43 protein-coding genes and 1 tRNA gene (1 of these 44 running past the window's edge) are annotated in these 52,739 nt (G+C 68.2%); 32 read left to right on the plus strand and 12 right to left on the minus strand.

The features are described 5' to 3' along the window. The 4 genes from sucC to MB1_RS15460 form a co-directional block, all read left to right on the plus strand. Positions 1–878: the 3' portion of an ADP-forming succinate--CoA ligase subunit beta gene (sucC, locus tag MB1_RS15445; RefSeq protein WP_066909006.1), read on the plus strand. Its footprint begins 286 nt before the window's first position; only the last 878 of its 1,164 coding nucleotides appear in the window; its start codon lies off the left edge, out of view; its stop codon occupies positions 876–878. Positions 879–890: 12 nt separating this feature from the next. After that, positions 891–1,793, plus strand: coding sequence for a succinate--CoA ligase subunit alpha (sucD, locus tag MB1_RS15450; RefSeq protein WP_066909009.1), 903 nt, complete (start codon positions 891–893; stop codon positions 1,791–1,793). Positions 1,794–2,047: 254 nt separating this feature from the next. Continuing rightward, positions 2,048–4,042: a DUF5336 domain-containing protein gene (locus MB1_RS15455; RefSeq protein ID WP_066909012.1), complete on the plus strand. Its 1,995-nt coding sequence runs from the start codon at positions 2,048–2,050 to the stop codon at positions 4,040–4,042. Between the two features lie 138 nt (positions 4,043–4,180). Further along, positions 4,181–6,139, plus strand: a complete 1,959-nt coding sequence (locus MB1_RS15460; RefSeq protein WP_066909015.1) for a cell division protein PerM — start codon at positions 4,181–4,183, stop codon at positions 6,137–6,139. 78 nt (positions 6,140–6,217) lie between these two features. Here MB1_RS15460 and MB1_RS15465 read toward each other — a convergent pair whose 3' ends face one another. Continuing rightward, positions 6,218–6,772, minus strand: coding sequence for a nuclear transport factor 2 family protein (locus tag MB1_RS15465; protein ID WP_084351871.1), 555 nt, complete (start codon positions 6,770–6,772; stop codon positions 6,218–6,220). Between the two features lie 150 nt (positions 6,773–6,922). Between MB1_RS15465 and MB1_RS15470 the strand changes: the two genes are divergently transcribed. The 5 genes from MB1_RS15470 to MB1_RS15490 all read left to right on the plus strand — a co-directional run bounded on the left by MB1_RS15470 (position 6,923) and on the right by MB1_RS15490 (position 14,489). Then, complete coding sequence (locus MB1_RS15470; protein WP_066909018.1) at positions 6,923–8,623, plus strand: cation:proton antiporter; 1,701 nt, start codon at positions 6,923–6,925, stop codon at positions 8,621–8,623. Positions 8,624–8,659: 36 nt separating this feature from the next. Continuing rightward, positions 8,660–9,352: a phosphoribosylglycinamide formyltransferase gene (gene purN, locus MB1_RS15475; protein WP_084351873.1), complete on the plus strand. Its 693-nt coding sequence runs from the start codon at positions 8,660–8,662 to the stop codon at positions 9,350–9,352. After that, the gene (purH, locus tag MB1_RS15480; RefSeq protein ID WP_066909021.1) at positions 9,345–10,937 is read left to right on the plus strand and encodes a bifunctional phosphoribosylaminoimidazolecarboxamide formyltransferase/IMP cyclohydrolase; all 1,593 of its coding nucleotides are present in this window, start codon (positions 9,345–9,347) and stop codon (positions 10,935–10,937) included. Before purN ends, purH begins: the two co-directional genes overlap by 8 nt. Before the next feature lie 77 nt (positions 10,938–11,014). Next, a complete protein-coding gene (locus MB1_RS15485) occupies positions 11,015–12,430 on the plus strand; it encodes an ATP-binding protein (RefSeq protein WP_439646950.1) in 1,416 nt (471 codons plus the stop codon). Positions 12,431–12,464: 34 nt separating this feature from the next. Further along, a complete protein-coding gene (locus tag MB1_RS15490) occupies positions 12,465–14,489 on the plus strand; it encodes a vWA domain-containing protein (protein ID WP_066909027.1) in 2,025 nt (674 codons plus the stop codon). Positions 14,490–14,555: 66 nt separating this feature from the next. Here MB1_RS15490 and MB1_RS15495 read toward each other — a convergent pair whose 3' ends face one another. From MB1_RS15495 to MB1_RS15505, 3 genes are all read right to left on the minus strand, one after another. Further along, the gene (locus tag MB1_RS15495; RefSeq protein WP_066909031.1) at positions 14,556–15,014 is read right to left on the minus strand and encodes a hypothetical protein; all 459 of its coding nucleotides are present in this window, start codon (positions 15,012–15,014) and stop codon (positions 14,556–14,558) included. A gap of 121 nt (positions 15,015–15,135) precedes the next feature. After that, entirely contained in the window at positions 15,136–15,342 is a 207-nt protein-coding gene (locus MB1_RS15500) for a hypothetical protein (protein ID WP_066909034.1), read from the minus strand. Positions 15,343–15,520: 178 nt separating this feature from the next. Next, a complete protein-coding gene (locus tag MB1_RS15505) occupies positions 15,521–17,143 on the minus strand; it encodes a hypothetical protein (RefSeq protein WP_066909037.1) in 1,623 nt (540 codons plus the stop codon). 202 nt (positions 17,144–17,345) lie between these two features. On the opposite strand from MB1_RS15505, the gene MB1_RS15510 reads away from it, so the two are divergent. From MB1_RS15510 to MB1_RS15535, 7 genes are all read left to right on the plus strand, one after another. Beyond that, the gene (locus MB1_RS15510; RefSeq protein WP_066909040.1) at positions 17,346–18,029 is read left to right on the plus strand and encodes a response regulator transcription factor; all 684 of its coding nucleotides are present in this window, start codon (positions 17,346–17,348) and stop codon (positions 18,027–18,029) included. 2 nt (positions 18,030–18,031) lie between these two features. Further along, entirely contained in the window at positions 18,032–19,456 is a 1,425-nt protein-coding gene (locus MB1_RS15515; RefSeq protein WP_066909043.1) for a HAMP domain-containing sensor histidine kinase, read from the plus strand. 177 nt (positions 19,457–19,633) lie between these two features. Then, a complete protein-coding gene (locus MB1_RS15520) occupies positions 19,634–21,169 on the plus strand; it encodes a S1C family serine protease (protein ID WP_084351877.1) in 1,536 nt (511 codons plus the stop codon). Beyond that, positions 21,169–21,696 (plus strand): MogA/MoaB family molybdenum cofactor biosynthesis protein, encoded by a 528-nt coding sequence (locus tag MB1_RS15525; RefSeq protein WP_084351879.1) that lies wholly within the window; start codon positions 21,169–21,171, stop codon positions 21,694–21,696. Before MB1_RS15520 ends, MB1_RS15525 begins: the two co-directional genes overlap by 1 nt. A gap of 5 nt (positions 21,697–21,701) precedes the next feature. Next, the gene (locus MB1_RS25170; protein ID WP_084351881.1) at positions 21,702–22,046 is read left to right on the plus strand and encodes a hypothetical protein; all 345 of its coding nucleotides are present in this window, start codon (positions 21,702–21,704) and stop codon (positions 22,044–22,046) included. Positions 22,047–22,634: 588 nt separating this feature from the next. Beyond that, complete coding sequence (locus MB1_RS15530; RefSeq protein ID WP_084351883.1) at positions 22,635–23,303, plus strand: MspA family porin; 669 nt, start codon at positions 22,635–22,637, stop codon at positions 23,301–23,303. A 177-nt stretch (positions 23,304–23,480) separates the two neighbouring features. Continuing rightward, complete coding sequence (locus MB1_RS15535) at positions 23,481–23,906, plus strand: hypothetical protein (RefSeq protein WP_084351885.1); 426 nt, start codon at positions 23,481–23,483, stop codon at positions 23,904–23,906. A gap of 219 nt (positions 23,907–24,125) precedes the next feature. Here MB1_RS15535 and mscL read toward each other — a convergent pair whose 3' ends face one another. From mscL to MB1_RS15555, 4 genes are all read right to left on the minus strand, one after another. Further along, entirely contained in the window at positions 24,126–24,545 is a 420-nt protein-coding gene (mscL, locus tag MB1_RS15540) for a large conductance mechanosensitive channel protein MscL (RefSeq protein ID WP_066909052.1), read from the minus strand. A gap of 131 nt (positions 24,546–24,676) precedes the next feature. Further along, a complete protein-coding gene (locus tag MB1_RS15545) occupies positions 24,677–25,336 on the minus strand; it encodes an SAF domain-containing protein (RefSeq protein WP_066909055.1) in 660 nt (219 codons plus the stop codon). A 196-nt stretch (positions 25,337–25,532) separates the two neighbouring features. Then, positions 25,533–25,901, minus strand: coding sequence for an FmdB family zinc ribbon protein (locus tag MB1_RS25175; RefSeq protein ID WP_084351887.1), 369 nt, complete (start codon positions 25,899–25,901; stop codon positions 25,533–25,535). A 114-nt stretch (positions 25,902–26,015) separates the two neighbouring features. Then, on the minus strand, positions 26,016–26,684 hold the full coding sequence (locus MB1_RS15555; RefSeq protein WP_084351889.1) for a 5-formyltetrahydrofolate cyclo-ligase: 669 nt from the start codon (positions 26,682–26,684) through the stop codon (positions 26,016–26,018). A gap of 72 nt (positions 26,685–26,756) precedes the next feature. On the opposite strand from MB1_RS15555, the gene MB1_RS15560 reads away from it, so the two are divergent. From MB1_RS15560 to MB1_RS15580, 5 genes are all read left to right on the plus strand, one after another. Then, positions 26,757–27,701, plus strand: a complete 945-nt coding sequence (locus MB1_RS15560; protein WP_066909065.1) for a UTP--glucose-1-phosphate uridylyltransferase — start codon at positions 26,757–26,759, stop codon at positions 27,699–27,701. A gap of 19 nt (positions 27,702–27,720) precedes the next feature. After that, a complete protein-coding gene (gene glp, locus MB1_RS15565) occupies positions 27,721–28,980 on the plus strand; it encodes a molybdotransferase-like divisome protein Glp (protein WP_066909068.1) in 1,260 nt (419 codons plus the stop codon). 115 nt (positions 28,981–29,095) lie between these two features. Further along, positions 29,096–29,734 (plus strand): GNAT family N-acetyltransferase, encoded by a 639-nt coding sequence (locus MB1_RS15570; RefSeq protein ID WP_066909185.1) that lies wholly within the window; start codon positions 29,096–29,098, stop codon positions 29,732–29,734. 188 nt (positions 29,735–29,922) lie between these two features. Then, a complete protein-coding gene (sepX, locus tag MB1_RS15575) occupies positions 29,923–30,843 on the plus strand; it encodes a divisome protein SepX/GlpR (protein ID WP_066909071.1) in 921 nt (306 codons plus the stop codon). Positions 30,844–30,938: 95 nt separating this feature from the next. Beyond that, positions 30,939–31,011 (plus strand) — tRNA-Ala (locus tag MB1_RS15580). Between the two features lie 312 nt (positions 31,012–31,323). Here MB1_RS15580 and MB1_RS26970 read toward each other — a convergent pair. Continuing rightward, positions 31,324–32,790: a GGDEF domain-containing protein gene (locus tag MB1_RS26970; RefSeq protein WP_169801675.1), complete on the minus strand. Its 1,467-nt coding sequence runs from the start codon at positions 32,788–32,790 to the stop codon at positions 31,324–31,326. Positions 32,791–33,988: 1,198 nt separating this feature from the next. Here MB1_RS26970 and MB1_RS15590 point away from each other — a divergent pair. From MB1_RS15590 to MB1_RS15620, 7 genes are all read left to right on the plus strand, one after another. Continuing rightward, on the plus strand, positions 33,989–35,512 hold the full coding sequence (locus MB1_RS15590; RefSeq protein WP_066909188.1) for a Re/Si-specific NAD(P)(+) transhydrogenase subunit alpha: 1,524 nt from the start codon (positions 33,989–33,991) through the stop codon (positions 35,510–35,512). Positions 35,513–35,544: 32 nt separating this feature from the next. Next, entirely contained in the window at positions 35,545–37,008 is a 1,464-nt protein-coding gene (gene pntB, locus MB1_RS15595; protein WP_066909191.1) for a Re/Si-specific NAD(P)(+) transhydrogenase subunit beta, read from the plus strand. Positions 37,009–37,155: 147 nt separating this feature from the next. Continuing rightward, positions 37,156–39,009 carry a Cas10/Cmr2 second palm domain-containing protein gene (locus tag MB1_RS15600; protein ID WP_157084101.1) on the plus strand — a complete coding sequence of 618 codons (1,854 nt, stop codon included), beginning with the start codon at positions 37,156–37,158 and terminating at the stop codon, positions 39,007–39,009. After that, positions 39,006–41,267 (plus strand): RAMP superfamily CRISPR-associated protein, encoded by a 2,262-nt coding sequence (locus MB1_RS15605; protein WP_066909079.1) that lies wholly within the window; start codon positions 39,006–39,008, stop codon positions 41,265–41,267. Before MB1_RS15600 ends, MB1_RS15605 begins: the two co-directional genes overlap by 4 nt. Then, on the plus strand, positions 41,264–42,931 hold the full coding sequence (locus MB1_RS15610) for an RAMP superfamily CRISPR-associated protein (RefSeq protein WP_066909082.1): 1,668 nt from the start codon (positions 41,264–41,266) through the stop codon (positions 42,929–42,931). The genes MB1_RS15605 and MB1_RS15610 overlap by 4 nt, the downstream gene beginning before the upstream one ends. Next, entirely contained in the window at positions 42,924–43,511 is a 588-nt protein-coding gene (csx19, locus tag MB1_RS26585) for a type III-D CRISPR-associated protein Csx19 (RefSeq protein WP_245650211.1), read from the plus strand. The genes MB1_RS15610 and csx19 overlap by 8 nt, the downstream gene beginning before the upstream one ends. 1 nt (position 43,512) lies before the next feature. Then, entirely contained in the window at positions 43,513–45,753 is a 2,241-nt protein-coding gene (locus MB1_RS15620) for a TIGR03986 family type III CRISPR-associated RAMP protein (RefSeq protein ID WP_066909088.1), read from the plus strand. A gap of 19 nt (positions 45,754–45,772) precedes the next feature. On the opposite strand, the gene cas6 is transcribed toward MB1_RS15620, so the two are convergent. From cas6 to MB1_RS15635, 3 genes are read right to left on the minus strand one after another with little or no spacing between them, the layout of a single operon-like run. Next, a complete protein-coding gene (gene cas6, locus MB1_RS15625) occupies positions 45,773–46,468 on the minus strand; it encodes a CRISPR system precrRNA processing endoribonuclease RAMP protein Cas6 (RefSeq protein WP_066909091.1) in 696 nt (231 codons plus the stop codon). Positions 46,469–46,512: 44 nt separating this feature from the next. Beyond that, a complete protein-coding gene (locus MB1_RS15630; protein ID WP_066909094.1) occupies positions 46,513–46,869 on the minus strand; it encodes a hypothetical protein in 357 nt (118 codons plus the stop codon). Next, a complete protein-coding gene (locus MB1_RS15635) occupies positions 46,866–48,140 on the minus strand; it encodes a hypothetical protein (protein ID WP_066909097.1) in 1,275 nt (424 codons plus the stop codon). The genes MB1_RS15630 and MB1_RS15635 overlap by 4 nt, the downstream gene beginning before the upstream one ends. A gap of 201 nt (positions 48,141–48,341) precedes the next feature. Between MB1_RS15635 and MB1_RS26825 the strand changes: the two genes are divergently transcribed. The 4 genes from MB1_RS26825 to cas2 all read left to right on the plus strand — a co-directional run bounded on the left by MB1_RS26825 (position 48,342) and on the right by cas2 (position 52,722). After that, a complete protein-coding gene (locus MB1_RS26825; protein ID WP_169801678.1) occupies positions 48,342–48,785 on the plus strand; it encodes a LuxR C-terminal-related transcriptional regulator in 444 nt (147 codons plus the stop codon). Between the two features lie 122 nt (positions 48,786–48,907). Continuing rightward, positions 48,908–50,557, plus strand: a complete 1,650-nt coding sequence (locus MB1_RS15640) for a hypothetical protein (protein ID WP_157084102.1) — start codon at positions 48,908–48,910, stop codon at positions 50,555–50,557. Positions 50,558–50,566: 9 nt separating this feature from the next. Then, complete coding sequence (gene cas1, locus MB1_RS15645) at positions 50,567–52,447, plus strand: CRISPR-associated endonuclease Cas1 (protein ID WP_066909103.1); 1,881 nt, start codon at positions 50,567–50,569, stop codon at positions 52,445–52,447. Beyond that, positions 52,444–52,722, plus strand: a complete 279-nt coding sequence (gene cas2, locus MB1_RS15650; RefSeq protein ID WP_245650212.1) for a CRISPR-associated endonuclease Cas2 — start codon at positions 52,444–52,446, stop codon at positions 52,720–52,722. The genes cas1 and cas2 overlap by 4 nt, the downstream gene beginning before the upstream one ends. The last annotated feature ends 17 nt before the right edge of the window (positions 52,723–52,739 follow it).

A 52,739-nucleotide genomic window follows, 5' to 3' on the forward strand; every position in this document is an offset into this window, starting at 1 on the left:
TCGCGGAGGAGTACTACATCTCCTTCCTGCTCGATCGCGCGAACCGCACCTACCTGGCCATGTGTTCGGTCGAGGGCGGCATGGAGATCGAAGAGGTCGCGGCGACCAAGCCCGAGCGCCTCGCCAAGGTGTCGGTCGACGCCGTCACCGGTGTCGATCTGGCCACCGCGCGCAGCATCGCCGAGCAGGGCCACCTGCCGGCCGAGGTGCTCGACGCCGCAGCGGTCACGATCGCGAAGCTGTGGGAGGTCTTCGTCAAGGAGGACACCCTCCTGGTCGAGGTCAACCCGCTGGTGCGCACCCCGGACGACCGGATTCTCGCGCTCGACGGCAAGGTGACCCTCGACGGGAACGCCGACTTCCGGCAGCCCGGTCACGCCGAGTTCGCGGACACGGATGCGACCGATCCGCTCGAGCTCAAGGCCAAGGAGAACGACCTCAACTACGTCAAGCTCGACGGTGAGGTCGGCATCATCGGCAACGGCGCGGGTCTGGTGATGTCGACCCTCGACGTCGTCGCCTACGCGGGCGAGAACTACGGCGGCGTCAAGCCCGCCAACTTCCTGGACATCGGTGGCGGTGCTTCGGCCGAGGTCATGGCGGCCGGCCTCGACGTCATCCTGGGCGACTCCCAGGTCAAGAGCGTGTTCGTGAACGTCTTCGGCGGCATCACCGCGTGCGATGCGGTCGCCAACGGCATCGTCAAGGCGCTCGAGATCCTCGGCTCCGATGCCAACAAGCCGCTGGTGGTTCGCCTCGACGGCAACCGCGTCGAAGAGGGCCGCAAGATCCTCGACGATGCCAACCACCCGTTGGTCACCCAGGCCGCAACCATGGACGAGGGCGCGGCCAAGGCCGCCGAGCTGGCGTCCGCGTAAGGAATCGGGAAAATGTCGATCTTTCTGAACAAGGATTCCAAGGTCATCGTTCAGGGCATCACCGGCGGTGAGGGAACCAAGCACACCGCCCTGATGCTCAAGGCCGGCACCCAGGTCGTCGGCGGCGTCAACGCGCGCAAGGCCGGCTCCACGGTGACCCACACCGCCGCCGACGGCTCCGAGATCGATCTGCCGGTCTTCGGCAGTGTCTCCGAGGCGATCGAGAAGACCGGCGCCGACGTGTCGATCGCGTTCGTGCCGCCCAAGTTCGCCAAGGACGCCATCATCGAGGCGATCGACGCGGAGATCCCGCTGCTGGTCGTCATCACCGAGGGCATCCCGGTGCAGGACTCCGCCTATGCGTGGGCCTACAACGTGTCCAAGGGCACCAAGACCCGCATCATCGGCCCGAACTGCCCCGGCATCATCACCCCCGGCGAGGCGCTGGTCGGCATCACCCCGGCCAACATCACCGGCAAGGGCCCGGTCGGCCTGGTGTCGAAGTCCGGCACCCTGACCTACCAGATGATGTACGAGCTGCGGGACTTCGGCTTCTCGACCGCCATCGGCATCGGCGGCGACCCGGTCATCGGCACCACGCACATCGACGCGATCGAGGCCTTCGAGAAGGACCCCGAGACCGAGCTGATCGTGATGATCGGTGAGATCGGCGGCGACGCCGAGGAGCGTGCGGCCGACTACATCAAGGCCAACGTCACCAAGCCGGTCGTCGGCTATGTCGCCGGATTCACCGCGCCGGAAGGCAAGACGATGGGCCACGCGGGTGCCATCGTCTCCGGTTCGTCCGGCACCGCGCAGGCGAAGAAGGATGCCCTCGAGGCCGCCGGCGTCAAGGTCGGCAAGACGCCGTCCGAGACCGCGGCGCTGGCTCGGGAGATCCTCGAAAAGCGCTGACACGTCACACCGTCACGTCCACGGCCGTGGAGCACGCTCGATGTGCTCCACGGCCGTCGTCGTCTTCGGCGCGCCGGGGTGGGCGTTTGGGGAGCGCGGATTCCACCCGGTGGCTGTGAGGCTCCCCGAAGATGGTTCGAGGGAATCCCGAGCCGGGGCGGGCTGCAATCCGGGCGCCGGCCGGTAATACTTGACGCTGGCTGTTCGGGGGCTGCCGCGGGTGGTCCCGATGGATTGCATCCGGGAGTGGTGCCATGACCGGCGAGGGGTCCCACGCGGACCACGACGCCACGCCGAAGCGGGAAGCCGCATCGGCCGACTCGGCGACCTCGTCGCCGGAGTCCGAACCGTCCGCCCCGTCCGATCTGCCCCCGCTGTCCGCCCTGGCGTGGTCGGAACCGTCTGCGTCCGAAGAGACCTCGCAGAAGGATCCCGCCACGACGGCCGACGGCACCGACCCCGCAGGCACCGGGACCGATCCGGCCGGCACCGGCGCCAACCCGGCGGCCGCTCGCACTGATCCGGCGGCCGCGGGCAGACGGGTCCGATCGACGGTCACCGGTATCGGCAACGGCATTCGATCCGGCCGCGCGTCGATCCGACGGTCGTTCACGCTGGCGGGCGACCGGGTCCTGCGCCGATCGGAGACGGTCAACGACCGCGCCGCCGTGCTGGCCTTGGCGGTCTTCGGCCTCGGCATCTTCGCGCTGCTGGTCGGCTTCACCACCAAGTGGACCGTCTACGGCGTCGCCGTGACTTTCTTCGACGGTCAGTCGGTGTCGATCGCGCTGATGATCACCGCCGGATTGATCGCCGGCACCGCCCTGCTCACCGGTCGCTACCACCTACTGGCGTTGGCGCCGACCTTCTCGGCGGCGGCGCTGGTCGTGTTGGCCGCGGAGCTGATCGAAGGCCCGCTCGGCAGCGAGCACGTCACCGTCGGCTTCGGCGGCTACTCCGCGTTGATCGTCGGGCTCCTCCAGTGCGTACTCGGCACCTACGCGACCGGCGCGGCGAATCTGCCCGCCACACGCTTCTTCGTCCCGGTGGCCGATTCCGATGCTTCGACGTCCCGCCGGGAATCTCGTCGCATCTCGGTTCCACACCGAACCGCCGGCGCCGATATCCACGCCGCCGGTATCCACGCCGAGGCCGGGGCGACCGACGACCGCGGGGCCGGCGTCGACGGAGGGGTCACCGTCGGTGCCGGTAGCCCCGCTCGTACCGGGAGCCCCGTCGGCGCCGAGGACGACGCCACCCCGCTGTCGCTCGGCGATGTGGTGGCGATGCCGGCATGGGACGGGGACGACGAGGTGCCGCGCAGGGACCGGACGGACCGCTCGTACGGTTCGGCCCCCGCCGGTACCGGCCGCGGTCGCGCGGCCGCCGCGCAACCGGGATCGTCCCGGCGGGGACGGATCGCCGACTCCGGACCGGACGGCTCTCCGGCCGATCGGTATCCGGTCGACGAGGTGCCGCCGCGGACCGACGCCGATCGAGCGGGGGACGACCGCAGCGGCGAGACGCACCGCAACGGCAGCGACGCGGAGCATCCGACCGGCGATCGTGCGACCGGAGACCGGCCCACCGGCGCGCAGGGCGCGGGCGAAAAGGACGATCGCGAACCCGAACTGGTCGGATACGGCGCGGCGGCCAATGGTCGCAGCGCGCGCGAACTCGACGCCGCCGGCATCGACGTCCCCCGCTACCTGGGACCGCCCCGCGGGTCGCCGCAGTCGAACTACCCCCTGCCCGGCGGCGACGGTGGCCGCCGCCCGACCCGTCCGCAGTACCGATACGGCGCCTCGATGGGCGCCACGCCCTATCGGCGTCCACGCAATCCGGCCGAGGCGTACCCGGTGATCGGTGACGAAGCCCGACCTGCCCGACCGAATCCGCCCGCCCGACCGGATCCGCCCGCCCGACCGGATCCGCCCGGACGGGCACCGGCCGCGCCCTCCGAACCGGCCGGTGAACGGCCGCCGGCCGAACCGGTCGCCGAGCGCGATAGGAGCGGTGAGCCGGCCCCCGAAACCCCGCCGGCCCTCGAGCGGCAGCACGGTGCCGAGCCGCGGCCGGAGACTCCGCCGGGGCTCGAGCGGCAGCGCGGTGCCGAGCCGCGCCCCGAGACTCCGCCGGAGCTCGGCCGCGTCGATGTCGCCGAGAATCCCGACGCGACGCCGACGCCGCGCGACCCGGAACCGCCGCCGTCGGAGGAACCTCCCACGCTGGGGCGCTCACCCTCCTGATCCGCGTCCGCACCCGGCCCCGAAACGGCGCCGGCGCCTCGCGGACGCGGCGGCGAGCGTCCCCGGACCCCGGATTGGGCGCCCGCCGGATCGGCGCGCCTGATCGATCGACCCGGGTCCCGATGTCAGCCTGGAACGATGAGCACGACCATCGAACGGCAGTCGGCCTCGCCGAACCGTCGGGCGAGGGCGACGGGCCCCCGCGGATCCGGTCGTGGACGACCGGCATCGAGACGCTCCGCCCGTCCGGGTGAGCTGCTTTCGCTGCGCACCGCCGCGACCGTCGCCCTCGTGCCGGCCGGAATCACCCTGTTGGTGGTGACCCTGGTGATCGTGCTGACGCTGGTCGGCGCGGGCAGCGATCTGACCGGCCTGTGGGGAGCGATCGGTTCCGCCTGGTTGGTGGTGCACCTCGCGCCCATCGAGATCTCCGGCGCTCCCTTGACCGCCGCGCCGCTGGTCCCGGCGATGGTGGTCGGCTGGTCGGTGGCCCGCCTGTGCCGTCGTATCGCCCGCATCGGGGACGGGTCGGCCGCCCGGATCGGCGCGATCGTCGCGGCGGCCGCGGCCGGGCCGATGGTCCTCGCTGCCGGCGCCTATCTGCTGGTTCTGCGGGCCTCGGCTGTCGCCGCGATCGCCCCGGGGGCCTTCATCCCCTCGGTGCTCGCCGTCGGCGGCGTCTACGCGGTCGCCGCGGTGATCGGCGTATGGCCCGTGCTCTGGCCGGCGGTGGTTGCGTGGTTCGCCCTGCCCGGGTGGATGGCGGTGTCCGGTCGCGCCGCGCGGCAGGGCGCGTATGTGCTGCTCGCGGGGGCCGCCGTCGTCATGGTGGTGCTGTTGAGCCTGTCGGTCGCGGAGATTCGCGCGATGTTCTCCGCCCCGGTCGGCGTCCTCGGGATCATCGGGGTGACGGTGCTGAGCCTGCTCTACGTTCCGACCGTCCTGGTCGGAGTGGTCGCGGTCCTGGTGGGCTCATCGATCCGGGTTGGGGATCTCGACGTCTCGCTGTTCGCGGCGACCGGCGGCACCCAACCGATCCCGTTGCCGATCATGGCGGCGATCCCCGAGACGGCGGCGGCCGGGTGGTGGCCGCTGCTGGTGGTCGTCGTTGCGGTTTCCGGGGTCCGGGTGGGCATGGTCTGCGCGCGGAACCTGCCGGACCGCGTGGCGGCGATCAAGGCGGTCGCCCTGGCCGCGGTGACCGTGGGGCTGCTCGCGGGCGCCGCGGGCTGGCTGGTCGGAGGGGCCGCCGGCTCCCGGATCAGCGTGCACATCAATGCGCTGGGCCTCGCCGGTGGACTCGCCGGCTGGTGGCTGGTGGTCGGCGCGCTGACCGTGGCCGTGCTGTTCCATCTCGGCGACGACTTCCTCGGCGATGGCGACCCCCTGCTGGTCGCCCAGCGCGCGGGACGCGAACTCGACGGCAAGAAGAAGGGCGCGGGGAAGGCGGCCGCGGAGTCGACCTCCGCTGCGACCGCCACGCCGGCGACCGCCGAAACCTCGCAGGGCGCCGGCAGCGCGGAGACCACCGGCAGCGCCGAAACTGCCGAAGCGACCGCCTCGGCCGGCGCCGCAGCACCCGCCGCGACCGACACCGCATCAACCGACACAGCGTCAACCGGCACCGCGAAGACCGCAGCCCGGGGCGCGCAGCCCGAGGGCACGTCGAAGGACTCGAAGACCGCCGGCTCGAAGGCCGACACGAAGAACGATCCGAAGGCCGCCACCTCCACGGCCGACTCGAAGTCCGCAGATACGAAGTCTGCGGACCCAAAGGCCGCCGACCAAAAGGCAGCCGACACACAGTCGAAGGCCCCGGCGGAGACGCCGAAGAAGGCTGCCACCTCGACACCGACCACCTCGACACCGACCACCCCCACTGCGGCGCCGCCCGCAGCGGCACCGGCCGCCGCAACACCGGCCGCATCCACGCCGACACCGACCAATACGTCACCGTCAAAGGCCGCCACCCCGACACCCGCGAAGCCCGCAGCCCCGATCCCCACGGCGACTACCGCACCGACCCCGACCCCGGCACCGAAACCGTCGAAGACCCCCGACGCCGATCAAGCGGACAAGCCCGGCTCGTCCACCTGATCGGGCGCCCGGCGCGCCGCGCCCGGAATCGCGTCGCGCCCGCACACAGGTCGGCGGGAACCCCCCGGATCGGGGGACTCAGAACATCGTGTTGGAGTTCGCCGACTCCGCCGGGACCTCCTGGATGACGTCCCAGTGCTCGACGATCAGACCGTTGTCGACCCGGAAGATGTCGATCACGGCCTGCTCCGGGGTACCGCTCGACCGGACGTGCAGGAAGACGAGGTCGCCGTTGGTTCCGCTGCGCACGATCTGCGCCGACGAGTCGGGGTTCTCGGCGAAGAAGCCGGTGAAGTAGTCGACGAATGGGGCCTTGCCGTCCGGCACCGACGGGTTGTGCTGGATGTAGTCGTCGGCGACGACGCTCGCCGCGTTCACGGTGTCGTGATCGTTGAAGAAGGCGTTGTAGAAGGTCGTCACCAATTCCAGGTTCGCGTCCTCTCGGGCGAGATCGCGGCTCGACTGGTCGGTCGGCGCGATCGAGGACGTCGCGGCGGCGGGGGACGCGGCCGGCGTCGACTCGGCCGCCGAGGAGCAACCGGCCAGCACGACGCCGAGGGCGACGGCGCCCGCGCCGACGGCCGCCAGACGGGTGCGACGGGTGCGAAGCGTGGAGGGGTTGAGAACGGACATGGCCGTCTCCTCTCGTGGGACAGGCCGGAACTGCGTCGTATCCGGCATCTGTCTCGAACCTAGGAGCGGGCGGACCGGAAGAAACGGTCAGAAGTCGACGCCGAATGGTCAGAAGGGGACAGCCGCTGCGGGCGTGCCTACAGTGCTGCCGTGAACTACTTGCTGATCGGGCTCGCCGCCCTGACCGTGGTGATCGTCTGCACGGCGGTCTCCCGGCGGACGGGCATCGCGACACCGCTACTGCTGCTGGTGCTCGGGATCGTCGCGAGCTACCTGCCGGCGGTCCCCGACGTCGCGATCGAGCCGGAGTTCATCCTGGCCGGGGTCCTCCCGCTGCTGCTGTACTCGAGTGCGGTGCGGTTGCCGGTCACCGACTTTCGCCGCAACTTCGGCATGATCACCTGGCTGTCGGTGTTGCTGGTCGTCCTGTCGGCCCTCGGCGTCGGCCTCGCGATCCACCTGATCTTCCCGGCGATCCCGCTGTCGCTGGCGGTGGCCTTCGGCGCGGTGGTCAGCCCGACCGATGCCGTGGCGGCGACCTCGATCGGTAAACGTCTCGGACTGCCGGGCCGATTGATGAGCATCCTCGAGGGCGAGAGTCTGGTCAACGACGCCTCGGCGCTGGTGACCCTGCGGACCGCGCTGGCCGCGCTCGCCGGTTCGTTCAGCTTCTGGCAGGCGCTCGGCGAGTTCGGACGCGCGGTGCTGGTGGCGGTGGTCGTCGGCGCCCTGGTCGGCTTCCTGACGTCGCTGGTGCGCGGTCGGGTCGACGATCCGGTGCTCAATACGGTGATCTCCTTCTTCGTCCCCTTCGTCGCCTACCTTCCGGCGGAGGAACTGCGCGGCTCAGGTGTGCTGGCCGTCGTGGTCGCCGGCCTGATCGCCGGGCACCACGCCACGCGGCGGCTGTCCGCGGAGGCCCGCGCCTTCGACGCTTCGAACTGGGCGACGATCAGCTTTGTTCTGGAAAGTTCACTCTTCCTGATCCTGGGGCTCGAGCTGACCGGGCTGGTCGCAAGGGCGCAGGCGGAGGGCGGCCTCGGTCAGGTGGTGGCGATCGCGGCGATCACGCTGGTGCTCTTGGTGGTGTTGCGGGCCCTCGGGGTCGGCGTGGCGGTGCTGTTTCGCAATCGGAGCGGATTTCTGCGTCGGACCGAACAGCGGATCGAGGCCACCGAACAGTGGCTGTCCGGAGCGGCGCCCGAGACCGAGCGGCAGCGCTCGCGTACCGAGTCGATCCGGCGGTCGGTCGACCGGCATCGCGCCGATGTCGCCTTCGAGCGCAGCGAGCCGATCGGCCGGAAGGGTGCCCTGGTGTTGACGTGGGCGGGGATGCGCGGCGTGGTCACCCTGGCCGCCGCCCAGACCATCCCGGTGGGCACGCAGCTGCGGGACACCCTGATCCTGGCCGCCTTCGGGGTCGCGGTCGCCACCCTGCTCGGTTTCGGCTCCTCGCTGCCGGCGCTGATCCGCCGGCTCGACTTCCCCGATGTCAGCGCGCAGGACAGCCGCGAGGAGTTCGGCGCCCTGCTCCGGTCGCTCGGCGACTCGGCGGTCGAACAACTCGGCCCCCTGGACGACCAGATCGTCGACGGGCGCCCGCTGGACCCGGCGGTCGCCGACCGGATGCGGTCGATGGTCGACGCCTTCCGGGAGCGCCGCGTGGTCGCCAACAACTCCGAGGGGGCGGCCGACCAGATGGCCGAGATCTACCGCCGGTATATCGCGGCGCTGCGCGAGGCGCTGGTCGAGGAGCGGTCGATCGGCGCCTACCGATCCGAGACCTATGCCAAGGCGCAGCGGATGCTCGACGCCCTGGAAACCCGGGGCGGCATGAGCGGGTTGACCTGACCGAAGTCCGGATGAACCGCTCAACTACTCTCTTCGATGCGGCCGACAGCCGCGTGCAGTCCGCGCGGCGCACAGCGCCCATGTCCCGCAGGAGAAATCGAGCTGTCCGCATCGCCCGCCGACCGGTCCCGGATCGTGGTTCTCGTCTCCGGTGACGGCTCGTTGTTGCAGGCCGTCCTCGACGCCGCCGCCGACGTCGACTACCCGGCTCGGGTGGTCGCCGTGATCGCCGACCGCGACTGCTTCGGACTGCGGCGCGCGGAGAAGGCCTCGATCCCCGCGACGATCGTGGCCCCCGCCGACAGCGTCGACCGCCCCGCCTGGAACGACCGCCTGATCGAGACCGTCGACGCCCACCGGCCCGACTGGGTGATCTCGGCGGGGTTCATGCGCATCCTGGGACCGGCCTTCGTCGGCCGATTCGCCGAACGGATCGTCAACACCCACCCGGCCCTGCTGCCGGCGTTCCCCGGTGATCGCGCGGTCGCCGATGCGCTGGCCTACGGTGCCAGGGTGTCCGGTTCGACGATTCACCTCGTCGACGAGGGCGTGGACACCGGACCGATTCTGGCCCAGGAGGCGGTGGTCGTACACGACGACGACACCCGCGAGACTCTGCACGAACGGATCAAGACCGTCGAGCGGCGACTGCTGGTCGACGTCGTGGCGGGTATCGCCGCCCACGGCGTGACGATCGAAGGACGAAAGGCACGAATAGCTCGTGAATGAAGCGCTCTCCTCCACCACGACCGCGACCGCCGGTCGGCGCCCGATCCGTCGCGCGCTGATCAGCGTCTACGACAAGGCAGGCCTCACCGCACTGGCCGCGAGCCTGCACGCCGCGGGCGTCGAGATCGTCTCGACCGGCTCGACCGCGGCGCGCATCGCGGAATCCGGCGTGCCGGTCACCGCGGTCGACTCGGTCACCGGCTTCCCCGAGATCCTCGGCGGTCGGGTCAAGACCCTGCATCCGCGGGTGCACGCCGGACTGCTCGCCGATACGCGCAATCCCGAGCACATCGAGACCCTCGCCGAGCACGACATCGCCCCCTTCGAACTGGTCGTGGTCAACCTCTACCCGTTCACCTCCACGGTCGCCTCCGGCGCCAGCCAGGAGGAATGCGTCGAGCAGATCGACATCGGCGGCCCGTCGATGGTGCGCGCCTCGGCCAAGAACTTCGCCTCGGTCTCCGTGGTCGTCGATCCCGCCGACTACGCCGAGATCGGCCGCGCGGTCACCGACGGCGGCTTCACCCTCGCCGAGCGGGCCGCCCTGGCCGCCAAGGCGTTCCAGCACACCGCCGAATACGACATCGCCGTCGCGTCCTGGTTCACCAGCGTGATCGACCACGGCGACGTCGCCTTCCCGGCGTGGATGGGTGCGGTCTGGCGGCGCTCGGCGGTGCTGCGCTACGGCGAGAACCCGCACCAGGGGGCGGCGCTCTACGAGTCGACCTACGGCGCCCGGGGTCTGGCGCAGGCCGAGCAGTTGCACGGCAAGGAGATGTCGTACAACAACTACACCGACGCGGACGCCGCCTGGCGGGCCGCGTGGGACCACGAGGCCGCCTGCGTCGCGATCATCAAGCACGCCAACCCGTGCGGTATCGCGATCGATCTCGACGAGTCGATCGCCGCGGCCCACCGCAAGGCGCACGCCTGCGACCCGGTCAGCGCGTTCGGCGGCGTGATCGCCACCAACCGCGAGGTCTCGGTCGAGATGGCCGAGCAGGTCGCGGAGATCTTCACCGAGGTCGTGATCGCCCCCGGTTACGCCGACGGGGCGGCCGAGATTCTCAGCCGTAAGAAGAATATTCGGCTGCTGGTCGCCGCCCCGCCGCAGCGCGGCGGTGCCGAATTGCGGCCGATCTCCGGTGGCACCCTGCTGCAGCAGCGCGACGTGCTCGACGCCCCCGGCGACGACCCGGCCAACTGGACGCTCGCCGCCGGACCGGCGGTCGACGAGGCGGTCCTGGCCGACCTCGCCTTCGCCTGGCGGGCCTGCCGCGCGGTCAAGTCGAACGCGATCCTGCTCGCGAAGGACGGCGCCTCGGTCGGTGTCGGAATGGGCCAGGTCAACCGGGTCGACTCCGCCCATCTGGCCGTCCAGCGCGCCGGGGATCGGGCCGCGGGATCGGTCGCCGCCTCCGACGCCTTCTTCCCCTTCCCGGACGGGCTCGAAGCCCTGCTCGACGCCGGGGTCACCGCGGTCGTCCAGCCGGGCGGCTCGGTGCGCGACGATCTGTCGATCGAGGCGGCCAACCGCGCCGGCGTGACGATGTATCTGACCGGCGCCCGGCACTTCGCGCACTGACCCGTCGACCACTTGCGGCCCTCGGGTCGGTTTCGCCCGCGTGGCGGGCCGCCCCGAGGGTACGTAGCGTTGATGCGGTGAGCAGCGTGGACAGCACCGACAGCCCGACGGACAACGCGACCGATCGTCCGACCACGGTGGGTGCGCTGCGTGCCTCCGGGCACGTCGCGCAGTCCCTCGAGGACGAGATGCGCACGAACCTGCTGCGGGCGCTGCGCGCGGGCGAGGATCCGTGGCCGGGGATCGTCGGGTTCGAGACCACCGTCCTGCCGCAACTCGAACGGGCCCTGATCGCCGGACACGACGTCGTGCTGCTCGGCGAACGCGGCCAGGGCAAGACCCGGCTGCTGCGCACGATGGTCGGCCTGCTCGACGAGTGGACACCGGTGATCGAGGGATCGGAGATCGGCGAGCACCCGTACGAGCCGATCACCCCGTCGTCGATCCGCCGCGCCCGCGAACTCGGCGATGATCTGCCGGTCGCCTGGCGGCATCGCAGCGAGCGGTATACCGAGAAGCTCGCCACCCCGGACACCTCGGTGGCCGACCTGATCGGCGACGTCGACCCGGCGAAGATCGCCGAGGGACGCAGCCTCGGCGACCCGGAGACGATTCACTTCGGACTGGTACCGCGCGCTCATCGCGGCATCGTCGCGATCAACGAACTTCCCGACCTGGCCGAGCGCATCCAGGTGGCGTTGCTCAACGTCATGGAGGAACGGGATATCCAGATCCGCGGTTATACGATCCGGCTCCCCCTGGACATCCTGCTGGTGGCCAGCGCCAACCCGGAGGACTACACCAACCGCGGCCGGATCATCACCCCGCTCAAGGACCGCTTCGGCGCCGAGATCCGCACCCACTATCCGCTGGCGCTGGACGACGAGATCGCGGTGATCGAGCAGGAGGCGCAGCTGCGGGCCGAGGTGCCGAGCCACCTGGTCGAGATCCTCTCGCGGTTCACCCGGGCGCTGCGCGAGTCGCCGTCGGTCGATCAGCGCTCCGGCGTGTCGGCGCGCTTCGCGGTCGCGGCGGCCGAGACCGTCGCCGCGTCGGCCCTGCATCGCAGCACGATCCTCGACGAGGCGGACCCGGTCGCCCGGCCGGTCGACCTCGCCGGCGTGATCGGCGTCCTGCGCGGCAAGGTCGAATTCGAATCGGGTGAGGAGGGCCGCGAGACCGAGGTGCTCACCCACCTGCTGCGGGTGGCGACCGCCGAGACCGCACGCGAACGGCTCGCCGGGCTCGACCTGGGCCCCCTGGTCGCGGCGATCGACGCCGGGGAACCGATCGTCACCGGTGACGGGGTGACCGCCAAGGCGCTGTTGGCGGCGATCCCGAATGTCGAGGTCGTCGCGCAGGTCGCCGACCGTCTCGACGCGCGCACCGACGGCGAACGCGCGTCGGCGGTCGAACTCGCTCTCGAAGGTCTCTATCTCGCCCGCCGCATCGGCAAGGACATCGGTGCCGACGGGGAGACCGTCTACGGCTGATCGCCGCGGCCGGCCGTTCGGACAGGAGAACGCCATGGCAGATACGCCGTCGGGTCGCGGCCGGGATCGGACCCGCACCAATCGCACCCGTTATGCGCGCTACAGCGGCGGGCCCGACCCGCTGACCCCACCGCTCGATCTGCGCGACGCCCTCGACGCGATCGGCCGCGAGGTCCTCGAGGGGTCGTCGCCGCGCCGCGCGATGCGCGAGATGCTGCGCCGCGGTACCGACGGCACCACCGGGCTGGACGAACTGGCCCGCCAAGCCGCCCGACGTCGCCGGGAATTGCTGGAACGCAATAACCTCGGCGGCACCCTGGAGAAGGTGCGCGAACTGCTCGACCGCGCGGTCCTCGAGGAGCGCAAGCAGTTGGCCCGCGATCTGGACGACAACGCCCGCTTCGCGGAGATGCAGCTCGAACAGCTGCCGCCGTCGACCGCCGCCGCCGTCAGCGAGCTGTCGTCCTACCAGTGGCGCAGTGACGCCGCCCGGCGCGACTACGAACAGATCCGCGACCTGCTCGGCCGTGAGGTCCTCGACCAGCGGTTCACCGGGATGAAGAAGGCCCTGGAAGGCGCCACCGACGCCGACCGCGAGCGCGTGGTCGAGATGATGCGCGACCTGAACGCGCTGCTCGAGGCGCACGGCCGCGGGGAACCGGACGTCGATCGGCAGTTCTCCGACTTCATGCGCAAACACGGCCAGTTCTTCCCGGAGCGCCCCAAGAATATCGAGGAGCTGATCGACGCCCTCGCCGAGCGGGCCTCCGCCGCGGCGCGGCTGCGCAATTCGTTGACCGACGAGCAGCGCGCCGAACTCGACGCCCTCGCCGCCCAGGCCTTCGGCACCCCGGATCTGATGGGTGAACTCGACCGGTTGGACGCCGCGCTGCGCGAGGCGCGGCCCGAAGCCGACTGGGACGGCTCGCGGACCTTCCGCGGCGAGCAGGGACTCGGTCTCGGCGACGGCACCGGGGCGCTGCAGGACATCGCCGAACTCGAACGGCTGGGGGAGCAGCTCGCCCAGCAGTATCCGGGTGCGCAACTCGACGATATCGACGCCGAGGGCCTGATTCGCCAGCTCGGTGAAGAGGCCGGGGTGTCCCTGCGCACGCTGTCCGACCTCGAGCGGGCGCTGCAGCAGCAGGGCTACCTCGACCGCGGGGCGGACGGCCAGTGGCGGCTGTCCCCGAAGGCGATGCGGGTACTCGGCCAGGCGATGCTGCGCGACATCGTCGGCGGCACCGATCAGCGGCCCGGGGCGCGCGATACCCGGCTGACCGGGGGCACCGGCGAGCCGACCGGGGCGAGCCGCCCGTGGGAGTTCGGCGATACCGAGCCCTGGGACGTCACCCGCACGATCACCAACGCCGTCCTGCGCACGAGCATCGACGCCGGCCCGCGCAACGGGGCCGATCGAGTCCGGCCGGTGGACGGGCGGATTCGCCTGCAGGTCTCCGACGTCGAGGTCGTCGAGACCGAGATCCGCACCCGCGCGGCCGTGGCGCTACTGGTCGACACGTCCTTCTCGATGGTGATGGAGGGCCGGTGGGTGCCGATGAAGCGCACCGCCCTGGCGCTCAATCACCTGGTCAGCACCCGATTTCGGGGCGACGCGCTACAGCTGATCGGTTTCGGTCGCACCGCACAGGTACTGACCGCGCCGGAGCTCGCCGGTCTCGACGGGGTCTGGGATCAGGGGACCAATCTGCACCACGCGCTGCTGTTGGCGGCCCGCCACCTGCGGCGTTTCCCCGGCGCCCAGCCGGTGGTGATGATCGTGACCGACGGCGAGCCGACCGCCCATCTCGAACCGGACGGCCACGCCTACTTCGGATATCCGACCACCGAGCGCACCTACGCGCTGACGGTGGGGGAGCTGGAGGCGATGGCGCGGATGAACGCGCACGTCACGATCTTCCGGCTCGGCGACCATCCGGTGCTCGCCCGCATCGTCGACGATATGGCGCGGCGGGCGCACGGACGGGTGGTCGCGCCGGATCTGGACGGTCTGGGCGCCGCAGTGGTCGCCGACTATCTGACCAGCCGGCGGCGGTAGCTCCGCAGCTCTCTGCGCAGGCCGGCTCTCGGCGTCTGCGCGGGTCCGGGCCGAGCCGACGCGAAGTTAGCGGCCGGAGAGCACCTCGCGGTCGCCGACCGGCTGCGAGAGGTTGACCACCAGCGTCGAATAGGACGCGACCATCAGGCAGGGGTGATCGAGCGCGGTCGCCAGGCGACCGGTCCGCACCGTGATCGTCACGGTGGACGGGGTTTCCTGCACCCCGGCGTCCGCGCCGAAACAGGCCGGGCTGCCGGAGGTGAAGTGGATCGCTATCTGATTGCCCGCCAGCTCGCTCCACGAGGAGAAGGGGACGGTCCGGTCGTCGACGAGCTGGCCGACACCGATGATCGTGCCGACGTTATCGGCCGGTACCCGGGTCGGCTCGACGGTATCGGGCCCGCCGTTCGTCGACAGACCGTCGTTCAACGCCATCGCGGCGGTGCCGGAGTCCTGGTTCGACGTCGCGTTGGCGGCACATCCGGCCAACACGCAGACAAGCATTCCGAGCATCACGAAACGCATAACAGCCACGGTAGTCCGGAACGGAAGGCCGGGCTCGTCGTGTTGTGGATTCACAGCAAGGACATAGAGTCCGTTTGCCCCGGCGCCGAGTGGGCGATCGACCGCCCACCCGGCACCGTGGTCAGATCGCCGCGGCCGCCAGAATGACGAACGCGACAACCCCGACCGCGACAAGTAGGGCGATCGCCCCGGAACCGAGAACGGCCAGCGCGGTGCCGGCCACCATCAGCATCGAGAGCAACAGAACAATCAGTCCACCGCTTCGCGTATCGACCAGTGCGTCCGGCCGATCGAGATCGGGCTTGCGGCTATGCATGGCAGCGGTCATGAGATACCCCCCATCGAGTGCCCGTGCCAAAGAGTCTGGAGTGTTGCGTCGTTACGGTCGAGCGCTGCTGATTACGATGCCGTAACGAATATTTCGAGCGAGGTGGGAATGAACCAACCGCGCGAATCGACTACACCTGCGGTCGGGTATCGGACGAATTGCCGGTCCGATGGTCCGGTTATACAGGCTCGACCGAGTTGGAGTCAACTCTATCTGTGGAGGTCGTGGCCGGTTCCGCCGCCGAGTCGGGAGCCCGGCCCGCCGAGACGAGGGCGACCGCATCCGCGGCGGTGGTGTCGAGGTCGTCGGCGTCGTCCGCATCGTCGGTGGCGTCGATCGGCGCCGGTGTCGGGTCCGCTTCGGAGTCGGCCGGCGCGGCCTGATCCTCGTCGTCCGCGGCGGTACCCGAGCGAGCCGCCGCCAGGATCGACAGCCCGATCGCCAGTGCGGTCCCGAAGACCAGGACCGGCACCGCGAGGTCGTGCATCGGGGCCTGGGCGGCGACCGCGGACAGCCCGGCGATCAACCAGCCGATCGGGGTGAACAGCGACATGATCCCGGCGGCGCGGTCGTCACCGGCGGCGGCGATCGCCGCGATCAGAACCTGAACCAACACGAGGATCGCCGCGATCCAGCGTCCGCGGGTCCGGCCGACCGCCGCGATCAGCGCCGCGGTGGCCGCGGTGATCGCCGCGGTCGCCAGCACGATCACACCCGCCGCGGTCGCGAGGGCCGCCGGCGTGGTCGCCCACCCGGAACCGATCAGGGTGATCCACCCGCAGACGGCGGTCAGAGCCGCGGGCAGCAGCGCGCGGGTGCCGGTCCGGCTACCGGACGCGGCGGCCAGCGTCGCTCCGATCAGGATCAGCACGGCGATCGGGAAACCGGGCGCGAGGGCACGGGAGACGACTGCGGCGGGAGCGCTCGCCGGTTGCGACCCGGCCGAGTCGTCGGCCGGCAGCGCGGCGCGCGCGTCGTCGATCGCGGAGGACAGCGAGGCGAGCACACCGTCGACCGGATCGACGCGCGTCACCAACTCGTTGGTCCCGTCCGTCAGCCGCCGGCCGCCGTCGTCCAGGGCGACCAGGCCGTCGCGCAATTGTGCGGCCCCGTCGGTCGCGCGCCGCAGGCCGCCCGCGAAGGGCGACGACGGGTCGTCGAGCTGATAGGTGAGCTCCTGCGAGCCGGCCCGCAACTCCTCGAGGCGGGCGGGCAGGTCCTGCATGCCGTTGGCTTGGACGACGTCGCGCAGCGCGGTGAGCTGGTCGACCGCCCGCCGGGCGGCCTCGTCGTCGACCGTCGACAAGTCGTCGATCGAATCGGTCAGAATCTGGACGACCTGGCCCTGGACGGCGGCGACCCCGGACAGGGCGTCCACCAGTGCCGACACTCCGTCGTTGAGCCGGGCGGACCCGTCGCCGATCTCCCCGAGCCCGTTGTCGAGCCGGGTGATGCCATTCGACAGCTCGGTGCCGCCCGCAGCGGCGCGATCGAGGCCGGAGGCCATCTCGCCGGCGCCGTCGTTGAGCTGAGCGGCGCCGTCGTTGAGTTTGTCGAAGCCCGATTCGAGCAGGCCGAGGGGGATCTCGGCGCGGTCGAGGGCCGCGCGAGCGGCCGCCGCGGGATCGCTGTTCGTGGTGACCGACGCGGCCGGCGCGGCGCGATAGTCCCCGGCGGGCACCTCGCCGACATCGGCCGCGAGCCCGTAGAGTCCGCCCGCGACGAGGGGCACGGCCAGCAGGGGTATCACCCCCACGGGCCGCGAGAACAGCTGTCCGATCCGGACGATCGTCGCGCGCATAGTGGACCCACGATAGGTGGCGAAGGCCGCCGTTTCCGCGAGGTGAGCCGTGCGGGCGAGTATGTGTCGTGCCCCGATTCCGGGCGTCGTGCCCGAATAGGGTGCCTCTCCGACACTCGTTGGGCGCCGTCCCGGCCCGGCCATCGGCGTTTCGCGGGGGTGCAGGCGACCAATCGGACATCCGACTGAGAACCTTGTGGGTATGCGCATCTTGGTCACCGACGACGATCGGGCGGTCCGCGAATCGCTGCGCCGATCGTTGACGTTCAACGGCTACACCGTCGATCTGGCCGGTGACGGGGTCGAAGCGCTCGGCCGGGTCGAGCACAACCGCCCGGATGCCCTGGTGCTCGACGTGATGATGCCGCGCATGGACGGCCTGGAGGTCTGCCGTCGACTGCGCAGCGCCGGCGACGACCTGCCGATCCTGATCCTGACCGCCCGCGACTCGATCTCCGAACGGGTGGTCGGCCTCGACGCCGGTGCCGACGACTATCTGCCCAAGCCGTTTGCGCTCGAGGAGTTGCTCGCGCGGCTGCGGGCCCTGCTGCGCCGCACCACCACCGATCCGGCGATCTCCGAGGAGATGGCCTTCGAGGACCTCACGCTCGACCCGGTCACCCGGGAGGTCACCCGCGGCAGCCGGTCGATCAGCCTCACCCGCACCGAGTTCTCCCTGATGGAGATGCTCATGATGAACCCGCGGCGGGTCCTCACGCGCAGCCGTATCCTCGAGGAGGTGTGGGGCTACGACTTTCCCACCTCGGGCAATGCGCTGGAGGTGTACGTCGGCTACCTGCGGCGCAAGACCGAGGCCGAGGGTGAGCCGCGGCTGATTCACACCGTGCGCGGTGTCGGGTACGTACTGCGCGAGACGCCGCCCTGATCATGGTCGCCCCACTGCGACGCGCGGAGCCGAAGGGGGCATCGGAGCTTCGCCCACCGATGCCGCTGACCCGGTCGGTTCCCCTGCGGTGGCGGCTGACCCTCCTCGCCGCGACGGTGGTCGCCGTCGCGGTCGCGCTGATGGCGATGGCGGCCTATGCCGTGGTCTCCCGCGCCCTCTACGGCGACGTCGACAGCTCGTTGCGCCAGGTCAGCAGGGTGGTGATCGAGACCCGACCCAGCGATCTCGGGCCGCAGGACCTCGCCAATGCCGTGATGTATCAGCAGGACGTGGCCGTCGCGGTGCTCTATCCGGACGGCAACAGCGACGTACCCCTGGGATTGACGATCCCGATCGGGGAGCCGGAGTTGGCGGTAGCGCGCGGCGAGCAGCCCGAGAGTCTGCGGACCGTCGATGGCACCCGCGTCCTGGCGGTTCGAGCCGACGTGGGCTGGACGCTGGTGGCCGCGATGGATCTCGGGGTGACCAAGCAGGTCCTCGACCGCCTCGCGATCGTGCTGTTCGCCGCCGGCGGCTTCGGTGTGGTCCTGGCGGCGATCGCCGGGACCGCGGTCGGACGTACCGGACTGCAACCGGTCGGCCGGTTGACCGCGGCCGCCGAGCGGGTCGCGCGGGCCGATGATCTGACCCCGATCCCGGTGACCGGCGACGACGAGTTCGCCCGCCTGACGTCGAGCTTCAACTCGATGCTCGAGACATTGGCGCTGGTGCGCCAGCAGCAGGCGCGGCTGGTCGCCGACGCCGGGCACGAGCTGCGCACCCCGCTGACCTCGCTGCGCACCAATATCGAACTGTTGATCGCCGCCGGTCGAGCGGGCGCGGCGAAGATCCCCGAGGCCGATATGCAGGAACTGCGGGCCGACGTGGTCGGTCAGATCGGCGAGCTGACCACCCTGGTCGACGACCTGATGGACCTCGCCGAGGACGACGCCCCCGGGGTGTCGTTCGAGCGGGTCGATCTCGCCGAGGTCGTCCAGGCGAGCCTGGTGCGCGCCCGGCGGCGACGCGCCGATATCGCCTTCGACGTCCAGCCGCGCCCGTGGGTGATCTACGGGGATATGAACGCCCTGGTCCGCGCGGTGGTCAATGTCCTCGACAATGCGGCCAAGTGGAGTCCGAGCGGCGCCCTGGTCGAGGTGCGGATGCGACAGATCGCCGATGGCCTGCTGGAACTGACCGTCGCCGACTCGGGGCCGGGCATCCCCGCCGAGGAACGCGAACTGGTCTTCGACCGCTTCTACCGGATGACCGCGTCGCGGGCGATGCCCGGATCGGGCCTCGGTCTGGCGATCGTGCGACAGGTGATCACCAACCACGGCGGCACGATCGAGATCGGCGAGTCCGTTATGGGCGGAACGCTGATCCGCATCGTTATGCCAGGAGAGAACGTCCCGGACTTCCAGTAAACGGCGGGCGCTTTCTCAGCGGAATCACAGCGATCGGGAGCAGTGTGGTGCCGGTCGGCGAGCCCGGTTCGTTCGGCGGTAACACCCGGTGCGCCGGAGCCGTCGGGCCCATCGGTTCGTCGTGACCGATTTGCCTGTCTTCATCACTATATGTGACCGAGAGGATCAGAGGCCTCGATGACCACCGGCGACCCCGCCAACGGAGTGCGATCCACCCAGCCGGGCGTGCCCGGCGCCGACCAGGCGACGGCATCGACCGCCGCCGAGTCGCCCGCGGCGCCCCATGGCTCCACAGCGACATCCGCCGACGGCGGGTTCGGATCGGGACAGCGTCCCGCAGCGGCCGGGTACGGACCGGGCTCCGCGGCCGGTGGATACCCGACCGGTCAGGCTGCTGCCAACGGTGGATACGCGCCCGCGCAGAGCGCCGCGCCCGGCGGCTACGGGTCGAGTGCGACCCCTGCGGCCGGATACGGGTCGGGCCAGGGTCCGGCCGGTTACGGGTCGGGGCAGGTTCCCCCGGTGGGCTTCGGCGGCACGGTTCCCCCGTCCGGTGGCGAGCCGCCGACGCCCTCGCACCCGTCCTCGGGCGGCGGTCGATCCGGTGGCCGTCTGGCGGCCGGCGCCCTGATTCTGGCGCTGCTGGCCGGTGGTGTCGGTGGCGCGGTCGGCGCCGCGGTCGCCAACAACTCCAGTGAGACCGCGACGGTGACGACCTCGCTCGATCAGCCCGCCGCGTCGTCGTCCGATGCGGGCTCGGCCGCGGCCGGCAGCGTCGAGGCGGTCGCCGCGAAGGTCCTGCCGAGCGTCGTGCAGATCGACGTCACCGGGCAGACCGGTAGCGGCGAGGGTTCCGGTGTCATCATCTCCTCGGACGGACTGATCCTCACCAACGCCCACGTGGCCGTCGGCGCCGGTGCCGGTGCCAGCCTCGAGGTGATTCTGTCGGACGGCACGCGCACCCCCGCGCAGCTGGTCGCCGCCGATACCAACTTCGACCTCGCGGTCATCCGGGTGCAGGGACAGAACAACCTGACGCCGATTCAGTTCGGTACCTCCGCCGACCTCGTCGTCGGTCAGCCGGTGGTCGCGGTCGGTTCCCCCCTCGGCCTGGCGGGCACCGTCACCACCGGCATCGTCTCGGCGCTCAACCGCCCGGTCTCGGCCAGCGGTGACAACTCCAACCAGAGCACGGTGCTAGACGCGATCCAGACGGACGCGGCGATCAACCCCGGCAACTCCGGCGGCGCACTGGTGGATATGAACGGCAACCTGGTCGGTATCAACTCGGCGATCGCCACCGTGTCGGCCGGCTCGCCCTACGGCGGCCAATCGCAGTCCGGTTCGATCGGCGTCGGCTTCGCGATCCCGGTCGACCAGGCCCGCGCGATCGCCCAGCAGCTGATCGACAACGGTCAGGTCACCATGGCGGTCCTCGGTGTCGAGGTGCAGTCGGGTGGGCCCGAGACCCAGACCGCCGGCGCGACCGTCGCCGGGGTCACCCCCGGAGGCGCGGCCGAACAGGCCGGAATCCCGAACGGGGCGGTGATCACCCGCCTCGACAATCGGATCATCGATTCGCCCAATGCGCTGATCGCGGCGGTCCGCTCCTATCAGCCCGGCGCCTCGGTCGCGGTCACGTACACCGATCAGGGCGGCGCGCAGCATACCGTCCAGGTGACTCTGGGTTCCGCCCAGAGCGGGGGTCGCTGATGCGCTTCGACACCGATACGGTGGCTTCCATGACTACCGCCGAGGCCGCAGTGACCGGCCGCGCTCTCGTGGTGATCGTCGACGATCGCGCCGCTCGACACGACTCCGCCGGCCCCGGGCCGCTGGTCTCCGAACTGCTGCTCGAGGCGGGGTTCCTCGTCGACGGCGTCGTCGCGGTCTCCAACGACCGGGTGGCGATCCGCAACGCACTCAATACTGCCGTGATCGGCGGTGTCGATCTGGTGGTGTCGGTCGGAGGCACCGGGGTGTCCCCGCGCGACGCCACGCCCGACGCGACCGCGGAGATCCTCGATCGGGAGCTGCCCGGCATCGGTGAGGCGCTGCGCTCCTCCGGACTGTCCGCGGGTGCGCTGGATGCGGGACTGTCCCGCGGCCTGGCCGGCGTCTCGGGCAGCACACTGGTGGTCAACCTCGCCGCCTCCCGAGCCGCCGTACGCGACGGCATGGCCACCCTGATGCCGCTCGCGGCGCGGGTGATCGACGAGCTCTCCGGCCTGGAAGCCTGACAACGGTGTCCGGCGACGACCGCCCGCACGATTCGGCGGCGTCGCCGGACACCGTTTCCTCTTCTCTACCTACTTCTTCTGCTCCTCTTTCTTCCTCCGCTACATCCGCCACCGATGCCGGGCCCGATCCCGCCGGTGGTTCCGCGGCGTCCGAGGACGGCGTCGACGATCGGCCCGAGCCCGACGAAACGGCCCTCGCGCGGGCGGCAGCGGCCCGTCGGGCCCGTCTCGACCGCATCTTCGGGTCCGTCCTTCCCGACACCACCGGCGACGAACGAGGCTCCGACGCGCGCTCCGAACGCGACCGCGACGACTGGACCCGCCGGCAGCGCCCTCCCCATCACCTGTGAACGACTGAATGTCGGCACAGGAAAAATGTGGCTTAGGTCTCAGTTTTTCCTCAGCTCGGTAACCGTGCGGTGCCTATCCGGTTGCCGGGGGAGGCCCTCCGCGGGTCGTTTTATGGCCCCGGGGGAGATGTACGCATCGCGATTCGAGACCTTCCCGCCATGACGGGCGCCCCGTCGGCGTCTCCGCCGGCCTACCTTTTCGCATGTCATGGATGTCCGGAGAGTGGCGTTTACCCGGTGTTCATCCGCGGGAACGGTCTGCGCGCCCGTTCGGGATGCCCTCTGTCGGTCGCCGCCCGGCAATCCGAAAAAGTCGGCTTGTGACGCGACACGTTCGGCTCGTCACACCGTAGGGATTGCTACCTCAGCGGTGACCCTCTAATCTTCTCCTCAGGTTTCGGCGGGTGTACCGGCTCGGGAGGGTTCGGGCACCTGTGGAGGCTTGCACTGTCCGACATGCAGTCCGCTGCAATGTCGCGCCGTGATCATGCCGCACAGGTCATGGACGAGGCAGTGGAGTGGATTGACCCGACAGCGTCTCGTGGCTACCGGAGTGGCGGGGCGGATGATGAACGATGAGGAAGTAAATTGACGGTAATTCAGCAGCCGCGGCGCAGCCGGGGGCTCAAGTCCATGCGTGCGGCGGTCGTCGCCGGCGCCGCCGTGTTCGGCATGATCGCTGCGAACGGCACCGCCTCCGCGGCCATCGATGATTCGAACTTCATCATCGACGGCACCGGAACCAAGATCACTGTTTCGCAGGCCGATACCTTCATCAACAGCGTCGCCCCGCTGGACGGTAACCCGCTCACCCGCGAGTGGTTCCACAACGGTCGCGCGATCGTTGACGCCGAGGGCCCCGGCGCGGAGGACTTCTCCGGCACCGCCACCATCGGCTACCAGTTCGGTTACCCGGGCAGCCTGAACGGCACCCTGTCGTTCGGTTACTCCACTCCGAACGTGAGCGCCGAGTTCGCGTTCCCGATCGGCTCGAACGGCTCCGGTGTCACCCTGAGCACCAACGATCTGCTTCCGTCGGCGTCGATCGGTGTCGACCTGACCCCCGGCCCCGGCCTGGTCGAGGTCGACGTTGCCGAGGGTGACGTCTCCGGACCGCACTCGGAGATCCAGGCGTCCAACGTCTGGGGCACCGCCACCAACATCCTCGGCAACGTGAGCGTCCGCCCGTACGTCAAGGTCACCTCCGACCTGGGCGACGTCGTGGTCACCTACGGCACGCCGTGGCGCTTCGCCTGATCTGATCGCCTCGCGATCCGATAGGTAGCACATTCACCATCAACACCGGCCCCTCCCGAGATTGTTCGGGAGGGGCCGGTGTTGTTCTCCCCGTTGTCATTACGACACTGAACAGGCGAAAGTACCAGTTTGATAGAGGATTACGCACCACGAGTCCGCGTCTGGTTCGATGGGCGCATGGGAATCCGTAGGACGGCCGGTGCGGCTGCGGTATCGATGATGGCTCTGGCGGTCGTGGCGGGCTGCGGTGGATCGCCCTCCGGGCAGAACGCCGATCAGTGCAACCAGTTCGCGACCTCTTACGACACCCTGGCCGCGGTCATCTCGTCCGGTCCGGTCGACGGTGCCGATGCGTGGGACGCCGCCAAGCGCGCCGAGCTCGACACCATCCGGGGCCTCGCCGACTCGGCGACCGATCCCGTTGCGGGACCGCTCAATACCCTCGTTCAGGGGATTCCGGACGATCCGCTCGTCCTGAGCGAACCGGACAGCGAGTCGGGCCGGGCCTTCGTGGACAACGCCGAAGCGGTCGCGCAGGCCTGCGCCGACGACGGCACCACGATCTCCCTCGTCGACTTTCCGCTGTTGTCCTTCACGAACTGAGCGATATCGGCGGCAACCGACCACAAGCCACGGAGCGGCACGGGTTTCCCGTGCCGCTCCGTCGTTTCCGTGGCTCGGCTGTACGAGAGGTCGCCGAGCCGGGGGCAGGTCCGGTAGGGAACAGCACGAAGGGCCCGACCGGATGTGGTCGAGCCCTTCGGTTGGGATCCGCGGACGTCCGTCGCGGGATCCGATGGCGCTGTGGTGGTTGCGCGCGGATTACTCCTTGGCGTGCTGTCCGGACGGAGCGGCCGACACACCGGAAGCGGGAGCGCCACCCGCGAGCAGATCGCGAATTTCCACCAACACATCGTGGTCGGTTTCCTTCGGCTCTTCCTTCGGCGTCGGAAGCAGCTTGTTCATCGGCAGCACCAGAATGAAATAGACCACCGCGGCCACCAACAGGAAATTGATGATGGCGGAGATCACGGCACCGAGATTGACGAATGTCGCGGCGCTGTCGGTGATCTGGAATCCCCAACCCAACTCGTTGTTACCGCCGACCACCGCGAGCAGCGGGTTGACGACGTACTCGGTGAACGCGGTGACGATGGCGGTGAACGCCGCTCCGACAACGACGGCGACGGCGAGGTCGATGACGTTGCCGCGCAGAATAAATTCCTTGAATCCCTTCAGCACGTGCTTCGGCCTTTCGGTTGGAGTAATGCGGTGGAAAGTACACCTGATCGTAATGCACTACCACATCTGTCCAGTAATCCAACCGTGGCGCATACACCACATTCGGAAGGACATCCGAATTCGCGTGCGGGTCAATGCAGGGTCATCGTCAGACCGCGAGTGAGCGAGGCGGCCGCCAACGTGGACGCGGCCTCGGATGGCAATGCCACCAGCACCGGCCGTTCGTCGATGTCGAGCACCTCGGGGACCAGGACCACCAACGCGTCGCGAGCGATCGGTCGCGGGTCCCCGGTCTCGTCGTCGGCGGCCAGAATGTCCACTCTGTCGCCGGCGACCAGCAATTCGACGATCGCGCGGTCGGCCGGACGAATCGGGACGATGCGGGCATCGACGTCGTCGAGGGCGGCAGCGGTCAGGCGCGGCGTCAGCAGCCTGGTGTCGGTGAGGATTTCGCCGCGCCGGATCGGTCCGGCGACCGTCAGCTCACCGGCCTGCTCGCGGGTGGTCAGTGCGCCGTCCGGGATCACCTCCTGCGGCACGCGCAGCAGCGCCAGATCATCCGGAGTCAGCACGCTGCCGGGGGTCAGATCCCGGGCGGCGATCACCACCTCGAGAGATCCGGAGCCATCCGGCCGCAGCAGGTCGCCGGCGGCGAGGACCACCGCGATCGACGCGAGCAGCCCCGCCGCCGCGCGGCGCAGTCGATGGTCTCCGGCGGCGGTCCGCAGGTCCTCCCACCGATCGAGGAACGACGGTTCGAGCGACCGGGGTGAGTCGGCCGTGCCGGACACTGCGCGGGACCCGGATCTGCCGGATCGAAGGGGAGTCGAACGGGTGGGGGAGCGACCGACCATGAGCCGACCGTAGGGGTATCGCCCGGCCGTCCGCTCGCGGCTATCCACAGGCCGGCGGCGTTATCCCCGGGCACGATGTCGGTCTTGTGTCGGTCGGCGCTGTGCGCTACCGACCGACATCGACCCCCGCGGATCAGCCGGCGGCAGCGGCCTTGCCGGAGGTGGTCGAACCCGAGCTGCCGCTCGACGAACCCGCGGACGAGGAGGTGCTACCGGACGACGCGCTCGAGGAGGAATCGGACGACGAGCTCGACGACTCCTTCTTGCTCGACGACTCCTTGCTCGACGACGAATCCCCGCCGGTCGAGGTCGTCGACGTCGAGGAGGAGCGGCTGTCATTGTGGTAGAAACCGCTGCCCTTGAAGACGATGCCCACCGAGTTGAACAGCTTGCGCAGCTTCCCGCCGCATTCGGGGCATACCGTCAGGGAGTCGTCCGTGAAGGACTGAACGATATCGAAGGCGTTGTCGCATTCGGTACACCTGTACGAATAGGTGGGCATCTCTCGCGCACTCCTGGTTGTTCCGGCATCGGAAGGCTGCGGTATCGGAGGGCCGGCACCGACCGCTTCTTTAGCACTCTACCGCCGACACTGCCAACACGACCAGCCGCCGAATCATTCCCGCCCGGAAGGGGGGTCGGCGGACTCGACTCGGACGGGGCCCCCGGACGGCGTCAGGACGTGCGTCACCCGCATGTCGTGTGGTTCGGCGGGCAAGCGATCGAGCCGCTCGTGGTCGTTGATCACCGCGACGATCCGGTCGGTGCGCTCCAGGGCCGCCAGGGTGCGGTCGTAGTGGCCGCCACCGCGCCCGAGGCGCACGCCGGTCCGGTCGATCCCCAGCGCCGGAATCGCCATCCAGAGGGCCTCTCGGGCGGCCTCCGTCGGCTCGACGGTGCCGGTCGGCTGCTGGATACCGAAGGGGCCTGATGTGAGGTCGGTCACAGATCGATATCTCGCCCAGCGCAGGGGGCCGTCGCCGTCCGGATCGATCACCGGCAGCAGCACCCGAACGTGATGGCGTACGAGCGTGTCGAGGACGGCGATCGAGCCGGGCTCGGTGCGGGCCGGTACATAGGCGGTGACCGTGACGGCATCGTCCGCGCCGACCCGCGCAACCAGTCCCGCTACCACCTCGGTCAGCGCCTCGTCGGCCCGGAGGCGCTCCTGCGGGGTCATCCCGCGCCGCCGGGCCAGCAGGTGCCGCCGCAGATCGGCCTTTCCCGCTCGGTCACCGGAAATCACAGGATCCTGCGCGTCCACTCCCGGGACATTCCCAGACATGGAGGGAACGATAGGTTGTGACTTGGCCGTGCACATACCGAAGGTTTATGGAGCGCTGGATATGGTGTCCGCATGACTTCACCCGCGAGCGATATGCAACCGGCCTTTCGCACGGCCGTGGTGCCTGCGGCAGGACTGGGTACCCGGTTTCTTCCGGCGACCAAGACCATTCCCAAGGAACTGTTGCCCGTCGTGGACACTCCGGGAATCGAGTTGGTCGCGGGGGAAGCCGCGGACTCCGGAGCCCAACGCCTGGTGATCGTGACCTCGCCCGGAAAGAACAGCGTGGTCGCCCACTTCGTCGAGGACCTGGTCCTCGAGGGCAAGCTCGAGGCCAGTGGCAAGACCGAGCTGCTCAACAAGGTGCGTGTGGCGCCCTCCCTGCTCACGGTGCAATCCGTGGTACAGGAGCAGCCCCTCGGCCTGGGCCACGCGGTCTCCCGCGTCGAGGAGGTCCTCGACGACAGCGAGGATGCGATCGCGGTCCTGCTGCCCGACGATCTCGTCCTGCCGCGCGGCGTCCTCGAGGTAATGGGGCGCGTCCGCCGCAAGCGCGGCGGTTCGGTGCTCTGCGCGATCGAGGTACCGGAGGATCGGGTGTCCTCCTACGGCATCTTCGAGACCGAGATCGTGCCCGATGCGGTCAATCCGAACGTTCTGCGGGTGACCGGAATGGTCGAGAAGCCCGATCGGGACGATGCGCCCTCGAATCTCGCCGCCGCCGGTCGGTATTTGCTGGATCGCGAGATTTTCGACGCGCTTCGGCGAATCGAGCCCGGCGCGGGTGGCGAATTGCAGCTGACCGATGCGATAGCGTTGTTGATCAAGGATGGCCATCCGGTCCACGTCGTCGTTCATCGCGGATCGCGCCACGATCTGGGTAATCCGGGCGGCTTCCTGCGCGCCGCGGTCGACTTCGCCCTCGAGCGGGACGACTACGGCCCCGCATTGCGCGAATGGCTCGAGGAGCGCCTGAGCCCGAACTGGGCGGCCCCGCAGCTGACCACGGACGAGTAACCACGGCGGAGAGGACCCGATGCGATCGATCGAGGAACATCGATCCCGGATCCTCGAGTCCGCGGTGGCTCCCCGGCCGATCCGGGTGGCGATCTCCGAGGCGCACGGCCTGATGTGCGCCGAGGATGTCTCGGCGACCTCCGCCCTGCCCGGTTTCGACCAGGCCGCCGTCGACGGCTACGCGGTGCGCTCGGTCGACCTGGTGCCCCCGTCCGATGACGACGAGGCGGCCGGCGACACCGCCGCCCCTGCCGCGGTCACCCTTCCGGTGGTCGGCGATGTCGCGGCCGGTACCCGCCGGCCGACGAGGCTGCGCCCGCAGCAGTGCGTGCGCATCTCGACCGGAGCCGCCCTTCCCACGCTGGCGGACGCGGTCCTGCCGCTCGACCACGCGGTCGGTGGGCCGGACCGGATCGAGATCAAGACCGGGGTGCGCTCCGGCGACTTCGTGCGGCGCATCGGCGCCGACGTGCAGCCCGGTGACGTCGCGGTGCGGGCCGGGACGATCATCGGCGCCGCCCAGGTGGGCCTGCTGGCCGCCGTCGGCTACGACAAGGTGATGGTGCATCCCAGGCCGCGGGTATCGGTGCTCTCGGTCGGCGCCGAGCTGGTCGACATCGACCGGTCGCCCGGCCACGCCCAGATCTTCGACGTCAACAGTTACGCCCTGGCCGCCGCGGCGGGGGAGGCCGGCGCCGAGGTCTCCCGAATCGGCATCGTCCCGGACGACCCGCAGGGTGTCCGCGAGGTGGTCGACGGCTGCCTGGCCCGTTCGGAGGTGGTGATCATCTCCTGCGCGGTCGGCGGCGCGAGCGTCGATCGGCTGCGCGAGGCGATGCGCGACCTCGGCGACCTCGATGTCGAACGCATCGCGATGCACCCCGGCTCGGTGCAGGGCTTCGGAGCCCTCGGGCCCGACCGGGTGCCGACCTTCCTGCTGCCGGCCAACCCGGTCTCCGCCCTGGTGATCTTCGAACTGATGATCCGCCCGCTGATCCGCACGGCGCTCGGCCGTCGGCAGGTGCTGCGCCGGGTGATCACCGCCCGCAGCGTCGAGGAGATCTCCTCGCCCGCGGGGCGCTGGTCGTTCGTGCGGGGCAGTCTCATGCGCACCGAGGACGGTCGGGGCTACCTGGTCGAGCCGGTGCGGGTGGTGGGCACCTCGCCCTATCCGATGGTCGCCCTGGCCGGGGCGAACTGCCTGGCGATGATCGAACCCGCGGCGACGCGGGTCTTCCCGGGCGATGAGGTCAAGGTGCTGTTCCTGGCCCAGCGCTGAGGGGCCCGCGACGCTGGTCACATTCCGGGCGTCGATCGGGGGTCGATGTCGGCACGCGACGCCTCGGAAGTCCGCGATGTCGACCACCCGGCCGTATGGTGTCCGGATGGGATGGCTGTCGACGCCTCCGGGCTGGCCGGCTCGGCTCGGTCCGCTGCACGTCGACGGCGGTGTGGTGACCGTGCGGCCGGTGCGGCTGCGCGATGGATCCCAGTGGTCGCGACTGCGGCGTGACGATCGGCGCTATCTGGAGCCGTGGGAGCCGACCGGGACCGCGCCCTGGGCCGCCCGCCATACCGTCGGCGCGTGGCCGTCCGTGCACTCCGCGTTGAAGGCCGAGGCGCGTCGCGGGGCGATGCTGCCGCTGGCGATCGAACTCGACGGCGTCTTCTGCGGCCAGTTGACCGTCGGCAATATCGTGCGCGGCGCGCTGCGATCCGCGTGGATCGGCTACTGGGTGGGCAAGGACTACGGCGGCCGCGGGGTGGCGACCGCCGCGGTGGCCCTGGGCCTCGATCACTGCTTCGGTCCGGTCGGGCTGCATCGTGTCGAGGCGACCGTGCGCCCGGAGAACCAGGCCAGTCGGGCGGTGCTGCGCAAGGTGGGCTTCCGCGAGGAGGGTCTGCTGCAGCGGTACCTGGACGTCGACGGCCGGTGGCGCGACCACATTCTGGTGGCGATGACCGTCGAGGAATTGCGCGGTTCGGTCACCGACGGCCTGGTCGCGTCCGGCCGCGCCCGCCGCTTCGCCTGATCGATACATGTCCTTCGGCGCGGCCGCGTGCATCATGTGGTTCGTGTGATTAGTGTTGCGGGTGTTTCGTAAGTTCCGGCGCGTCGGCAGGTGGTCCTCCCGCGCATCGGTAACGTTGCGAATCACAGCGGTGTAATTCGTGCTCGAACCCCCGAACCGGTGGGTCGTCACGCCGAGGAGGTGCACACATGCCGAATTCGATCATCTGGATCGGGCTCGTGGTGGTGTGGATCTTCGTCCTGCTTCCGATGTTGGTGAAGCAACGTCCACCGGTTCGAGTGACCACCGAGGCCGCCCTTGCGGCCCGGGTGGTGCACCGCGGCGATGACCCGCGGTCGGAACAGCGTCGGACGGCGGGGGCCGTCGCGACCCGGGTGCGCGAGCATCCGTCCGACGTGACGCGGAGCAGGCCTGCCGACGAAGAACCGGAGGACCGAATGCAGGACGATGATTCGCGCCGTCGCGAGGCCCGGGCCGGGTCCGCGCGCGCCGACGATCGCGAGGACGACGCCGTCGAACGCGCGTCGACCCGTCGGTCGTATCGCGACCAAACCGATGGATATGTACCCGACCGTAGCGGTCGGGGAGGCTACGACCCCGAAGCCGACGCTCTGGCCCGTGCGGCCCGCTACGGGTTCCGCCGTCGCGCCGTACTCGGCGGCGCCGTGGCGGTGGTGGCCGCCGCGATCCTGGCGGTGATCATCTCGCCGGTGTTCTGGTGGGTGGCTGCCGCCGCGACCGTCGTGATGGCGTTCTACCTCGCGTACCTGCGCCGGCAGGTGCGCATCGAGGAGGACATCCGCCGTCGCCGACTCGCCCGGATCCGCCGCCTCGAGAGCGACGATGCCGACGACGATCCCGCGCCGCGTGCGTCCGGTCGTTCCGGCCGCCGTCCCGCAGTGGACGACGACGCCGACTACGACCTCGACGAGCCGGACGAGGGCGACTTCGAGGAGCCCCGCTACCGGGCCGTCGAGGAGGTGCGTCGGCGCCCCGCGCCGCGTCGTGCCCCCGCCGGTCGCCCGGTTGCGGTCGACGAGGACGATCCGACCTTCGACGAGCTCGACGACGCCGACGAAGCGGCGCTGCCGCGGGCTCGCGGCGCGTAGTCGCAACACCAACTTTTCGGGCCGCTGAGCAGGCGATTCGTCTAGTTGGCGGGGAGGCTGTTAGTGTGTCTCCCGCGGCCCACAAGGCCGCACCAGGGGCTGTGGCGCAGTTGGTAGCGCGCTTCGTTCGCATCGAAGAGGTCAGGGGTTCGATTCCCCTCAGCTCCACCCTGTGAAGAGTCACGACATATGTCGCATCAAAGAACCCCGGGCCATCGGTCCGGGGTTTCTTTGTATGTTGCGCCAGTAGGTTGTCGTGGTGTCGGATTGCCGGCATTCGTTGGGTTGTGATGCTTCGAACCGGCGTAGGACGAGCGGGGTCGTTTGCGGGGTTCGGGGGCTATCAGGCCGGCGGTGTGCAGGATCCTGCGGATGGTCGAGGTGGGTGGTGACTGGTGTCCGTTGGTGGTCAGGTGCCAGGCGATGGTGACGGGCCGGCGTCCAGGCCGTCTTTGGTGAGGTGGAGCCGGAGCCCGATGATCAGTTCGCGGATGTCGGTGGGGCGAGCCCGTCACCGCCGCCCGGGAGGCGCGGGGGTGCCGGTGGTCCCGACACGTCGCGAACGACGACGGTATTACGGCCCGCAGCTTTCGCTCGGTAGAGCGCTTCGTCGGCGGAGGCCAGCAGGCTTGACAGGGTGGAGTCGGAGGCGCTGCACACCGCCAGTCCGATGCTGGCCGTGCCGATCGATTCGCCGAACCACTGCTCTGCGGTCTGTTGCTGAGCAGCCCGGATCCGCTCGGCGACCGCGGTGGCGTCGGCGGCCTCGATACCGGCCAATAGCAGGGCGAATTCCTCACCTCCCATCCGCGCCAGCAGCGCATCGTCGGGAGACGAACGGTGCGCAATTGCGGCGAACTCGACCAACGACTGATCGCCCCGGGCGTGGCCGAAGGTGTCGTTGAGTCTCTTGAAGTGGTCCAAATCAATCATCAGTAGCGCAGATGGCTGTGCGGCAGAGGACATCTTGCCCAGTGCTGATTGGGCGCGGCGGACGAACTCGCCTCGCCGCAGGGCTCCGGTGAGATCGTCGCGGGTCATGGCCAGGTGCAGGGCACGGTGAATCTGGCGGCTTTCGGCGGTGATACACGCGATAACCAGCGGGGCGCCGGCCAGGAGGGCCAGCCCGATCAACGTGGAAATACCGATCGGAACGGGCTGCTCCAGTGGGCCGGCGTTCGCGGGGAAAACGGACAGGGTGATCGACCAGGCGAACGACACGGCGATGAACAGCGTCGTGAGGAGAACATCACCCAGCAGCGCCGCAGCAATGAGCGCGGGCGTCGTGAAAACCAATGCCCCAAAGCCTCCCATGAACCACGCGGGAGCCAGCGAGACGGCAAGCAGTACCGCCGGCACCATGACGCGCCGCGCTATCTCTCGACAACGGGTCCGCCGCGCCTGTGGAGTGTCCGCGAGGAAATCTCGGATGGCACGGACAGCTGGGAAGCTGAGTACCAGGGGAAGGATCACGGTGTAGTTGACGAGTTCGTAGGCGAACCATTCCAGCGAGCCGGACCACCACGTCCCCCCGAACAACACCTGGTCGGCAACACCACCGACAAGTCCGGCCGAGGCGGCGGCCACCGCTGCAATCGCCATCACCCATCCCACGGATACGCCACGGGTCAGCCCGAGATCCAACGCCCGATTCCGTCGGAAGACGTAGAAGCCGGCGAGTACGCCGACCAGATTTGCGGTGCTGAGCAGCACCGCCTTCGTGGCGTCGGAACCGGTCAGAAGGTCCGCTGCGAGGTAGCCGGTCGCGATTCCGACCCAGACGGGTGGACACGCCATTCTCGGGTTCCGCAGCAATAGGCCCAGAGCCAAGGCATTGGCGGGCCAAAACACCGCGAGCGTGCCGGGCATGCGAGTGGAAATAGAAATAGTGCAGGTCAGGCCGATGAGAACCGCGAATATCAACCCATTTCGGAGATTGGTCGCCACGGCTGTCGATGCTAACTGGAATGGCGCCATTGCCCCGATCGAACGATACGACTTCCTACCCGACAACAATGAGCCGCGACATCGCCGACATGGTGTCGCAGCTCATGGTGTTTCGGGAACTCGGCCGTGGATGGGGAGCGGGAGGGTTGTCCCGCAGACCTCGGGCGGTCTGATTCAGCGGCGATGCCTTCAGCTGGTGAAGGACCTGATGGAGCCACCACCCCCCCGAGGGTCCTGGTTCATCCTGCTCGTGAAGTCGCCCTGCGGATCGGCGTATTCATGTATCGCCACGAAGACGACGTCCGAGGTTGAGCTGGTCGAGATTCTCGGGCTTCCGGTCCACGGTGATCTCGCCGCGCGCCGTATCGATGGTGACGGGGAAGGCGCCCGAGTACTCCGCGCTCGGCGAAGACCGTGTCGTCCGTGTCGGTGGCGCCGGAACCCGAGCGGCCGGCTATGGTCCGCGCGACGGTCAACGCCCCGGCCAGTTGTGACGTGCGCTTTCGCTCCGTGGACGGCTTCATGGAAGTCTCGACCGTCACTCGGAGCGGGCCGCTACGGCGGGTTACTCCCGACCGAACGTGCCTTAGCCTTGCCTTATGTTGTCCCCGGTCGGCTTCCGGCGTGACTCGGTCACACCCCGACGCCCCGCAGCGGTCGCGAGCGTTCACCCAATCGGTGACCGGACGTGGTTCCCGCGCCGACACGTCGGCGAAGCCCGGTGCACGTGCCGGGAACACCCGTGCGTAGCAACGGAGATGGCGTCGGCGGTAGCATCCGACTCGTGGCATCCGACTCGTGGCATCCGACCGGGTGCCACGAACACTGTCGGAGTTCGATGGTCGATAGGTTGTGTCGATCACCCGACTCGCCAGTTCGTGGCGCTACAAGCCGCCGGCGACACTGCGCGACAAGTGGCCAGGACTTCCCCGGTAGAACGACCGGGGGAGGCATCGATACCTGGTGACCGCGCGGCCTCCTGCGGTAAAACCAAGACCTGCTGTTCCACTCGGCCGCAACTGTCCATCGTTATGTTGACCTATGCTGCGATGTCTAGCAGCGGCATGCACCGGAGGTAACACGTGCGGGACTTCAGTAGCGGGCGTCACATCGACGGCCCGTTCCTCGGCGCTTCATGACCGCCGGTCGAGCCTCCACCCTACCCACCGTCAGCGAAGTTCAGATCGGAAAGACATCGATGATCATCGGGATCCCACGCGAGTCGTCACCAGGTGAAACACGCGTGGCCGCCACACCGCAGACGGTAGGCCAACTCATCAAACTCGGCTACCAGGTACGGGTTGAATCGGGGGCCGGCGTCGCGTCGAGCTTCTCCGACGCCGCCTACGTCGAGGCAGGTGCCGAAATCGGCGACCCGTGGCATAGCGACGTGGTCCTGAAGGTCAATGCGCCCGACGACGCGGAGATCGCGAAGTTGCGGGACGGCACGACGCTGGTCAGCCTGATCTCGCCCGCCCTGAAGCCCGAGTTGGTGGAAAAGCTGTCGACCCGCTCGATCACCGTGCTGGCGATGGACGCGGTACCGCGCATCTCCCGGGCCCAGTCGCTCGATGTGCTGTCGTCGATGGCCAATATCGCCGGCTACCGCGCGGTCGTCGAGGCCGCGCACGCCTTCGGTCGGTTCTTCACCGGTCAGGTCACGGCGGCAGGCAAGGTGCCCCCGGCGAAGGTCCTGGTGGTCGGTGCCGGTGTGGCAGGCCTGGCGGCCATCGGCGCCGCGGGCAGCCTGGGGGCGGTCGTGCGCGCCACCGACCCCCGCCCGGAGGTGGCCGACCAGGTCAAGTCCCTGGGCGGAGAGTACGTCTCGGTCGACCCGTCCGCCGCCGAGGTGTCGGCGACCGGCTACGCCAAGGACATGGGCGACAACTACAAGGCTCTCGAAGCCGAGTTGTACGCCGAGTTGGCCCGCGACGTGGACATCATCATCACCACCGCGTTGATCCCCGGCCGGCCCGCTCCGCGCATCATCACCGCCGAGATGGTGGCCTCGATGAAGCCCGGCAGCGTGATCGTCGACATGGCTGCGGCGAACGGCGGCAACGTCGAGGGCACGGTGAAGGACGCGTCGGTCGTCACCGACAACGATGTCACCATCCTCGGCTACACCGATCTGGCGGGCCGCCTGCCGGCGACGGCTTCCCAGCTGTACGGCACCAACCTGGTCAACCTGCTCAAGCTGGTCACCCCCGAGAAGGACGGCCGACTCACCCTCGACTGGGACGACGTGGTGCAACGGTCGATGACCGTGATCCGCGACGGCGAGATCACGTGGCCGCCACCGCCGGTTCAGGTATCGGCGGCCCCGGTCGCGCAGCAAGCGGCGCCGGTGGAACCGAAGCAACCCGACCCGCCCATGTCGATGCAGCGCCGACTCGGACTCACCTTCGGTGCGGCGGCGGCGCTGTTCGTTCTGCTCGCGTTGTCCCCGGCCGCCCTCCAGGTGCACCTGGTGGTGTTCGCGCTGGCGATCGTCATCGGCTACTACGTGATCGGGCACGTCCACCACGCGCTGCACACCCCGCTGATGTCGGTGACCAACGCGATCTCGGGCATCATCGTCGTCGGTGCCCTCCTGCAGATCGGTCAGGGCAATACGGCCATCACGGCACTGGCCTTCGTGGCGATCCTGCTCGCCAGTATCAACGTCTTCGGCGGCTTCGCGGTGACTCGTCGCATGCTGGCCATGTTCTCCCGCAGCTGAGCGGTCACACCCACAACCTCGGAATGGATTCCATGTTCGCCGTTGAAACGACCGCGACCGCTGCCTATATCGTCGCGGCATTGCTGTTCATCTTGGCCCTGGCCGGGCTGTCCAAACACGAAACGTCCAAGGTCGGAAATACCTTCGGGATCGCCGGCATGACCATCGCCCTGGTCGCCACCGTGGTGCTGGCGCTGGGCCGAGACATCGAGCCGCTCGGCCTGGGCCTGCTGCTCGGCGCGATGGCCGTCGGCGCCGCCATCGGCCTGTGGCGCGCCCGGATCGTCGAGATGACCGGCATGCCGGAGCTGATCGCCCTGCTGCACTCCTTTGTCGGCCTGGCCGCCGTATTGGTCGGCTGGAACGGCTACCTGCACGTCGAGGCGCATCCCGACGGCGAGGAGGCCGTGCTGCTGGACGCGGCCGGCATGCTCGGTATCCACTCCGCCGAGGTGTTCATCGGTGTCTTCATCGGTGCGGTGACCTTCACCGGATCGATCGTGGCCAACCTCAAGCTGTCCGCGAGGATGAAGTCTTCCCCGCTGATGCTGCCCGGTAAGAACGCCATCAACATCGGTGCGCTGCTGGTGTTCTTCGCGTTGACGGTCTGGTTCGTCATCGACCCGCACCTGTGGCTGCTCGCCGCCGTCACCGTGCTTGCGCTGCTGCTCGGCTGGCATCTGGTGGCCTCGATCGGCGGCGGCGACATGCCCGTGGTCGTCTCCATGCTCAACAGCTACTCCGGCTGGGCCGCGGCAGCATCGGGCTTCCTGCTCGGCAACGACCTGCTGATCATCACCGGCGCGTTGGTCGGTTCGTCCGGCGCCTACCTGTCCTACATCATGTGCAAGGCGATGAACCGCTCGTTCATCTCGGTGATCGCCGGCGGCTTCGGCATCGAAGCCGGCCCCGCCGAGGACAAGGACTACGGCGAGCACCGCGAGATCACCGCGGAAGCAGTTGCCGAACTCCTCGACTCGGCGGATTCGGTGATCATCACCCCCGGCTACGGCATGGCCGTCGCCCAGGCCCAGTACGGCGTGGCCGAACTGACCCGGAAGCTGCGTGAGCGGGGGGTGAACGTGCGCTTCGGTATTCACCCCGTCGCCGGTCGGCTGCCCGGTCACATGAACGTGCTGTTGGCGGAGGCCAAGGTGCCCTACGACATCGTGCTGGAGATGGACGAGATCAACGACGACTTTGCCGAGACCTCGGTCGTGCTGGTCATCGGGGCCAACGACACCGTCAACCCGGCCGCGGCCGACGACCCCGGTTCGCCGATCGCCGGTATGCCGGTGCTGACCGTCTGGAACGCCGAGAACGTCATCGTCTTCAAGCGGTCCATGGCCTCGGGGTACGCCGGTGTCCAGAACCCGTTGTTCTTCCGGGAGAACACTCAGATGCTCTTCGGCGATGCCAAGGATCGGGTGGACGCCATCAACGCGGCTCTGCCCGTCCGCGAAAAGTCCGAGCGGGCGAGCAGCGGAAGTCGATAGGACGCAACGGTATAAGGGATCAGCCCCTCCTCGGGAGGGGCTGATCCCTTTCCCGGTGTCCGGAGCTGGAGATCCGAGGAACGGTGACCTGCGGTATCAATCGAACGATGGATAGATCGAGCCGACCATTCGAATTATGGTTAGTCTTTGCTATCTGCCGTCGATGCGGGGGAACCTTTGCACTGGACGATCATTGAGGTTGGTTCGAAGCAGCCGTACATCTTCTCGAGCAATAAGCAGCGTCTGCAGGTTGCGGCGTCCGCTGCGATCTGGTCCCTGGGGTGTGAACGTGTCCGCAAGGCGATCGAATCGGCGGGATACGACCGTGTGCCGGACCGCGAGCTCCGGAAATTCCTCGATGCCCCGGATGCACAGTCCGATGGGTGCCCCCGCGTCGGGCATGTGGTCGAAACGTCCGGCAAGGCCGTCCTGCTCGTTCCGACGAAGCAGGCGGGCATCGACATCATCGAGATTCTGACCCGCGAGGTCATCGAGGACAACAGCGGACTCGACGTATGGGGTTACGTCAGTGAGCGGCTCGCGGACGACTTATCCGACGCAGGTACGGTCTTCCACTTGGCGGAGCTGGGTCGCGAACAGCATCGCCTCCGACGGCTGGGGCCGCAGCACCGAGACGCGACGCTGCCGTTCCACGAGCCGTGCGCCTATACCCCGCGTCCGGCGATCGTGCGTGAGGTTGAAACCTCGGAGGACCCGACCGCGGAGCGCCAAGCTCGTTCGGCCTCCGTCGACTACCTCTTCCGCAGAGCCACCGAGGCGCGCCGGCGAATGATCGAGACGCTGAAGACGCTCGACCCCGACGCCTGGACGGTGGTTCGTCAGCTGATCCTGGATCTGCCGAACATGAAGAAGGGCCTGTCCGACAATGGCTGGGTCGGCGTTCTCCATGCCGACGGAAACGGCCTCGGGACGATCTTCACCAACCTGCGGCATATCTACACCGGCCGCGACTTCATCGCCAAGGAGAATGCTCTCAGCAGGTCACTCGACGAGGTCTCCTGGCAAGCGCTCCTGCACACCGTCCGCGGCGTACACCTGGACGGATCGTTCGCTTCGGATGCGGGTATCGACGGGGTGGCAGCGGACGAGCCCACCGAGCGCTGGGCACGGAGCCCGAAAGAGTTCGCCAATACGATCCTGCCGATCGTCGTGGGTGGTGACGACTTCGCGCTCGCCGTTTCCGGGGCGATCGCTTTCGACTTCGCCGTCCTGCTCGCGCAGAACTTCACCCGCCTCGCGTCCGGTTCGCTCGGCCAGGTCTTTACCGACGCACTGGCCGAACTGCACAAGCATGAGATCACCGTTCCGGGATCCTTGTCCCTGGCGGTCGGGCTCGCCTTCACCAAACCGCACCACCCCTTCACCCACGGGTTTCATCTTGCGGGACAGTTGGAGAAAGCCGCGAAAGAACGATCACGCGATACCAGCATCATCGATGCGATCGTGTTGCGTGAGTCCACAGTTCGCGACCTTGGCGATATCAAACGCCAGCGCACCATCTCGGTCGGCGACCCCAGCCGCGACATCTACAGCTTCAAGAGCCGAGCCTTGGACGTTGACGGTTCCCCATTTGCGCTGTCGGCGGTGGATCACGTGCGCCTGCTCATTCGAGAACTGAACGCGACGGACGAGGACACCGGTGAGCGGGCACTTCCCCGCGGCCGGATTCAGTTGATCCGGGATGCTCTGACCGAGGTCGGTAGCGGCGATGTGCGACAGGTGCGCTCGGCGATCGAGTCGGCGCAGGCGCGGCACGCGTATCAGGGTGTGCGGCTCCCCGACCTGCTGCAGGAGGAGCTCGATAACCTCGTGGCGCAGCTTCGTGTGGCAGAGCAAGCGGCTGCCACCGATAGTGGGACCATCAACGTTGTCACCACCGACATTGTGACCGCGATCGACTTGGCCGACGTCATGCGCGGCACCGAACACGGCAACAGCGACGACCATACGGCCGAGGCTGTGCGGGGAGGTGGCTCATGAGCATCGAGCTGAACGTCACGGTCGCCTTCTTGTCCGACTGGCGCGTCTCGACAGGATATTCGCGATCCACACGTGTGGACACCGCGGTGGTCACCGATCCGCACACGGGATTGCCCTATCTGCCGGCAAAGTCGCTGACCGGTGTTCTGCGGCACCGTGCGGAACAACTCGCGGACGCTCTCGACGGTACGGCCGGAGGCGAGTGGCATACCTGGCTCGAGTATGTATTCGGCAGCCAGCCGGCAGACGACTCCGGTCGAGGGCGTTCCCGTGCGGTTCCGGTACCCGCGGCGCTGATAACGGCGCCCCTGCGGCTTTCCACGGAACCGGCGAATCTCGCGCAAAGCGGGAGCGGCCTGCTGACCGGGACCGAGATCGCACGGGCCGCGACGATCGTCCGGGCGGGTGTGCGGATCGACCGGACCACCGGAACCGCCATGGGGGACCATGTTCGGTTCGAGGAACGTGCCCGGGCAGGCGTATCCGTTTCCGCCGTATGGGCCGTGGACGCCGACGCGGAGGCGGATCTGTGGCCGGCACGGTTCCTCCTCGGTGCCGCCGCCCGGCTGGTGCGGTCGGTCGGCGGTGGGCGTCGACGCGGCGCGGGCGAATGTGTGGTCACTTTCGCAGAGATCGACGAGTCGCATCTCGATACACTCCTGGAGCGGATCGAAGCCGAAGAAGCGCTTCCGGTTCCGCCCCCGCGGCGGGTCGACTCGTCGCATACCGCGGCCGGTGATGGCGAGTCCGTCGGTGGAGCAACCGAACTCGTTCACGCGCACGACCTGGTTGTGCAGATCGTGGAGCCCACGATCGTCGGTGCGCTTACGACTGCCAATCTTGTGGAGTCCGCCCTCGCGATTCCCGGGTCGGTGTTGCTGCCTTTGGTGCTCCGGGAACTCGGGTCCAACGACCTGGTCCGCAACGGGCACATCGTCGTCACCGAGGCCACGCCGGACATCGATGGTCGACGGACGTTTCCCTGGCCGTTGGCGTTGACGGAACACAAGATGACCAAGGATGCCCGCAACCTCTGTGTACCGCATATCGGTGATCCCAAGCTCGGCGCGCTGATGGGAAACTATGTCGCGGCTGATGACGATGGCGTGGTGCGGTTCACGAAGCCTGCTCTCGTACAGCGGCTGCATGCCGTCGTCGATGACGACGACCAGGGTCCGGACAACCTATTCGTCACCGACGCTCTCGCACCCGGTACCGTCTTCCGCGCCCAGGTGTGGCTGCCCGCGGGGAAGACTCTGCCGAACACCGCGTTTCGTGCCGGCGACCTACGTATCGGGCGTTCGTCCAAGGATGACTACGGCTCGATAGACGTCACGGTGGAGACCCCGATCTCGTCGCCGCCTGCCGAAACGATTCCCGCGGGCCGTGAGTTCGGTGTCCTGCTGGCGTCCCACGTGATTCTGCTCCGTGACGACGGTGGACCCGACGTGAGCGTCGTCGGCCTCGCCAGGGCACTCGAGGGCCTGCTGGGCGGGATCACCCTCGAGCCGGTGCGCAGCGACTTCACGGGCGACCGGATTCGGTTCGGCTGCGTGGTTCGGACGGTGCGAATCGACTCGTGGCAGGCCAGGTGGGGCCTGCCACGACCGAGCCTCGAAGGCCTGGCCGCCGGCTCGACGATCTACTTCACGGCCGACCGCGAGATCCTTCCCGACGAGCAGCGGCGGTTCGAATCGACACCGATCGGCCTGCGCACCGTCGAGGGCTTCGGGCGGATCCTGATCAACCCGGACGTGCTTCCCGACGAGCCGAAGCTTGCCAAAGCCGGCACACGAGGCAACGGTGCGGCAGGCCCGGTAGCTGTGCCCGCGGTCGATTCGGTCGGTCGGCGCCTCATCGAGACGGCGGCGATGGCGCGTATCGAGTCGGCCGCCGTGTTGGCGGTGAGGGGAGCGGTCGACAGGTACCTGCCGCGGGGTGTCGACCGCACGCAGCTCTACGTCCTACGCACCCTCGTCGACGGATTCGACGCCGACGGTGGATTGCAGCGGTTTCGGGCCTGGCGGCATACGAAGGTGAAAGGTGACCCATGGGCGAAGGTGAAACCGGAATTGGCCGCCCTCCTCGACCCACAGGACAGTACCGTCCGAAATCCGGTGTGGAGTGCCCTCTTTCCGAACACCCCGGATAGGGACCTGGAGGTTCTTCGGTCGGTGTCCGATATCCGTGCCGTGCAAGTGCTTCTCCGGATCGCGATCGGGCAGGCCGCGAAGACGCTCGAGGGAGGGCGGCGATGACGACGACCATCTACCGCGTGAGCGGCACGCTGATGGCCACGTCGGCAGTGCACGTGGGAGCCGATACCGACGGACTCGACGTCGACGCCAACCAGTTCGTCGACGGGCTGGGGCGCGTGACGATACCGGGCACGTCGCTGGCCGGCGTGATCCGTAGTCTCATCGACGTCGACGAGGCCGGTGCGGCGCCGGACGGAACGTCCAAGACGCTCTGGGGAACGCTCGAACGGGCCAGTCGCATCACCGTTTACGACGCGTGGGTGGATGGACCGCCGGTGACGCCGGCGAATCTCGACATTCGCACCAGCAGTTCCATCGACCGGCAGACCGGAGGACCGGCGGAGCGCCACCTGTTCAGCCGACGGCTTGTGCCCAAGGGCACCCGATTCCGATTCCGCCTCGATATCGAAGGATCCGATACCGAGCCGTCGGAGAAGCCCGAGGCAATCACGGACATGCTCGGACGCATCCTCCGGAACCTTGCCGGCGACGGCTTCGCCGTGGGAGCCGGGGTGACGCGGGGACTCGGCAGAATCACGCTCGTCGAAGGCTGGCAGATACGTACACACACCCTTCGGAGAGACACGCTGCGGGACGCACTGGAGTCGGGCAGCTACGCGGCCATGACAGTCGGTCGCCGAGAGCTTCCGGGCGGCACTCTGCGAATCACGGTGCCGTGGAGTCCCGTCGGGCCGGTCATGAGTTCTGTTTCCGAACAGGGCGCAGCAGCCGATGATTTCCCGCTCACGGCGACGCAGTGGGATCGGAACAACAAGAAGTCCTGGAGAACGAGACTGGCCCTGGTGATCCCCGGATCGTCGGTCAAGGGAGTGTTGCGCTCGCACGCGGAACGGATCGCCCGGGGGGCTGCCGGTATCACCGCGGTGCCGGACGCCTTCCTCGAACAGTTGGAAGGGGCCGGGCTACCGGCGATCTCCGAGTTGTTCGGCACCGCGAGGGAACGGTCGGCCGAGGCCGGACCCCGCGGGCGCAAAGGCTCACTCGTCGTTCACGATGTCACCAGTGTCCGGCTGGCCGGTACGGCCGAGTGGGAGCGGCTGCGCGACGCCGCCGCGGGCGAGGTTGCCCTGCCCGACGACCGGAGGTCAGCCCTTCGGGGAGCACAGGATCAGGCCGACGCGAACGAGCTAGCCAAAGCGATAGACGCGTTCAACAAGAGCCAAGCCAATCCGAGCGCGTCCGATGAGGGTATTTGGCTGGACGTTGTCACCCGGAACTCGATCGATCGGTGGACGGGGGCAGCAGCAGAGAAGCGGTTGTTCACCGTGATCGAGCCACACGCGTCGTGGACCCCTATCGTCATCGATCTGGATGTGGCGCGGCTGCGTCGGCAACGGGCCAATCTCGACGCCGCGCTCGCATTGCTGATACTGGTGCTGATCGACGCTGCCGAAGGATGGCTCGCGATCGGCCACGCCACCACTCGGGGCCTCGGGTCGGTCCGCATCGACCCCACCGAAGTGATGTTCGCACTGGAGGAGTCCGAACGGGCCAAGGAAACCACCGATTCCGTTGCTGCCCTGGACCGAAGGTCGCTGCAGGAGGTGCTGGACGACCCGGAGCTCCTCGAACGTCTCACCAGGGCGTGGACGGTGGCGACCGAGGCTGCGGCCGCGCAGGGGCCGGAGAACGCCGATGTCTGATCCATCGACAACCCGCCGATATCGCTCCCTCGAGCGGCGCGATTCCCCCACCACCATCGAGGAGGCCGTGGCCTGGTTCGACGACGCCACCGCGGGGCGGGCCGCCGCCGGATATCTGTACAGTCCAGCTGCGGCACGGTTTGTCGCGCGGTCGAACGGGGTATGGCAGCAGCGGGACGCCGGCGGTGTCGAGTCGGCGGACTTTGGCCCGGCATTCGAGGTCACATTGTTCACAGCCGAGCGAGAGCTCCGATGGACCCACTCCGGTTTCGGTAAGGGCGCAGCGGTGATCGTCTCCGACAGGGAGGCCGCCGAGGGATCAGTGCGGCTACTGGCGGGAGTTCGCGAGCACCTGCTGTGGGGGTACTGCAGCGCACAGATCGACGGATGGGTGAGTACCGACAGCGCCCGCATCGGACCGCTCTGGGTTCCCTTCGGAGACCCGATCGATGACGGCGACTGGCTCGTTCTCACCGGCGTGGAATACACCGAAACCGACGAGCACGGGAATGTGTTCGTGGTTGATCGTCGCCATATCGGCATCGAGAAGCGTTCGCCCGAACGCGGCAAGAGGGTGTGACATGGTAGGAATTCCCGGAGCCGGGGGCCACAGGCGTCGAAAGGTCAACGCGGGTGACAACTTTCTCAATCCGTACAACTTCGTATCGATTCCCGACCGCGAGGATCTTCCCGCCGCACTGAAGGACGGCGTTCCCGCCGATCACGGGGTGATCGCCAAGGAGGGCTACTCCGGTTCCATCCCGATCACGCTGACCACCAGGACTCCGATGCTGATCCCCGATCAGCCGCGAGGAACCAAACGAACGAACCAACCGCGCGAGGTCGGCACTCGTCGAGGTCGCGATGGCTCGGTGATTCTCAGCGGGTCCACCGTCAAAGGTGTGCTGCGCAGCGCGTACGAGGCGATCACCAACTCCCGTTTCGGTGTTTTCGATGATCGGCACAACCTGCCGGGTGCGGTGCGGTCCGCTGCACGGTCGGCGTTGGGATCGTTCCCGGGGTACGTGCTCACAGCGTCGAAGAATGATCGCGGTGAGGTGATCGAGGCGGTAGCCGTCTACTTGAGCTACTTGATACCCGTCGGATTCAGCGACAACACGGACCCGATGCCGGCGGTCTGGCTCCCCACGAACCTGGGGCAAGCCTTCGCGCGGAGAAGCAACCTCCGAGATCCCGACATGCAGCAGGTCGACGCCTGGATTCACCTACAGCGCCACCCCCGTAAGGGGTTCACACTGTGGCGCGTCTCCGACCTGGCGCGTCGCGGGGAGGAATTGCCGTCGCATGCCAGCCCACCCCCCAATGACGATTGGACCGTCGAGCGATACCGGCCGGTGCGGGTGCGCGGCATCGTTCATTGGACCGGTGCGCACTTCCCGAGGAAGCACGATGAGCGCCTGGTGGTCACCGAGCTGATCGATACCACGCTGGCGGAAGCCGAATGGTATGAGGAAGACCTCGACGAGAAGCTCATCCGGGGATGGGAAGGAGTCCTGGCCTCCTACGCTGCCGCCCACGAGAACGACGTCGACGGCCGCGGCAGGCTGGGCTCCTACATTGTGGCGCAGGATCGCTGGGAGTTGCGGCCGGATCGCACGCTGCACATGATCTACGACAGTGCCGATCGACTTCATCGGATCACACCGGCCATGATCGGTCGCGACGTATTCGATGCGGCCCCGGCGGATCTGGTCGGGGCGCACGCGCCGGCATCGAGCCGGGAGGAGCTGTCTCCGGCGGAACGGGTGTTCGGTTGGGTGGACGGCGGTTCCGCCGCCGGCGGCCGGTCTGCGGCGACCCGCGGCACCAAGCGCGCCCATCGTGGGCAGCTACGCGTGGCAGCGCCTGTCGTGGTACGCCGGGAAGCCGGCGAGGCGGTCCCGCCGGAACCCGTTCCCGGCGGCTCGCTCCCGTTGGCCACCCTCAATGGCCCCAAGCCGAGCCAATATCGTTTCTACGCCGCCGACGGTGGCGGCGAGCCGATTATCGACAAAGGGGAGAAGTCCGCCACGACGGCGTTCCGGGAAGGGGATCGACTGCGGGGCAGGAAATTCTATTTGCCGCATGGTGACCTGGTGGACGACCCGGAAGGGGCTGCACGCTATTTCGGCGGGCGCGACTCGCACAGCCAGGTAGCGGTCAACAATCGCCGACAGTATCGCGAGCATGTGGCACCCAGGGGATACAAGCCGGATGTGACGACGGCGATCAAGGACTGGGTGCCCGCCGGTACAACATTCGAAACGACCCTGTACGTCCACAACCTCAGTGAAACGGAGCTGGGAGCGTTGCTGTGGCTGTTGGCCCTTCCGGAGGACGCCGTCTACGTGGTCGGATTGGGGAAGCCTCTGGGGTTCGGTGCAACACGGATCGAAGCGAATTGGGGTGCGGTTCGCCTGTACTCCGAGGTGGACCTCGTCGGCCGGTACCGCTCACTGAGTACCGCAGCCGCTCAACTTGCCGGCGAAGCGATGTCGGTGGACCCGCAGGATCTGGTGAATCGGTTCGACAGGCTGCTTGCCCAATCCCTGCCTGCCGTTCGCAGAGAGTTTCTCGACGCCGTCCTCGGGTACTCCGGCATCTCCGTCCACTACCCCCGGGTGCGCGATGAGGGCGGCGCCACGGCCCCCCAGCAGGAAGGATACCGGTGGTGGGTATCCAACGATCGCAACTTTCAAAACGAGGCGCCGCGTTCGCTTCCCACATTGGGTAGGAACGCGGCGCCCGCACTGCCGTACCTGCGTGAGTATGTGTCGCAACAACAACCGGGAGGCAATAGAGGGCGCGGGCCGCGTCGGTAGCGCAGCTGCACCGCGGCCGCTATTGCCATGTCTCCTCCAACTCGATCCGACCGAATCCGCGCGCGGTGAAGCTGCCCACGCCGGCGTACCGCGCGAAGTTGAGGAGGGTTGTCAGGATCGCGGCTGCGGCCGGGGTGTCGGCGACCAGCCGAATCCGTCCGACGAATCCGGAGACCGTCGCCTGCTTCACCGTCGTCACGATATTGCGACCGTCCAGGTCGGAGACCCAGATGGACCGAATGTCCCTGGTGTCAACGGTGATTGGATTGTTCGGGTAGAGCCGGTTCCAACGCAGCGACAGGGAACGGATCATGGTGAACGGGTCCGGCATGGGACTCGACCGCTGGCCGCTGCGAAACGTGGTGGGCGTGGTGAAGTGCACGACGTGGGCCGGCGTCGGGACAGCGCCCCGGACGCTCGCGAAGGTGTGCGCCTCGACGATGCCCGGGTCGCCGATGGCACGTCCCGTCTGGTCGCCGAGGGTGATGGGCGACCCGTAGAGCTCGAGTTCGTTGACGAAGTCGGTCGCAGGCTCGGTCAGTGTTGTCAGCCCCAGGACCGCGACACCGTCGATGTCTGCCATGGGCAGCGCGCACCAGGGCTTGACATCCTGCCCGTGTCCGGAGATGCCCGCGACGTCCAGACCCTCGTCGAGCCAGCCGGCCGCGACGGCGTGCAGATGGGGGAGGGCAACCCGTTGCGGGTCGATGCCCATCACGGGTATCACCCAGTGAGCTAGAGCGAAACGCTCGGCTGTTGTCACGCGGAACTCCGGGCGAAGGAGCCCAGTGATCGGCATCCGACGATCTGCCCATCCTCGCCGCGGACCTCGTCGACGGGGAAGACGATATCGTCGCGGTCGACGAGGGCCGCCGCGGTGATGCGGGAGACGATGTAGCGCACGCCGTCACGGGGATCCGGCAGGTCGGTGACCGTCGGTGCGTACCCCAATTCCACCAAGGGAAGCTCGATGCCGGCGACGCGTAGAGGTTCCGCGGATGATCGGATCTCTCCTACGCGCGCGAAGCCGCTCGACGCGATGACGATCACCGGCCGGCCGTCGATGTACAGCGCAAACGGGTGTGGAGTGAGGTTGACCAACTGCAGATCAGTCATGCGGGGTCACCACTCGCCGCTCCGAGCACTCGGCGTTGGGCCGGATGGGCATGGGTGGGACGCAACCCACCCCCTTCCACGAAGGTCAGTGGTACGAGCCGCTCCCACGGCTCCCCGGCTCGGACATCACCGATCGCCGGTCGAATAGTGGCCAGGTACCAACCGAGTGCGACGGTGGCGGTCTTCGGGATGCGCAGCATCAGAAAGATCGTGGCATTCGGAAACTCGATCACTGTTCGCTGGATCCAGTAGCCGGCGGCGATGACGGCATTATCGATGGCAACCTCACCCGGTCCAGCGGCCGCGCCCGGGCGGACCACCGCCACTCCCCGCAATTCGGATCGGCCACTGTCCGTTCCCTCCGGTGGGTCGGTCAGGGGTGACACAACTCGCACCACATCGCATTCGGCGCTGTTCTCGGAGTCGGTGTTGTGGATCCACGTCGTCACCGCCCCGCCGATACCGGGCCCGCGACCGATCACCACCGACAGGTGCACAGCTTGCACATCGTTGTCGATGCGGGGATGGGCAGGAGGCGTCTTCCACCGGTTGTTTCGCCGGTCGACTACCGCTATTCCGGCTAGGTCCGGTGGATCCGCCGGCGCACTGTCTGTGCGGTTGGTACGTCTGTCCACGGGCGTCTTGGAGGTCAGCCCGAGGCTCTGCGCCCGGGCACTGACGTCTTCGAGGGTGAACTCGAAGGACGCCGCGCCCTGGTCTATTTCGCGTAGCAGCGTGCGTGGTCGTGGAAACCACTGGTAACCGACCGACAATCCGGCTGGGGCGATCAGATTCGGAACGACTGTGTAAGCGTGCTCATCGGTGTCCTCATTCACCGATCGCTCGAGCTCGGTGTGTATCTCGTGGCACTCCACCGCGACGTCGAGAATGGGGGCATCCTCGACGCGTGCTCCGATGAACTTGTAGTCGAGCCTGTCCTCGTTGTGGATCGCTTCGGCGTGCAGATCCGAGACTCCGCTGAGTTGCAGATGGACGCTGTACAGGGTGCCGGTGGCCGTTCCGATCTGTTCGATGGTGTCGGCCAGCTTTCCGGCGCGACTTCGGAACTGCCGATACTCGCGGGCCAGGAATCCGCCGACGGCGAGCAGGATGCCGAGGAGGATGACGCTGCTCCACGTCCAGAGCCCATCGTCGGGTGGGAGTGCTCGTTCGAGGAGCAACGAAGCCGTTGTCGTCACGGCGAAGGCGCCGATTGCCAGTCCCGCCGCCGGGCGAGCCAGTTGCGCACCCTGAGTCCGCCAGTTCGCCATTCCACCCCGCACCTTTCCGACCCCTGCCGTGCGCGCCATCGTAATGCCGTCATATCGCCGATGGTGTCCATTGATCGCAGGACAGCGGTGGTGTCGCATATCGGCACAAGCTGTGCTGGCAGTGGCTCACTTCGTGCGACATCCCCGTGATCACGCGCGAGTGGTTGCCCCCCAAATTGGGGTCTGGAAGGCCCGAGATGGTTGTTCTACTGTTCCTGTGGTGCCGGTCGTCGAAAAAAATGCGCCGCCCAGAAGACATCTCGGGAGGACCCGCTGACACTCACGTCATTCTCGGCTCCGCTTGCTACGAGCCGGCATCCGAGGTCGCCGGCGCTGAGTGTCCGGGAGGTTCAAGTCCTTGTCACATGGCTGATGTGCGATACGAAGGACGATGTGGCGCGCCGCTTGTTCATTGCCGTGTCCACGGTGCACACACACCTCGCGCGTGTTCGCGACAAATACCAGGCCGTCGGTCGACCGGCGAGCAGCAAGATCGCCCTTCTCATCCGAGCTATCGAAGACGAATACTGCACCCTCGACGAGGTCGCACGGGGCATGAACGTGGCTCCGTCCGAGCGAATCCCCCACGATGGTAGCTGCGACTGCCGGCGCCGGTCCGGCTCGACGAGATGTGTCTCGGCATGAGTCGGTCTGCCCGAGCCCTCGGGATTGTCAGGAATGCTGCCACGACGGTCGTCAGGATTCTCGGGCTCCCGGTGGGTGTCGTGCGGACACGATGGCTCCGCCTCGCCACCCGGGAACGCCGGGTGTTGGTGGCCCTCGCGGGCGTGTTTGCCCTCTGGGCTCTGCTTCGCGTTGACATCGTCGGCCACAGCCGCGCGATGGGTGCACCGGACTGGGCAGTCCTCTTGCTGGTCGGTCTCACACCGTTCGTCATCGGCTACTTCTATATGGTTCCCGTCCGGTACCCGTACGCGATCGCAATGGGAGCGACGCTGTCGACGGCGGCCACGGCGTTGCTGGTCGAAGATCTGTTTCCCAATCCGGCTCCGGGATCCGCGTCTTCCGCTCTCACGGAGGTACCCGCCAACCCACTGCGATGGTTGGCGCTCGCTGCCGGCGTTCTGGTGCTGCTCATCGGGCTGCGTCATCGCCAGACTCATCTGGGTAGGGGCACCTTGTACTACCTTCGCCTACAGGTGAGCGACGCGCCCGATTTGCACATCAAAGGCGTGGAGTCGGAACGCGGGGCGGCACCGGACTATCGCGCGATCACTCGATGGTTCGAGTTCGACCCGAACCGCATCGATATCCGGAGACATACGCGTGAGATCTCCTCGGAACTCGAACGGTCGATGAACGACGACAACGAGGACACGACCTTCACCCTCGCACCGAACCTGGTGGCGCCGGCTGCCCTCGCCGTGGGGTACGAGTGGATGCCCCGACCGGGCTCCCTGCTCAAGGAGTTCTATTCCCAGCCTGTTGCCGCGGTTCCGCAGGGGGACACCGAGTCCGCATCCGAACCGAGTCGCACTGGGGGCCATCAACACACACGGGATAAGGACAAGGAGTTCACGATCTCGATCGGCGCCGTCGAGGACCTCGTCCGGCACGTTGTCGAATTCGACGAGTACGTCGATCCGAAAACCGGTGCGCGTGTCCCGCGATTCGATCGGGACGCCGGGCCGAGGATCCGCGGATTGGCGGCAGGGACCTGGGCTTTCGACCGGGAACGAGATGCCGAGCCGATCACAGGGCTGGATGACCATGGTCATCGCACCGTAAGTGAATGGGGGCGAGTCCCGGATCTACCCAGCAGACGTGACGATGTCACGTCCGTGGCCCTGACTGTGTACCTGTCCGAGCCCACCAGGAATGCCCCGGGCGACCTCGACGGCCTGCTCACGGATATCGAGAAGGAGTGCGCGATCGTCCGCGCGGTCGCGATCGCCACCGACAGTGTCGAAGACGCTCCGCAGCCCGACGAGAATACCGACTCGGTAGCCGAATCTCCGGTCCACACGAAATGGCCGATGCGGACGGTCCTTGTCATCAACGCCCCGGGCGAGGGGGAAGCGGAGAATGTCCCCGTCGATGCGAACACGCCGAAGTCCGTGCCGGTCGTGGGATCGGCCGTTGTCGTGGCGATCGGGTACTGGATCCAGCGGACGCTGCTCGACTATCCGAATGCCGTGGTCGTTCTTTCCATCCGCGCGCCGAAGACCGTCGTATTCTGTCTGGGCTGGTATCTGGCCAATGTCAGGTACCGATTCCAGATCACCCCCGAATCGACGGCTCCGACGTACCAGAAGCAGCCGTGGTCGAGACTCGTCCCGCTCACCTTTATCGAACCCGCGTGGAAGATCCCCACCTGGGTCAATCCCGACCAGCCGCACCCGCTCAGGTCGCTTCGCCGTGCGCACATTCGGTGGCCGATACCACGATCATCCTGAGGAGTCGCGGTGACTGAGCTGTTCGCTGCTGCGGTTGATCGGGATCGTCTCGAACAGGCGTGGGAGTACATCGAGCAGCGGGACGAGCACCGTGATGTTCAGTCCGAGGCTGTGGCCCGTTTCGCGCAGTCGTCGGCCGATCGTCTCGATGCGATCCACGTCGAACTGGTCGGTGGTACGTATCAGCCGTTGCCGCTGACTCGGGTGGCGATACCGAAGAGTGACGGATCCGAGCGGTTGTTGGCGATTCCGGCGGTACGGGATCGCGTGGTCGAGCGCAGTGTGCTGTCGGTCGTCGGTGGATACGCCGATCGGTATCTGGGTGTCGCTTCATACGCGTATCGCGAGGGTATCGGCGTGGTCGATGCGGTGGAGGCGGTAGCGCGTCTGCGCGACGAGGGGCTCGGGTGGGTCCTGCACGCCGATATCGACAACTGTTTCGACACGATCCCGCGGCAGTCGGCGGTGCGCGCGTTGCTGGCCATGCTGCCGGATTCCTCGCTCGACGCTCTGATCCGCGCCTTGAGTGAGCGCCCCGTGGCCACGGGGCGGGGGTTGATCGAGACCTCGGGGGTATCTCAGGGGGCCGCGCTGTCGCCATTGTTGGCAAACATCGTGCTCGTCGCGCTCGATGATGCCCTGATGGATCACGGGTTCCCTGTGGTCCGTTACGCCGACGATTTTGTCGTCGCCGGTCGCTCCCGTGACGCGATGTGGGAGGCCAAGCGCGTGGCGACTGCCGCGCTGGAAGGAATCGGCATGCAGCTGGGTGACGACAAGACCGAGGTGATGAGCTTCGATGACGGGTTCTGCTTCCTCGGTGAGGACTTCGGCCCTCGCTATCCTCCGGTGACCGACCAGCACCGCGTGGAGGTTCCCGATCGGCGGATCCTGTACGTGGGGCGGCAGGGGAGTCGGATCTTCACCCAGCGGGGCCGCGTGGTGGTCGAGTCGAAGAGTGACGAGCAACTGGTGTCGGTCCCGAAGAATCTTGTCTCCCGGGTGGTGTGTTTCGGTGCGGTGACGGTCGCTGCGGGAACGCGCTCGTGGGCTTTGGAGGAGGGGATCGACGTCGTCTTCCTGTCCCGGCGCGGGCAATACCTCGGGCAGCATCTACCGGCCGCGAGGGAGCCGCGGGTATCGCGTCTGCGGGCGCAGATCGCTGCGTCTGCCGACCCCGTGGTGACATTGCCGCTGGCCCGCGAGATGGTCGACACCAAGATTGCGCATCAGATCACCGTCCTGCAGCGGTTCGCCCGCGAGGAGCATGTCGAGATCGTCGATGCGGCACTGGCGACGATGCGGCGTATGCGCATGATGTTGCCGGAGGCGCTAACACGGGATGAGGTCCTGGGGCTCGAAGGTGCCGCTGCCGCTGCGTATTTCCCGGCGTACGGTGCTTTGATGCCGGTGGACCTGCGGTTCGAGCGGCGGTCGCGACGGCCGCCCCTGGACGTGGCAAATTCCGCCCTCGGGTATGGGTACGCGCTGCTGTTGGGTGAGAGTGTCGGTGCTCTGGCGGCTGCGGGGCTGCACCCGGGGCTCGGGGTGCTGCACGCTGATTCGGACCGCCGGCCGGGTCTCGGGTTGGATCTGATGGAGGAGCTGCGGCCGATGGTCATCGATCAGGTCGTTCTGGCCGCGGCGCGCCGTGGGGCCCTCCTGCCCGCTCATGGGGCGCCGGCCGTGGGAGAAGCCGGGGTGCATCTGACGAAGGCTGGCAAAGAGGCTCTGGTAACTGCGTACGAGCAGCGCATGCAGCAGGTCACCGCCGGAGCGATCCCTGGATTTCGGGGGAGTATTCGACGCCATCTGTACCGGCAGGCGAAGCGCCTCGCGAAGTCGATCCTGACCGGTGAGACGCATTGGACGGGTATGTCATGGCGATGACGGTGCTTGTGGCTTACGACATCACCGTGGACAAGCGTCGATCGAGACTCGCCGCGCTTCTGCAGGGGTGGGGTGATCGAATCCAGTACTCCGTGTTCGTGGTGAGCATCGGAGAGGAACAGTTGGCCGGGTTGCGGGCGGACATGGAGCGGATCATCGACGAGGACGAGGATTCGGTATTCGTCGTCGCGCAGTGCAAGAATTGTTGGGAATCGCTGGTCACCCTGGGGCAGGGTGAACCGCCACGTACCGAACTCTTCTGGGGGGCGTTTTGACCGATCCGCCCGCTGAG

Source organism: Millisia brevis NBRC 105863 (assembly GCF_001552615.1).
In the GTDB taxonomy this organism is placed as follows: Bacteria; Actinomycetota; Actinomycetes; order Mycobacteriales; family Mycobacteriaceae; genus Millisia; species Millisia brevis.

Excerpts from the sequence above, each read along its gene's own strand:
- MB1_RS15455 (WP_066909012.1), top strand. The coding sequence starts at position 2,048 with ATGACCGGCGAGGGGTCCCACGCGGACCACGACGCCACGCCGAAGCGG.
- MB1_RS15505 (WP_066909037.1), bottom strand. The coding sequence starts at position 17,143 with ATGCGCGCGACGATCGTCCGGATCGGACAGCTGTTCTCGCGGCCCGTG.
- MB1_RS15560 (WP_066909065.1), top strand. The coding sequence starts at position 26,757 with ATGACTTCACCCGCGAGCGATATGCAACCGGCCTTTCGCACGGCCGTG.
- cas2 (WP_245650212.1), top strand. The coding sequence starts at position 52,444 with ATGACGGTGCTTGTGGCTTACGACATCACCGTGGACAAGCGTCGATCG.
- sepX (WP_066909071.1), top strand. The coding sequence starts at position 29,923 with ATGCCGAATTCGATCATCTGGATCGGGCTCGTGGTGGTGTGGATCTTC.
- MB1_RS25175 (WP_084351887.1), bottom strand. The coding sequence starts at position 25,901 with ATGCCCACCTATTCGTACAGGTGTACCGAATGCGACAACGCCTTCGAT.
- MB1_RS15490 (WP_066909027.1), top strand. The coding sequence starts at position 12,465 with ATGGCAGATACGCCGTCGGGTCGCGGCCGGGATCGGACCCGCACCAAT.
- MB1_RS15515 (WP_066909043.1), top strand. The coding sequence starts at position 18,032 with ATGGTCGCCCCACTGCGACGCGCGGAGCCGAAGGGGGCATCGGAGCTT.
- MB1_RS15610 (WP_066909082.1), top strand. The coding sequence starts at position 41,264 with ATGACGACGACCATCTACCGCGTGAGCGGCACGCTGATGGCCACGTCG.
- MB1_RS15460 (WP_066909015.1), top strand. The coding sequence starts at position 4,181 with ATGAGCACGACCATCGAACGGCAGTCGGCCTCGCCGAACCGTCGGGCG.
- MB1_RS15630 (WP_066909094.1), bottom strand. The coding sequence starts at position 46,869 with ATGACTGATCTGCAGTTGGTCAACCTCACTCCACACCCGTTTGCGCTG.
- MB1_RS15555 (WP_084351889.1), bottom strand. The coding sequence starts at position 26,684 with ATGTCTGGGAATGTCCCGGGAGTGGACGCGCAGGATCCTGTGATTTCC.
- MB1_RS15495 (WP_066909031.1), bottom strand. The coding sequence starts at position 15,014 with ATGCGTTTCGTGATGCTCGGAATGCTTGTCTGCGTGTTGGCCGGATGT.
- MB1_RS15500 (WP_066909034.1), bottom strand. The coding sequence starts at position 15,342 with ATGACCGCTGCCATGCATAGCCGCAAGCCCGATCTCGATCGGCCGGAC.
- MB1_RS15590 (WP_066909188.1), top strand. The coding sequence starts at position 33,989 with ATGATCATCGGGATCCCACGCGAGTCGTCACCAGGTGAAACACGCGTG.
- MB1_RS15535 (WP_084351885.1), top strand. The coding sequence starts at position 23,481 with ATGGGAATCCGTAGGACGGCCGGTGCGGCTGCGGTATCGATGATGGCT.
- MB1_RS15620 (WP_066909088.1), top strand. The coding sequence starts at position 43,513 with ATGGTAGGAATTCCCGGAGCCGGGGGCCACAGGCGTCGAAAGGTCAAC.
- MB1_RS15520 (WP_084351877.1), top strand. The coding sequence starts at position 19,634 with ATGACCACCGGCGACCCCGCCAACGGAGTGCGATCCACCCAGCCGGGC.
- MB1_RS15635 (WP_066909097.1), bottom strand. The coding sequence starts at position 48,140 with ATGGCGAACTGGCGGACTCAGGGTGCGCAACTGGCTCGCCCGGCGGCG.
- pntB (WP_066909191.1), top strand. The coding sequence starts at position 35,545 with ATGTTCGCCGTTGAAACGACCGCGACCGCTGCCTATATCGTCGCGGCA.
- MB1_RS15465 (WP_084351871.1), bottom strand. The coding sequence starts at position 6,772 with ATGTCCGTTCTCAACCCCTCCACGCTTCGCACCCGTCGCACCCGTCTG.
- MB1_RS15605 (WP_066909079.1), top strand. The coding sequence starts at position 39,006 with ATGAGCATCGAGCTGAACGTCACGGTCGCCTTCTTGTCCGACTGGCGC.
- MB1_RS15510 (WP_066909040.1), top strand. The coding sequence starts at position 17,346 with ATGCGCATCTTGGTCACCGACGACGATCGGGCGGTCCGCGAATCGCTG.
- cas6 (WP_066909091.1), bottom strand. The coding sequence starts at position 46,468 with ATGGGCATCGACCCGCAACGGGTTGCCCTCCCCCATCTGCACGCCGTC.
- csx19 (WP_245650211.1), top strand. The coding sequence starts at position 42,924 with ATGTCTGATCCATCGACAACCCGCCGATATCGCTCCCTCGAGCGGCGC.
- glp (WP_066909068.1), top strand. The coding sequence starts at position 27,721 with ATGCGATCGATCGAGGAACATCGATCCCGGATCCTCGAGTCCGCGGTG.
- MB1_RS15525 (WP_084351879.1), top strand. The coding sequence starts at position 21,169 with ATGCGCTTCGACACCGATACGGTGGCTTCCATGACTACCGCCGAGGCC.
- purN (WP_084351873.1), top strand. The coding sequence starts at position 8,660 with ATGCGGCCGACAGCCGCGTGCAGTCCGCGCGGCGCACAGCGCCCATGT.
- sucD (WP_066909009.1), top strand. The coding sequence starts at position 891 with ATGTCGATCTTTCTGAACAAGGATTCCAAGGTCATCGTTCAGGGCATC.